45 protein-coding genes and 1 pseudogene (1 of these 46 running past the window's edge) are annotated in these 57,671 nt (G+C 74.9%); 23 read left to right on the forward strand and 23 right to left on the reverse strand.

Annotated elements, in window-relative coordinates; genetic code table 11:
- Positions 1 to 487: 487 nt before the first annotated feature.
- Positions 488 to 1,444, forward strand: a complete 957-nt coding sequence (locus tag FZ988_RS17180; RefSeq protein ID WP_246169593.1) for an LCP family protein — start codon at positions 488 to 490, stop codon at positions 1,442 to 1,444.
- Between the two features lie 92 nt (positions 1,445 to 1,536).
- Here FZ988_RS17180 and FZ988_RS17185 read toward each other — a convergent pair whose 3' ends face one another.
- The 3 genes from FZ988_RS17185 to FZ988_RS17195 all read right to left on the reverse strand — a co-directional run bounded on the left by FZ988_RS17185 (position 1,537) and on the right by FZ988_RS17195 (position 4,571).
- The gene (locus tag FZ988_RS17185) at positions 1,537 to 2,733 is read right to left on the reverse strand and encodes an acyltransferase family protein (protein ID WP_149205273.1); all 1,197 of its coding nucleotides are present in this window, start codon (positions 2,731 to 2,733) and stop codon (positions 1,537 to 1,539) included.
- 92 nt (positions 2,734 to 2,825) lie between these two features.
- On the reverse strand, positions 2,826 to 3,374 hold the full coding sequence (gene purE, locus FZ988_RS17190; RefSeq protein ID WP_149205274.1) for a 5-(carboxyamino)imidazole ribonucleotide mutase: 549 nt from the start codon (positions 3,372 to 3,374) through the stop codon (positions 2,826 to 2,828).
- Positions 3,375 to 3,419: 45 nt separating this feature from the next.
- Entirely contained in the window at positions 3,420 to 4,571 is a 1,152-nt protein-coding gene (locus FZ988_RS17195; RefSeq protein ID WP_149205332.1) for a 5-(carboxyamino)imidazole ribonucleotide synthase, read from the reverse strand.
- Positions 4,572 to 4,630: 59 nt separating this feature from the next.
- On the opposite strand from FZ988_RS17195, the pseudogene FZ988_RS17200 reads away from it, so the two are divergent.
- Positions 4,631 to 4,987: pseudogene (locus tag FZ988_RS17200) on the forward strand (GtrA family protein); the annotation flags it as partial.
- Between the two features lie 78 nt (positions 4,988 to 5,065).
- Here the strand turns inward: FZ988_RS17200 and FZ988_RS17205 are convergent.
- Together FZ988_RS17205 and FZ988_RS17210 are read right to left on the reverse strand one after the other, a co-directional pair.
- Entirely contained in the window at positions 5,066 to 6,406 is a 1,341-nt protein-coding gene (locus FZ988_RS17205; protein WP_149205275.1) for an ATP-binding protein, read from the reverse strand.
- 9 nt (positions 6,407 to 6,415) lie between these two features.
- Positions 6,416 to 7,099, reverse strand: coding sequence for a response regulator transcription factor (locus tag FZ988_RS17210; RefSeq protein WP_149205276.1), 684 nt, complete (start codon positions 7,097 to 7,099; stop codon positions 6,416 to 6,418).
- Positions 7,100 to 7,252: 153 nt separating this feature from the next.
- On the opposite strand from FZ988_RS17210, the gene FZ988_RS17215 reads away from it, so the two are divergent.
- The 6 genes from FZ988_RS17215 to FZ988_RS19180 all read left to right on the forward strand — a co-directional run bounded on the left by FZ988_RS17215 (position 7,253) and on the right by FZ988_RS19180 (position 20,911).
- Positions 7,253 to 8,518 (forward strand): sensor histidine kinase, encoded by a 1,266-nt coding sequence (locus tag FZ988_RS17215; protein WP_149205277.1) that lies wholly within the window; start codon positions 7,253 to 7,255, stop codon positions 8,516 to 8,518.
- Positions 8,519 to 8,556: 38 nt separating this feature from the next.
- Positions 8,557 to 9,264 (forward strand): response regulator, encoded by a 708-nt coding sequence (locus FZ988_RS17220; protein ID WP_149205333.1) that lies wholly within the window; start codon positions 8,557 to 8,559, stop codon positions 9,262 to 9,264.
- Positions 9,265 to 9,552: 288 nt separating this feature from the next.
- Positions 9,553 to 10,359, forward strand: a complete 807-nt coding sequence (locus FZ988_RS17225) for an ABC transporter ATP-binding protein (protein ID WP_149205278.1) — start codon at positions 9,553 to 9,555, stop codon at positions 10,357 to 10,359.
- 23 nt (positions 10,360 to 10,382) lie between these two features.
- Positions 10,383 to 13,085: an ABC transporter permease gene (locus tag FZ988_RS17230; RefSeq protein WP_246169594.1), complete on the forward strand. Its 2,703-nt coding sequence runs from the start codon at positions 10,383 to 10,385 to the stop codon at positions 13,083 to 13,085.
- A 186-nt stretch (positions 13,086 to 13,271) separates the two neighbouring features.
- A complete protein-coding gene (locus tag FZ988_RS17235) occupies positions 13,272 to 16,043 on the forward strand; it encodes an FtsX-like permease family protein (protein ID WP_246169595.1) in 2,772 nt (923 codons plus the stop codon).
- Between the two features lie 290 nt (positions 16,044 to 16,333).
- On the forward strand, positions 16,334 to 20,911 hold the full coding sequence (locus FZ988_RS19180; protein WP_149205280.1) for an FtsK/SpoIIIE domain-containing protein: 4,578 nt from the start codon (positions 16,334 to 16,336) through the stop codon (positions 20,909 to 20,911).
- Here the strand turns inward: FZ988_RS19180 and FZ988_RS17245 are convergent.
- Entirely contained in the window at positions 20,898 to 21,332 is a 435-nt protein-coding gene (locus tag FZ988_RS17245) for a hypothetical protein (RefSeq protein WP_149205281.1), read from the reverse strand. The two genes, FZ988_RS19180 and FZ988_RS17245, sit on opposite strands and share 14 nt — an antisense overlap.
- Positions 21,333 to 21,556: 224 nt before the next feature.
- Here FZ988_RS17245 and FZ988_RS17250 point away from each other — a divergent pair, with 224 nt between their 5' ends.
- Positions 21,557 to 21,805 (forward strand): WhiB family transcriptional regulator, encoded by a 249-nt coding sequence (locus FZ988_RS17250; RefSeq protein ID WP_149205282.1) that lies wholly within the window; start codon positions 21,557 to 21,559, stop codon positions 21,803 to 21,805.
- 191 nt (positions 21,806 to 21,996) lie between these two features.
- On the opposite strand, the gene FZ988_RS17255 is transcribed toward FZ988_RS17250, so the two are convergent.
- Entirely contained in the window at positions 21,997 to 23,481 is a 1,485-nt protein-coding gene (locus tag FZ988_RS17255) for a sensor histidine kinase (RefSeq protein WP_149205283.1), read from the reverse strand.
- Positions 23,482 to 23,553: 72 nt separating this feature from the next.
- Between FZ988_RS17255 and FZ988_RS17260 the strand changes: the two genes are divergently transcribed.
- From FZ988_RS17260 to FZ988_RS17270, 3 genes are all read left to right on the forward strand, one after another.
- Positions 23,554 to 24,048 (forward strand): DUF2505 domain-containing protein, encoded by a 495-nt coding sequence (locus tag FZ988_RS17260; RefSeq protein WP_246169596.1) that lies wholly within the window; start codon positions 23,554 to 23,556, stop codon positions 24,046 to 24,048.
- A gap of 161 nt (positions 24,049 to 24,209) precedes the next feature.
- Positions 24,210 to 25,250 (forward strand): LacI family DNA-binding transcriptional regulator, encoded by a 1,041-nt coding sequence (locus FZ988_RS17265; protein ID WP_149205284.1) that lies wholly within the window; start codon positions 24,210 to 24,212, stop codon positions 25,248 to 25,250.
- An 84-nt stretch (positions 25,251 to 25,334) separates the two neighbouring features.
- Positions 25,335 to 26,609: an APC family permease gene (locus tag FZ988_RS17270; RefSeq protein WP_149205285.1), complete on the forward strand. Its 1,275-nt coding sequence runs from the start codon at positions 25,335 to 25,337 to the stop codon at positions 26,607 to 26,609.
- A 4-nt stretch (positions 26,610 to 26,613) separates the two neighbouring features.
- Here the strand turns inward: FZ988_RS17270 and FZ988_RS17275 are convergent, their stop codons facing one another.
- A complete protein-coding gene (locus FZ988_RS17275; protein WP_149205286.1) occupies positions 26,614 to 27,132 on the reverse strand; it encodes a flavodoxin domain-containing protein in 519 nt (172 codons plus the stop codon).
- A gap of 102 nt (positions 27,133 to 27,234) precedes the next feature.
- Between FZ988_RS17275 and FZ988_RS17280 the strand changes: the two genes are divergently transcribed.
- From FZ988_RS17280 to FZ988_RS19220, 6 genes are all read left to right on the forward strand, one after another.
- Positions 27,235 to 28,101: an aldo/keto reductase gene (locus FZ988_RS17280; RefSeq protein WP_246169597.1), complete on the forward strand. Its 867-nt coding sequence runs from the start codon at positions 27,235 to 27,237 to the stop codon at positions 28,099 to 28,101.
- Between the two features lie 55 nt (positions 28,102 to 28,156).
- Complete coding sequence (locus FZ988_RS17285; protein WP_149205287.1) at positions 28,157 to 29,290, forward strand: M15 family metallopeptidase; 1,134 nt, start codon at positions 28,157 to 28,159, stop codon at positions 29,288 to 29,290.
- A 130-nt stretch (positions 29,291 to 29,420) separates the two neighbouring features.
- Positions 29,421 to 30,785 (forward strand): Glu/Leu/Phe/Val family dehydrogenase, encoded by a 1,365-nt coding sequence (locus FZ988_RS17290; protein WP_149205288.1) that lies wholly within the window; start codon positions 29,421 to 29,423, stop codon positions 30,783 to 30,785.
- A gap of 109 nt (positions 30,786 to 30,894) precedes the next feature.
- Positions 30,895 to 32,418: an FAD-dependent oxidoreductase gene (locus FZ988_RS17295; RefSeq protein WP_149205289.1), complete on the forward strand. Its 1,524-nt coding sequence runs from the start codon at positions 30,895 to 30,897 to the stop codon at positions 32,416 to 32,418.
- Positions 32,419 to 32,468: 50 nt separating this feature from the next.
- Entirely contained in the window at positions 32,469 to 33,062 is a 594-nt protein-coding gene (locus tag FZ988_RS17300) for an NYN domain-containing protein (RefSeq protein ID WP_246169598.1), read from the forward strand.
- Positions 33,063 to 33,393: 331 nt separating this feature from the next.
- Complete coding sequence (locus FZ988_RS19220) at positions 33,394 to 34,062, forward strand: DUF6328 family protein (RefSeq protein ID WP_188079164.1); 669 nt, start codon at positions 33,394 to 33,396, stop codon at positions 34,060 to 34,062.
- A gap of 36 nt (positions 34,063 to 34,098) precedes the next feature.
- On the opposite strand, the gene FZ988_RS17310 is transcribed toward FZ988_RS19220, so the two are convergent.
- Entirely contained in the window at positions 34,099 to 35,967 is a 1,869-nt protein-coding gene (locus FZ988_RS17310; RefSeq protein WP_149205290.1) for a phosphoenolpyruvate carboxykinase (GTP), read from the reverse strand.
- A 130-nt stretch (positions 35,968 to 36,097) separates the two neighbouring features.
- On the opposite strand from FZ988_RS17310, the gene FZ988_RS17315 reads away from it, so the two are divergent.
- The gene (locus tag FZ988_RS17315) at positions 36,098 to 37,648 is read left to right on the forward strand and encodes a helix-turn-helix transcriptional regulator (RefSeq protein WP_149205291.1); all 1,551 of its coding nucleotides are present in this window, start codon (positions 36,098 to 36,100) and stop codon (positions 37,646 to 37,648) included.
- Positions 37,649 to 37,652: 4 nt separating this feature from the next.
- Here the strand turns inward: FZ988_RS17315 and FZ988_RS17320 are convergent, their stop codons facing one another.
- From FZ988_RS17320 to FZ988_RS17355, 8 genes are all read right to left on the reverse strand, one after another.
- Entirely contained in the window at positions 37,653 to 38,519 is an 867-nt protein-coding gene (locus FZ988_RS17320; RefSeq protein ID WP_149205338.1) for a VOC family protein, read from the reverse strand.
- A gap of 181 nt (positions 38,520 to 38,700) precedes the next feature.
- Entirely contained in the window at positions 38,701 to 41,556 is a 2,856-nt protein-coding gene (locus tag FZ988_RS17325) for an EAL domain-containing protein (protein WP_188079165.1), read from the reverse strand.
- A gap of 123 nt (positions 41,557 to 41,679) precedes the next feature.
- Positions 41,680 to 42,441 (reverse strand): respiratory nitrate reductase subunit gamma, encoded by a 762-nt coding sequence (narI, locus tag FZ988_RS17330; RefSeq protein ID WP_149205292.1) that lies wholly within the window; start codon positions 42,439 to 42,441, stop codon positions 41,680 to 41,682.
- Positions 42,438 to 43,169: a nitrate reductase molybdenum cofactor assembly chaperone gene (gene narJ / locus FZ988_RS17335; protein ID WP_223145178.1), complete on the reverse strand. Its 732-nt coding sequence runs from the start codon at positions 43,167 to 43,169 to the stop codon at positions 42,438 to 42,440. The genes narI and narJ overlap by 4 nt, the downstream gene beginning before the upstream one ends.
- Entirely contained in the window at positions 43,166 to 44,947 is a 1,782-nt protein-coding gene (gene narH / locus FZ988_RS17340) for a nitrate reductase subunit beta (RefSeq protein ID WP_149205293.1), read from the reverse strand. Before narH ends, narJ begins: the two co-directional genes overlap by 4 nt.
- Positions 44,948 to 44,975: 28 nt before the next feature.
- Positions 44,976 to 48,761, reverse strand: coding sequence for a nitrate reductase subunit alpha (locus FZ988_RS17345; protein ID WP_149205294.1), 3,786 nt, complete (start codon positions 48,759 to 48,761; stop codon positions 44,976 to 44,978).
- 97 nt (positions 48,762 to 48,858) lie between these two features.
- Entirely contained in the window at positions 48,859 to 50,166 is a 1,308-nt protein-coding gene (locus tag FZ988_RS17350; protein WP_149205295.1) for an MFS transporter, read from the reverse strand.
- A gap of 202 nt (positions 50,167 to 50,368) precedes the next feature.
- Positions 50,369 to 51,076, reverse strand: coding sequence for a helix-turn-helix transcriptional regulator (locus tag FZ988_RS17355; RefSeq protein WP_149205296.1), 708 nt, complete (start codon positions 51,074 to 51,076; stop codon positions 50,369 to 50,371).
- 63 nt (positions 51,077 to 51,139) lie between these two features.
- On the opposite strand from FZ988_RS17355, the gene FZ988_RS17360 reads away from it, so the two are divergent.
- From FZ988_RS17360 to moaA, 3 genes are read left to right on the forward strand one after another with little or no spacing between them, the layout of a single operon-like run.
- Positions 51,140 to 51,655, forward strand: coding sequence for a MogA/MoaB family molybdenum cofactor biosynthesis protein (locus FZ988_RS17360; protein ID WP_149205297.1), 516 nt, complete (start codon positions 51,140 to 51,142; stop codon positions 51,653 to 51,655).
- A complete protein-coding gene (locus tag FZ988_RS17365; RefSeq protein ID WP_149205298.1) occupies positions 51,652 to 52,131 on the forward strand; it encodes a molybdenum cofactor biosynthesis protein MoaE in 480 nt (159 codons plus the stop codon). Before FZ988_RS17360 ends, FZ988_RS17365 begins: the two co-directional genes overlap by 4 nt.
- Positions 52,113 to 53,150: a GTP 3',8-cyclase MoaA gene (gene moaA / locus FZ988_RS17370; RefSeq protein WP_149205299.1), complete on the forward strand. Its 1,038-nt coding sequence runs from the start codon at positions 52,113 to 52,115 to the stop codon at positions 53,148 to 53,150. The genes FZ988_RS17365 and moaA overlap by 19 nt, the downstream gene beginning before the upstream one ends.
- 3 nt (positions 53,151 to 53,153) lie before the next feature.
- Here the strand turns inward: moaA and FZ988_RS17375 are convergent, their stop codons facing one another.
- The 5 genes from FZ988_RS17375 to FZ988_RS17400 all read right to left on the reverse strand — a co-directional run bounded on the left by FZ988_RS17375 (position 53,154) and on the right by FZ988_RS17400 (position 56,754).
- On the reverse strand, positions 53,154 to 53,402 hold the full coding sequence (locus FZ988_RS17375) for a MoaD/ThiS family protein (protein WP_188079166.1): 249 nt from the start codon (positions 53,400 to 53,402) through the stop codon (positions 53,154 to 53,156).
- Entirely contained in the window at positions 53,399 to 54,496 is a 1,098-nt protein-coding gene (locus FZ988_RS19085) for an NTP transferase domain-containing protein (RefSeq protein ID WP_246169600.1), read from the reverse strand. Before FZ988_RS19085 ends, FZ988_RS17375 begins: the two co-directional genes overlap by 4 nt.
- Positions 54,493 to 54,966 (reverse strand): cyclic pyranopterin monophosphate synthase MoaC, encoded by a 474-nt coding sequence (gene moaC / locus FZ988_RS17390; protein WP_149205300.1) that lies wholly within the window; start codon positions 54,964 to 54,966, stop codon positions 54,493 to 54,495. Before moaC ends, FZ988_RS19085 begins: the two co-directional genes overlap by 4 nt.
- On the reverse strand, positions 54,963 to 56,201 hold the full coding sequence (locus FZ988_RS17395) for a molybdopterin molybdotransferase MoeA (protein WP_149205301.1): 1,239 nt from the start codon (positions 56,199 to 56,201) through the stop codon (positions 54,963 to 54,965). The genes moaC and FZ988_RS17395 overlap by 4 nt, the downstream gene beginning before the upstream one ends.
- A gap of 166 nt (positions 56,202 to 56,367) precedes the next feature.
- Entirely contained in the window at positions 56,368 to 56,754 is a 387-nt protein-coding gene (locus FZ988_RS17400; RefSeq protein WP_149205302.1) for a DUF2249 domain-containing protein, read from the reverse strand.
- 83 nt (positions 56,755 to 56,837) lie between these two features.
- Between FZ988_RS17400 and FZ988_RS17405 the strand changes: the two genes are divergently transcribed.
- Positions 56,838 to 57,488 (forward strand): helix-turn-helix transcriptional regulator, encoded by a 651-nt coding sequence (locus FZ988_RS17405; RefSeq protein WP_149205303.1) that lies wholly within the window; start codon positions 56,838 to 56,840, stop codon positions 57,486 to 57,488.
- A gap of 9 nt (positions 57,489 to 57,497) precedes the next feature.
- Here FZ988_RS17405 and FZ988_RS17410 read toward each other — a convergent pair whose 3' ends face one another.
- Positions 57,498 to 57,671, reverse strand: partial view of a ThiF family adenylyltransferase gene (locus FZ988_RS17410; RefSeq protein WP_149205304.1) — the final stretch only. Its footprint extends 1,050 nt past the window's final position; the window shows 174 of its 1,224 coding nt (coding positions 1,051-1,224); the start codon falls outside the window, past its right edge — the gene reads right to left on this strand; it ends in the stop codon at positions 57,498 to 57,500.

Raw genomic sequence — 57,671 nt, forward strand, 5'->3', positions numbered from 1 at the left:
CGGCGCCCCCCGCCGACCCGCCGACGCGGCCGGCGCACCGATCGTCGTCGGTCGCGGCCAGGCCCGCCCGCCGGAGACGGGCGGCGCGCGCCGGCCACCGGCACCGCCCGCGCGCCGTCCACGGCCCGACGGCGACGGGACCGCCGCGCCTGCTGGTCCCCGCCCCGACCGCCGCAGCGCAGCCGGGGCGGGGGTCGTCGCCGGTGCCGCGGGTGCCCGGACGGCCTCCGGGGCACGCCCGGGCGGCAGCGCCCGCCCCGCGGGCCCACGCCCGGCCGACGGCGCCGCAGGACACCCGACCACCGTCCGGCCTGCGCAACCCGGCGCAGGAGCGCCCAGGCCCGGGCAGCGCCCGGCGGCCGGACGGCCCGGCGCGCCCGGCACAGCGGGCACCCTCGGCCGAGGCGGGCCCGGAGGGCCGCAGGCCCCCGGCGGGAGGCCGCCGCTCACCGCACCGGAACGACGACGCAGGATCGCGCGCTACTCCGTGCGGGCGCTCGTGCTGCTGCTCGCGCTGGCGATCGCGTGGCCCGTCGGGCTCCTGATGTGGGCCAACGGCAAGATCCAGCACGTCGACGCGCTCTCGGGCACGCCCGACAACACCTCGGGGACGACCTACCTCCTGGCGGGCTCCGACGCCCGCGGCGGCGAGAGCGGGATCATCGAGGACGGCACGGCCGGCGCCCGCACCGACACGATCATGATCTTGCACGACCCCGCGAGCGGCCCCGCGTCGCTCATCAGCCTGCCGCGCGACACCTACACGGAGGTCCCGGGCTACGGCCCGGCCAAGCTCAACGCCGCCTACGCCTGGGAGGGCGCACCGCTCCTGGTGACGACGGTCGAGCAGCTCACGGGCCTGCACGTCGACCACTACGTCGAGGTGGGGCTCGGCGGCGTCGCGAACCTCGTCGACGCCGTCGGCGGAGTCGAGCTGTGCCTCGATCCGGCGGTCAACAAGATGGACTTCCCCGTCGCGGACACCGACTCGGGCATGTTCTGGGAGGCTCCGGGCTGCCGCGTCGTCGACGGCGTCGCCGCGCTCGGGTTCGCCCGCATGCGGCACGCCGACCACGAGGGCGACATCGGTCGCGCCAAGCGGCAGCAGCAGCTCATCGCAGCGGTGTCCTCGACCGTCGCCGACCCTGCGCTCGTCGTGCAGCCAGGACGTCAGGTCGCGCTCATCGGCGCAGGGCTCGGGGCGCTGCACGTGAGCGACGGCACGGGGATCCTCGACCTCGGCCGCCTCGCTCTCGCGTTCCGTGCCGCGACGGGGCCCGAGGGGGTCCGCGGCACGCCGCCGATCGCGAGCCTCGACTACCGGCCCGGAGGCATCGGCTCGACCGTGCTCCTCGACGCCGACCAGACGCCGGCGTTCTGGGCCTCGATCGTCGACGGCACGGTCGCACCGGGAAGCACGGTCGGCGGCGTCCCCGCAGGCTGACCGCCCTGCCCGCGGGCGCCCTGCCCGCTGACCGCCCTGCCCGCGGACCTCTGCCCGCTGAGCGCCGCGTGTCAGGCCGACGGGCCCACGCGTCAGATCGCCACGGACGGCCTCGGCCCCCGGCGCAGCCTGCGCTCGATCCAGCGCCTCATGGGTGGGTTGACCCGCTTCTCGACGCCGTGGTGCACCAGCCACGCCAGGCCGAGCGACGCGGACGCGGCTGCGCCGAGCGCGACCAGGGTGGGCACGTCGTCGTGCAGGAGGTGGATCACCCACCAGCCCCAGAACTCGTGCACGAGGTACAGCGGGTACGTCAGGGCGCCGACCGTCGTCAGCACACGCCAGTCGAGGTGCTTCAGGCGCGTCATCGTCAGGAGCGCGACTGCCGCGAAGCACGCGACGACGAGGACGCCGAGGACCACCGCGGAGGGGGCGAACGCGGTGTTCCGGCCGAGCGAGCGCACCTGCGCGGGCACCACCGTGCTCACGGCCAGGCCCACGTTCATCGCGACGAGCAGCCAGGGCAGGCGGGCGTGCCCGTCACGGTGGATGAGGTACAGCAGCATGCCGCCCGCGAACAGGGGCGCGTAGCGGCCGATGAGGACCTCCGACCCGAGCTCCCAGCCGAGCACCTCCGTCGCAAGGCCCGCGAGCGGCCAGACGGTCGCGAACGCCAGCACGCGGCGCCGTGTGACCCCCACGGCGACGAGCAGGACGACGAGGGCGTAGAACCGCAGCTCCGTCCACAGGGTCCAGTAGACGCCGTCGACGTGACGCACCCCGAACGCCTCCTGGAGCAGGGTCACGTTCACGGCGACCTCGCCGACCGAGATCTGCTTCCCGTCGCGCCACAGCGCCAGGAGCAGGAAGCTCGTCAGCGCGAGCGCCGTCCAGTAGGCCGGCAGGAGGCGCGCGAGCCGGGAGGCGACGACGCCCGGCACGCTGCGCCCCCACGCCGACCACAGGATGACGAACCCGCTGATGACGAAGAACAGCTCGGGCGCGAGCGCGAAGTACATGGTCACGCGGCCCAGCACCGGGAACCGCTCGACGGGCTCCTCACCCCACGCGGTGCTCCAGCGGGCGGTGAAGTGGTAGAGCAGGACGCCCGCTGCCGCCGCGAAGCGCAGGCCGTCGAGCGCCCGCAGACGGGGGCCGTCGGTCCGCCGCGCCGGGGCACCGGCCGGCCGGTCCGCGCGCCCGGCCTCGGGCGCGGCCGCCCCCGCCCCGCCCGGAGCGGTCGGCGGCGCCTGCGGACGTCCCGGAGCCGCGACGGTCGTCGTTACCATTCCGTGACCATATGGGCGGTCCGACGGATCCGCCTCCCGAGGCGCCGACCACCCCGGGTTCCCTCACCCGGCCCTCACGCGACGAGCACAGGTCAGACGCCGAACCCCGTCGTCTGCCGGCCGGTGCCGTGCCGGGAGCGCAGCCGCTCACCCTTCGCGTGCGCCTCGTCACGCAGGCCCTCCTGGAACGCGGTCATGCGGCCGCGCAGCTCCGCGCCGCCCGCAGCGTCCGCGAGCCCGGCCGCGAGGATCCGCACCGCGAGGAGGCCCGCGTTGCGCGCGCCACCGACGGACACGGTCGCGACCGGGACGCCCGCGGGCATCTGGACGATCGACAGCAGGGAGTCCATCCCGTCGAGGTGCGCGAGCGGCACGGGGACGCCGACGACGGGCAGCGGCGTGACCGCGGCGAGCATCCCCGGCAGGTGCGCCGCTCCCCCGGCCCCCGCGACGATCACCCGCAGGCCGCGCGCCGCCGCCGAGCGGCCGTACTCGATCATCTCCGCGGGCATGCGGTGCGCCGAGACCACGTCGACCTCGCACGCCACGTCGAACTCCGCGAGCGCCTGCGCCGCGGCCTGCATCACCGGCCAGTCCGAGTCCGAGCCCATGACGACGCCCACCAACGGCTGCTCACCCATCGCCGACCTCCCTGACGTGACCGACCGCGCGCGGACGCGCACGGCTCATGGCTGCTCCCCGCGCAGGAGGGCCGCGGCGCGCGCGGCACGCGACCGCACGTCGTCGAGGTCGTCGCCGCACACGGTGACGTGGCCCAGCTTGCGACCGGGCCGGATCTTCTTGCCGTACAGGTGCACGCGCGCACCCGGGTCCGCACCGACCACGGCCGGCAGCGCGTCGGTGAGGCGCTCGAGCGTGCTGCCGAGCACGTTCGCCATGACCGACCACCGCGCACGCGGAGCCGGGTCGCCCAGCGGCAGGTCGAGGACCGCGCGCAGGTGCTGCTCGAACTGGCTCGTCACCGCACCGTCGATCGTCCAGTGGCCCGAGTTGTGCGGCCGCATCGCGAGCTCGTTCACGACGACGGCTCCGTCCACCTCGAACATCTCGACCGCGAGCACACCCGTGACGTCGAGGCCCTCCGCGACGCGCACCGCGGCGTCGACGGCCTGCGCCTCGACCGTGGGGTCGAGGCCCGGCGCGGGGGCCACGACCTCGGCGCACACCCCGTCGCGCTGGACCGTCTCCACGACCGGCCACACCCGGACCTCGCCCGACGGACGCCGCGCGAGCAGCACCGCGAGCTCACGCACGAACGGCACCTTCTGCTCCGCGAGCAGCGCGGGGCCGCCGATCCGCGCCGCCGCGAACCACTCCGCGACCTCCGCCGCACCGCGCACCACGCGCACGCCCTTGCCGTCGTAGCCCCCGCGGGACGTCTTGACGACGGCCTCCCCGCCCTCCTGCTCCAGGAACGCCTCGAGGTCCGCCGGCTCCGTGACCTCCGCCCACCGCGGGCACGGCACGCCGAGGCGGGCGAGCGCGCGGCGCATGACGATCTTGTCCTGCGCGTGCAGGAGCGCGGCCGGGCCGGGCCGCACGGGCACCCCGGCCGCCTCGACCTGTTCCAGGACGTCCGCCGGGATGTGCTCGTGCTCGAACGTCAGGACGTCCGCGCGCGGCGGGCCGCTCACCAGGTCGAGCACCGCGCCCGCGTCACGCGGCGCACCCACGGGCGCGTCCACGACCACACGGGCGGCGGACGTCGTCGCGCCCTCGACCAGGACCCGCAGGTGCAGGCCGAGCCCGGTCGCCGCCGGGGCCATCATCCGGGCGAGCTGTCCACCACCGACCACCGCCACCACACGCGTCACGATGGGCGAGCCTAACAACGCCTCGCCGGGCCCCGGACCGTCGTCCGGATACGCTGGCGCGCATGCGTGAGCGCCTGGTCGAGCTCGCCCGCTTCGGCTCCGTCGGTGCGCTCGCGTTCGTCGTCGACGTCGGGCTCTTCAACGTCCTGAGGTACGGCCCGGGCGAGATCCTCGAGGCCAAGCCGCTGACCGCCAAGGTGATCTCGGTCGCCGTCGCGACGGTCGTGGCGTGGCTTGGCAACCGACGGTGGACGTTCGCCTCGCGCACCGGCGCGCCGGGGGCCGGCGGGGTCCTTCGCCAGCTGCTCGGCTTCGCCGTCGTCAACGTGGGCGGCATGGTGATCGCCGTCGGCTGCCTCGCGTTCTCGCACTACGTGCTCGGCCTGACCTCGCCGCTCGCCGACAACGTCGCCGCGAACGTCGTGGGGCTCGCCCTCGGCACCGCGTTCCGCTACCTCGCGTACAGCCGCGTGGTGTTCCGCGACCGGCCCGTCGCCTCAGCGGACGCGGCCGCGCCCCCGTCGGCGCCGCTCGCGCGTCGAGACGAGCGCACCCCGCGGGAGCACGAGGTCGGGGTCGAGCGCCTTGGGCACGCCGGCGAGGAACACCGCGAACACAGGCGGGCGCCGCTGGGCGAGCTCGAGCCGTCCCCCGTCGGCGGCGACGAGGTCGCGCGCAAGGGCCAGGCCCAGGCCGGTGCCCTTGCCCGAGGTGACCTCGCGCTCGAAGATCCGCGGGGCCAGGTCGTCGGGCACCCCGGGCCCCTCGTCGGAGATCTCGATCACGACGGCCCCTCCGGGCCCGGAGGGGCGTGAGCGCACCGTCGTCGTGCCCGCGCCGTGCACGAGCGAGTTCTCGATGAGCGTCGCGAGCGCCTGCGCGAGCGCCCCGGGCGTCGCGAGCACGGCGACACCCGTCGGGACCTCGACGACGAGCTTGCGTCCGGCCGTCGCGAACGACGGGCCCCACTCCTCCTCCTGCTGGTGCACCACGTCGAGCAGGTGGACGGCCTCCGTGGTGCCGCCCTGCGCGCGCCGGGACCGGGCGAGGAGGTCGTCGACGACCGTGACGAGGCGCTCGACCTGCTCGAGCGAGATGCGGGCCTCCTCACGCACCTCCTCCTTGTCCGTGGCCGCGACGATCTCCTCGAGGCGCATGGACAGGGCCGTCAGGGGCGTGCGCAGCTGATGGGAGGCGTCGGCCGCGAACTGCCGCTCGGCCGCGAGGCGCCCCGCGAGCCGGTCGGCGCTGCGCGCGAGCTCGGCCGCCACGAGGTCGATCTCCTCGACGCCCGAGGGCTCGAGGCGCGGGCGCACCTGGCCCGAGCCGAGCTGCTCGGCGCTCGCCGCGAGGTACACGAGCGGGGCCGCGAGCCTGCGCGCCTGCCACAGGGCCATCGTGATGCCCGCGCCGAACGCCACGACGGCGGCCGTGATGACCAGGGCGACGCTGCGGGCGGTGCGCCAGAAGACGTCCCACCAGGAGATGGACAGCAGCACGACGGCGCCCGAGTCCGTGTGCACGATCTCGGGGTACGCGCGCCCCTCGATGGGTTCGCCGGCACGGAACCGGTTGCCCTCCGGGTCCACGACCGACACCGACGCGGGCAGCCGACCGCCCTCGCCGCCGACGTAGAACTCGAGGAGCCCCTCGTCGATCGGGCGGTCCGTGGCCAGGCGCGACTCGACCTGGCGGGCGAGCGCCGCGGCACGGTCGGCGAGCTCACGCTCCTCGGTCTCGCTCACCAGCCGCGCGCCGTAGAAGGCGAGCGGGATGCCGAGGAGCATGACCGCGACGGTGACCGCCGCGATGGTGGCCTGGAGGACCCGGCGACGCATCGGGCGGCGTCAGACCGCGCCGGTCTCGAACCGGAAGCCCATGCCCCGGACGGTCGAGATGTAGCGCGGCGCGTTCGCGTCGTCGCCGAGCTTGCGACGCAGCCACGAGACGTGCATGTCGAGCGTCTTGGTCGAGCCGCTGGGGTCCGAGTCCCAGACCTCGCGCATGAGGGTCTCGCGCGGCACGACGCTCCCCGCGTCACGCACGAGGACCCGCAGGAGGTCGAACTCCTTCGCGGTCAGGTGCAGCTCACGGTCCGCCTGGAACGCGCGGTGCGCGGCCAGGTCCATGCGCACGTTCTGCGCGACGACCTGGTCCTCCTCCGTGCCGTCCGCGTTCGAGCGGCGCAGCAGCGCCCGGACCCGGGCCAGGAGCTCGGCGAGCCGGAAGGGCTTGGTCACGTAGTCGTCGGCGCCCGCGTCGAGGCCCACGACGAGGTCGACCTCGTCGGCGCGCGCGGTCAGCACGAGGACCGGCGTGGTCAGGCCGTGGTTGCGGATCCAGCGCGCGACGTCCAGCCCGTCCATGTCGGGCAGGCCGAGGTCGAGGATGACCATGTCGGCACCAGGGGCGGAGTCGATGGCTCCTTGACCTGTCCCTTGCACGACGACGTCGTACCCCTCGCGTCCGAGCGCCCGGGCCAACGGCTCGGCAATGGCCGGGTCATCTTCAGCCAAGAGAACCTGCGTCATGGGCTCATGCTAGCCAACGCGGAGGCCCGACCCCGGGACGCACGGGCGGCGCGTGGCCGAGGCGTCGGCGTCGTCCCCCGGGGGGACGCCGGTCGCACGCGTCTCGGACCACGGGCCGACCCCACGTGCGCCGCTCAGCCCTAGGCTGGCCGGATGCGGTGGTGGGAGCGCGTGGGTGCGTGGGACGAGACGCACCGGTTCGCGATCGACGCGACCGCGGCCACGCTCCTGACCCTCATGGTCGCCCCGCTGAACGCGCTCGGAGGCCAGGGGTACTCGGACTTCGCGTCCTGGTGGGCGGTCGCCCTCGTCGTCCCGCTCGCCTGGCGCCGGACCCGGCCCGCACCGTCCGCGGCCGCGGTGTTCACGGTCGCGCTCCTGCACTTCGCCGCCGGCGACTTCATCTACGCCGCCGACGTGGCGGTGCTCCTCGCGCTGTACTCCGTGACGGTGCACGGCCCCGTGTGGGCCTACCGGACCGCCATCACCGGGGCGCTCGTCGGGTCCTTCCTGCTGGGCGCCGCGATGCTCCTGACCGAGGAGACGAGCGTCGAGGGCTCGGTCTTCGCGACCTTCGCCATCGGCCTCATGTCCCTCAGCGTCTTCGCGTTCGCGCTCGTGCGGCGGTCGAGGCGCGAGCGGATCGACTCCCTCGTCGACCGCGCCCGCAGGCTCGAGATCGAGCGGGACCAGCAGGCGCTCATCGCGACCTCCGCCGAGCGCACACGCATCGCGCGCGAGATGCACGACATCGTCGCGCACTCCCTGTCCGTGATCATCGCCCAGGCCGACGGCGGCCGGTACGCCGCCGACCAGGACCCAGCGGCGGCGACACGGTCCCTGACGACCATCGCGGAGACCGGGCGCGCCGCCCTCGCGGACATGCGACGCCTCCTGGGGGTCCTGCGCCCCGAGGCGATCGCCGCGGGCGCCGGCTCCGGGGTCGCGCCGGTCCCGCCCGGCGCCCGGCCCACCGCCTCGGCCGCCGCGACGACGGGGCCCGTGGACCTCATCCCTCAGCCCGCGGTCGACGACATCGAGCACCTCGTGGAGCAGATGCGCGGCAGCGGCGTGCGCACGTCGTTCGTGCGGATGGGCACGCCCCGACCCCTGCCCCCCGGCACCGGGCTCACCGTGTACCGGATCTGCCAGGAGTCGCTCACCAACGTGCTCAAGCACGCCGGGCCGTCGCCGACCGCGACGGTCATGCTGCAGTGGGCACCGGCGTCCCTCGTGCTCGAGATCAACGACGACGGGCGCGGTGCGGCGGCCGTCGGGGACGGCGCGGGCCAGGGCGTGCTCGGCATGCGCGAGCGGGCTGCGATGCTCGGAGGATCACTGACCGTCGGGCCCCGGCCCGGCGGTGGATACCGGGTGCGCGCGGAGATCCCGCTGCCCCGCACGGAGGAGGACCGATGACCGAGGGTTTCGAGCCGACGGGGATGCGCCCCGGCGCGATGCCGGGCTACGCCGGGACCGACGCCGAGGCACCGCGCGAGACGATCCGCGTCGCGCTCGTCGACGACCAGCAGCTCGTCCGTGCCGGGTTCCGCATGGTCATCGACTCCCAGCCCGACCTCGAGGTCGTCATGGAGGCCGGTGACGGTGCGGAGGCGCTGCGCCGCCTCCAGGCCGTGGTCGCCGACGTCGTGCTCATGGACGTGCGCATGCCCAACCTCGACGGCCTCGCGGCGACCGCCCGGCTCACCGCGTCGCAGGGTCCCGTCCCGCGCGTCGTCGTCCTGACGACGTTCGACCTCGACGAGTACGTGCTCTCCGCGATCCGCGCGGGCGCGAGCGGGTTCCTGCTCAAGGACGCACCGCCCGAGGAGATGCTCGAGGCGATCCGCACCGTGCACCGCGGCGACGCGGTCATCGCCCCCTCGAGCACGCGGCGCCTGCTCGAGCACCTCGTCACGGCGCTGCCCGACGAGGAGCACACCGCACCCCACCCGGGCCTCGCCGAGCTGACCGACCGCGAGCGCGAGGTCCTCGTGCTCATGGCCCGCGGCCGGTCCAACACGGAGATCGGCCAGGACCTGTTCGTCGCCGAGGCGACCGTCAAGACCCACGTGGGTCGCATCCTGGCCAAGCTCGGCGCGCGCGACCGCGTGCAGGCCGTCGTCACGGCCTACGAGAGCGGGCTCGTCCGCCCCGGTTCCTGACGCGCACGCCGTCGGTCGCCACCAGGTCCGCGCAGGTCCGCGCAGGTCCCCCCGAGGGGCCGCCGTCGTCGCGCCGGCGTACGCCTGCGGTCCGCGGGGCCGTACCCCCACGGGATGACCGCTGGCCGTCAGGGACCATGCCGGGACCCGATGCCGCACCGCGGCGAGGGCGCTTAGCGTCGAGCCCGGAGCGAAGGCCCCGCCCGGACGGCAGCGACCGGACGGGCGGGGCGGCTCCGCCAGGCCCTTGAAGCCGCACCTGACCGACACCAGCACTGGAGAGACCACGTGGACAGCACCACAGCCACCCCGTCCGGACACGCCCCCGCCTCCGGGGCCCCAGCGGCCGCGGCGGTCCGGGCACGTGGGCTGCGCAAGGTCTACGGCTCCGGCGAGGCCGCGGTGAACGCGCTCGCCGACGTCGACATCGACTTCGCCGCGGGCGCCTTCACGGCGATCATGGGCCCGTCCGGCTCCGGCAAGTCCACCCTCATGCACCTGCTCGCGGGCCTCGACTCGGCGACGAGCGGCAAGGCGTACCTCGGGTCCACCGAGATCACGGGCCTCGGCGACAAGGAGCTGACCCGCCTGCGGCGCGACCGCGTGGGCTTCGTCTTCCAGTCGTTCAACCTGCTGCCGATGTTCACGGCCGAGCAGAACATCGTGCTCCCGCTCGAGCTCGCCGGCGCCCGCGTGGACCCCGCGTGGATGGACACCCTCGTCCAGACGCTCGGGCTCGCCGACCGCCTGACCCACCGCCCCTCCGAGCTGTCCGGCGGCCAGCAGCAGCGCGTCGCGATCGCACGCGCCCTGATCGCGAAGCCCGACGTCGTCTTCGCCGACGAGCCCACCGGCAACCTCGACTCGCGTGCCGGCGCCCAGGTCCTCAGCTTCCTGCGGCGCTCGGTGCGTGAGCTCGGCCGCACGGTGATCATGGTCACGCACGACCCGTCCGCCGCCGCCTACGCGGACCGCGTCGTCCTGCTCGCCGACGGCCGGATCGCGGGCGACATCACCGACCCGACGCCCGAGTCGGTCCTCGCCGGCCTCGACGCGCTGCGCTCGCTCGACGAGCCTGAGGCGGCGATGCGCTGATGCTACGCCTCACCCTGGCCCAGATGCGACGCAGCCTGGGCCGCCTCACCGCGGCCGGGATCGCGATCATGATCGGGACCGCGTTCGTCGCGGTGACCCTCATCGCAGGTGCCGTCATCACGCGCACCAGCTACGACGCCGTCTCGGCGTCCCTCGCCGACGCGGACCTCGTCCTCCTCGGCTCCAGGGACCAGGGTCTGTCGGCCGAGGACGTCGACGCCGTGCGCGAGACCGACGGCGTCGCCGCCGTCGACGGGCACATGCGGCTGTGGACCGAGCTGAGCGCCGGGACCAAGCACGCCTACCCCGACGTCACGACCCTCGCGTCCGACCCGCGCCTCGACCCGCAGGTGCTGCTCGACGGTCGCGCGCCGGAGCGCTCCGGCGAGATCGTCCTGCCCGATCGCATGGCGGAGCGGCTCGGGGTCGAGGTCGGCGACACCGTCACGACGGAACGCTCCTCCTGGGTGCCGGCCGACGCTGCCGACGCCGACGGTGCCGACGGTGCCGACACGGCCGCGACCGACGGTGCCGACAGTGCCGACAGTGCCGATGGTGCCGGAGCCGCTGCGACCGACGTCGAGGGCGAGTGGGTCACCCGCACCGAGCGCCTCGAGGTCGTCGGGCTCAACGACGACCCCACGGGTGCCTTCGCCCAGACGGGCGGCGCCGTCGTCGTGCACCCCGAGGACGCCGAGCGCTGGGCGCTCGACGACACCATGGGCGCACCCGTGCAGTACACCGAGGCGGTCGTCGCGCTCGACGCGGACGCCGACCTCGAGTCCGTCCGCGGCGAGATCGAGGCCGCCGCCCCCGAGGGCGCCGTGCTGCGCACCAAGGACGAGCACGCCCAGGCCAAGACCGCGGAGCTGACCAACGGCGCCGACGTGTTCACGACCATCGTGCTCGGCTTCGCCTCGATCGCCCTGCTCGTCGCCGCCCTCGTCATCGCGAACACGTTCCAGGTGCTCGTCGCCCAGCGGACCCGGACCCTGGCCCTGCTGCGGTGCGTCGGCGCGGACAAGCGTCAGCTGCGCCGGTCGGTGCTCATCGAGGCGACCATCCTCGGCGCCACGGCCTCGGCCGTCGGGCTCGCGCTCGGCATCGGGCTGGCCCAGCTCACGCTGACGGTCCTGGGCGGGGTCAACCTCGACGTCCCGCTCCCCGCGACCGTGAGCGTCACCGCGGCCGCCGTGATCGCGCCGCTCGTCGTCGGCACGCTCGTGACGGTCGTGGCCGCGCTCGCCCCGGCACGTGGCGCCACACGTGTCGCCCCGCTCGCCGCGCTGCGGCCCGCGGACGCCCCCGCCCTGACCCAGCGGCGCAACCTGCCGCGACTCGTGATCGCCTCGCTCCTGACGGTCGCGGGTGTCGGGCTCCTCCTGTTCGCCGTCATCGGCGGCCGCGAGATGGACGAGGTGCTCGCGCTGGGCGTCGGCGTGCTCGGCGGCGCACTGTCGTTCGTCGGCGTGCTCGTCGGTGCCGTGTTCTGGATCCCGAAGGTCGTCAGCCTCACCGGCGCGATCCTCGGTGGCCGTGGCACCAGCGCCAAGCTCGCCGCCGCCAACACCCTGCGGAACCCGCGCCGCACCGCGGCGACGAGCACCGCGCTCCTCATCGGCGTCACGCTCGTGGCCATGATGAGCACCGGCGCCGCGAGCGCCAGGACGACCCTCACCGAGGAGCTCGCCTCGGAGTTCCCCGTCGACGTCCTCGTCTGGGCACCCCGCAGCCTGAGCGCCGTGGCGGAGCCCACCGGGCCAGCGGACGACACCTCCGCCCCGACCGTGCTCGACCAGCGCCTCGCCGACGAGCTCGACCAGATCGACGGCACCGCGCAGGTCCAGCTCGTCACCTCGATCGACGCCGTGGTGACCGTCGAGGGAGCAGAGGCGACCGGCCCCCTGCGCGTGCTGCCGGCTCCCGCCGCCCGCGGGGTGCTGCTCGCACCGGACCAGGCCGAGGGGCTCGACGAGGACTCCGTGATCGTGTCGCAGGGCCTGGCCGAGGTGCTCGGCGTGGAGTCCGGCGACGTCGTCTCGCTGGGCGCCACGACGCTCGACCGCACCGGTGGCACCGTGCCGACCGGGGAGAGCGTCGAGCGAACCGCCGTCGTGACCGAGTTCGGCCAGGGCTTCCTCGCGACGCCGGGCACGCTCGAGGCCATGGGCGTCGATGCGACGCCCAACGAGATGTGGCTGCGCATGGACGCCGACGCGGACCCGGTGGACGTCGTCAGCGACATCCAGGACGCCCTCGACGAGACCACCGTCTCCGTCGCGGGTGCGGCGCTCGAGCGCGTCATGTTCCAGCGCGTCATCGACACGCTCCTGGCCGTCGTCGTCGGGCTCCTCGGCGCCGCCGTCGTGATCGCCCTCATCGGTGTCGCGAACACGCTGTCGCTGTCCGTCATCGAACGCCGCCGGGAGTCCGCGACGCTCCGCGCGATCGGCCTCTCCAAGGCCCAGCTGCGCGGGACGCTCGCGATCGAGGGTGCGCTCATCGCAGGCGTCGGTGCCGTGCTCGGCTCGGTCCTCGGCCTCCTGTACGGGTGGGCCGGAGCCGTGACCGTCCTCGGGGTCATGGGCGACGTGCGGCTCACGGTCCCGTGGCGCGACCTCGCCCTGGTCCTCGTCGTGGCGCTGGGCGCCGGGCTCCTCGCCTCGGTCCTGCCGGGGCGCGCCGCGGCCCGGACGTCGCCGGTCGAGGCGCTCGCCGTCGACTGAGCAGTGGTCGTGGGGCCCGCGAGGGCCCCACGACCGCCTGCCCGGCAGGGCACGATGGGGCAGGCACGACGGCGCAGGGCCCACCAGGGCACAGCAGCCGCACCGCACGGCACAGCACACGCACGGCACAGCACACGCACCGCACGGCACCGCCGTCACGCAGACCGCACGGACGAAGGAGGGCGCGTGAGCCCGCAGATGCTCCGCCTGACGCTCGCCCAGATGCGGCGCAGCGCCGGGCGCCTCGTCGCCGCGGGTCTCGCGATCACCCTGGGCACCGGGTTCGTGGCAGCCACGCTCCTCGCCGGGGGCTCCATGACGCGCACCGTCAACGAGGCCCTGACCGAGCAGTACGCCGGGGCGGACCTCGTCGTGACCGACGGCGAGGTCACGGGCCAGACGCTCGGGATCCTCGCGGAGCTCCCGGGAGTCACGTCCGTGCACGGCCACCTCGAGCTCGGCCTCGACCTCACAGGGGGCACCGGGCGCACCTTCGCCCAGGTCACGTCAGCGGCGGTGGACCCCGGCCTGGAGAGCGCGGAGCTCGCCGCGGGCACCCTGCCGACGGCGCCCGGCGAGATCGCCGTATCGCGTGAGGTCTCCGAGCTCCTCGGGCTCGAGGTCGGCGACCACGTCGACGCCGAGCAGGTGTCGTGGCGCGAGATCGACGAGGTCGACCAGGTCGGCCAGGTGTCGGGCGACGAGCAGGAGATGGGACCGGTGCGCCAGACCGACCGCCTGACGGTGGTCGGTGTCGTCGACCAGCCCGGGGCGGCCCTCCTCGGCACCACGGGGGTCGGCGTCGTGCACCCGGACCAGATGGCCGCGTGGCTCGACTTCCAGGACCCCGTCGCGGACCAGACCTGGTACTGGTACGCGCTGGTCTCGGTCGCCGACGACGTGTCCGTCGCCGACGTGCAGGCCATGGCCCGGGACGCCCTGACGACCGACGCCGCCGTGCGCACCATCGGTGAGCAGGCCCGCTCCGTGACCACCGACGTCACGGGGACCGCTGACCAGCTCACCGCGGCCGTCCTGGGGTTCGCGGCCGTGTCCCTCATCGTCGCCGCGCTCGTCATCACCAACACGTTCCAGGTCCTCGTGGCCCAGCGGACACGCACCCTCGCGCTGCTGCGCTGCGTCGGCGCGGGCGCCGGCCAGCTGCGCCTCGTCGTGCTGGTCGAGGGTCTCGCGCTGGGCCTCGCCTCGTCCCTGCTCGGGGTGCTGCTCGGGACGGCCGCCGTGCAGGCCGCGCTCCTCGTGCTGCGACGCAGCACCGACGTGCCGCTGCCCGAGCTCGTCGCCGTGACGCCCGCCGTCGTCGTCGTGCCCGTGGGGCTCGGTGTGCTGGTGACCGTGCTCGCCGTCCTGGGGCCGGCCGTCGCGGCGACCCGCGTCTCCCCGCTCGCGGCCCTGCGTCCCGTCGAGGACCCGCCCTGGCGACCGGCCGCCGGGACACGCGCGTGGATCGCGATGACGCTCGTCCTCGTGGGCGCCGCGCTGCTCGCCCTCGGCCCCGCCGCGTCCGACCGGGACGCCCTCGGCATCGGGCTGGGCATGGGCCTCCTCGGCGGCGCGCTGTCCTTCCTCGGCATGGTCATGGGGGCCGTCTTCTGGGTCCCCTGGGTCGTCGCTCGCGCCGGCCAGGCCCTGGGGCTCCTCGGTGGGACGTCCGCACGCCTGGCCGCGGCCAACGCGCTGCGCAACCCGCGACGCACGGCGTCGACGAGCGCCGCCCTGTTCATCGGCGTGACGCTCGTCGCGATGATGGCGACGGGCGCCGCGAGCACCCGCTCGGCCCTCGACGGGACGTTGACGCAGGAGTTCCCGGTCGACGTCGGCGTCGGCGCCTACAGCGACGGGTTCGACGTCCCCGCGCTCCCCACGGGCCTGCCCGCGGCCGTCCGCGCGATCGAGGGCGTCGAGGCCGTGACCACCCTGACGGGCGTGTCCGTGGACCTCGAGCGCGCGGACGGCACGGGCGACGACACGACGGGCACCATGGTCGTCGAGGCGCGGGGGGTCGACCTCGCGGAGGCGCGCACCGTGATGCGGGCGCCCGAGCAGCTCGACGGCCTCGGCACCGGGACGGTCGTCGTGCCCGCGACCGTCGCATCCTGGTACGGCATCGACGACGGCGACCCGCTGACGCTGCGACGCACGGTCGCGCCCTACGTCACCGACGTCACCTCGACGCCCGGGCCGTCGGTGTCCGACGGGACGACGCGCCCGCCCGACCCGACGACGGACGACGGCACGGAGGCGACCGACGACGGGACCGGGGTGCCCGACGACGGGGCCGCCGAACCTCGGGCCGCCCTCACGCTCACCGCCGTCGTGACCGACCTCACCGGGACCGCGCTGATCGTGACCCCGTCGTCCGTCGAGGCGCTCGACCCGGACGCGCCCACGAGCCGCCTGTGGATCCGGGTCGCGGACCCCCGCGAGCCGCAGGCCACCGTCGACGCGATCACGGAGGCGGCCTCCGAGTCAGGCACGTCGCTCGAGACGACCGGGGTCGCCGTCCAGCGCGCCTTCTACCAGCGGGTGGTCGACACGCTGCTGACGGTCGTGCTCGGGCTGCTCGCGGTCGCGGTGGTCATCGCGCTCGTCGGCGTCGCGAACACCCTCGCCCTCTCGGTCATCGAGCGCCGCCGCGAGTCGGCGACCCTGCGCGCGCTCGGCATGTCCCGCACGCAGCTGCGCACGACGCTCGCCGTCGAGGGGATGCTCACCGCCGGCGTGGGCGGCCTCGTCGGCGTGCTCCTGGGAACCGCCTACGGCTGGGTCGGTGTGCGCATCCTGCTCGGCGTCCTGGCGCCCGTCGCGCTCGTCGTGCCGTGGTCGGCGCTCGGCGTGATCCTCGTCGTCGCGGTCCTCGCCGGCCTGCTCGCGTCCGTGCTGCCCGGGCGGCGCGCGTCCCGCACCTCTCCGGTCGCGGCCCTCGCGATCGAGTGACGTGGTCGCCGGTCGCCGGCCGCCGGTCGCCGGCGCGGCAGGCGTCCCGGCCGTCCCGATCGGGTGAGGTGCTCGGCGGCGGCGCGGCCCCTGCCGGTGCAGTGCGTGCCGGTGCAGTGCGTGCCGGTGCTGTGCGTGCCGGTGCTGTGCGTGCCGGTGCTGTGCGTGCCGGTGCTGTGCGGCGCGTGCCGCCGCCGCCCGAGTGACGCGTCCCTGGGGACGTCGCTGCGTGTCCCCAGGCCCGGCGGGCCCGGGCGCCGGCGACCGCGCGGCGGGCCGAGGCTCAGGGCATGCGCTTCACGCTGGACCCGGGCGGCGACGTCGAGATCCCCGACGCCGTCACCCTCGGGCAGTGCCGCGACGCGCTGGTCCGCCTCACCGGGCGCCACGAGCTGCGGGACGCGCCCCTGTCGGTGGACGGGCGGGCCCTGCCCGACGACCACGTGGCGGGCGCGCCGCCCTGGGTCGAGGGGTCACGCCTGCGTCTCGTCGGGTGCAGGTGCGACCGCCCGGGCGAGGCAGGCCGCCGCCCGCGGTCCGGCGCCGTGCCCGACGGGTGCGCCTGCCGGTCGCCGGGCCCGGCGCTCCCGGCACCGTCGGCCCCCTGGTACGTCTCCGTTCTCGCGGGACCGGACGCCGGGCTCGTCGCGGCCCCGGACGAAGGCGGCATCGTCCGCGTGGGGCGCACAGCGGCTCCTCCCGCGCGCGGGCTCGTCACCCGGATCCCCTCCCCCGCCGCGCCCTCGGTCCTCCTGCCGCTGAGCGACCCGGAGGTGTCGCGCGAGCACGCGGTGATCGCCGCACGGTCCGCCGTCCGGCGGGGCAGGCACCGGCTGTGGCGCGTCCGCGACCTCGGCTCGGCCAACGGCACCCACCTGCGTCGGGGGCACCGGGCGCGACCCCGGCACGTGCGCGCGGGTGACCGGGTCCGCGTCGGCGGCACCACGCTCGTCGTGCACGTCGCCGCCGACGCGCACGCACCCGCTCCGGCCGACGGCGCGGGGCCTTCCGGGGAGCGGCTGTCGGCGACCGGGCTGCTCGTGCCGCTCGCGACGTCCGCGGTCCTCGCGCTCCTGCTCCATAACCCGCTGTTCCTCGTGCTCGCGCTCGCCGGTCCGCTCGCGATGCTCGCCCCGCGGCTCTCCGCACCGGTCACGCGCCTCGTCGGCCGTCGGGCGGCACGTGCGCGGCGGCAGGTGCCCACCGACGTCGCCGCCGCCTACGCGACGGCACCGACGGCACCCGTCGCCGCGGGTCCCGCCCGGCGCCGGCGGAGCCGCACAGCTCCGTTCGCGCTGGCACCCGACGCCGGGTCGGTAGCGGTCTCCTCGTGGGGGCACGGCGCACACCCGAACGCCTCGAGCCTGCGGACGCCGTGGTGGCCGCTCGCACGCGAGGGCCTCGTCGTGGTCGGCGCAGACCACGACGTGCGCGCGACGGCACGGGCGCTCGTCGGCGCGGTCCTCGTGGATCCCGCCGCACGCGTCACGGTCGTCGACGAGGACGTCCGCGGGTGGGCATGGTGCCGCTGGTCGGACCGCGCGTCGGTGAGCCGTGCCCCGGCGGGCGGCGCGTCCGCGGGCGGCGGTGCGCAGGCGGGCGGCGGCTCTCGGGCGGATGGCGGCTCTCCCACCCGCGGTGGTCCGTCGACCGGCGGCCCGACCAGCGCGGGTGGCCCGTGGGGTGGGGACGACCGGACCGGTGGTGCCGGTCCGGCGGACGGCGGGCCGGCCGGGCTCTCGACCCGCGTGGGCCGTCCGAGGCTGGCGGTCGCCGCCGGCACCGGCACGTGGCGGTCCGCGCTCGACCGCTGGTGGATCGACCGTGACGCCGACGACGCGCTGCTGCTGCTCGCCCCGCACGGCGGCGAGGTCCCCGCGTGGTGCCGGTGGGTGCTGCACGTGACGGACGACCCCGACGAGGCCCTCCTCGTCGGGCCGCGCGGCGCGGTCCGGGTCTCGGCACCGATGGCCTCCCTCACGTGGGCCGAGGAGCACGCTCGGCGTCTCCTGGCAGCCGAGCTGCGGGGCCGCGCGTCGACCGCCCCGGCGGGCGCAGGCGCACCCGGGCACGCGCGGGGCCCCGGCCCCGACCCGGACGCGCCGGCAGGACGTGCACCCGGCACCCGGGGCGCACGTCGCGCCGGCCTGCCCGACCGCGTCGCGCTGGCCGACCTGGGGCTGCCGTCGGACGTCGACGCCGTGCTCGACCGGTGGCGCGGTTCCGAGCCGCGGCGCGCGCTGACCCGGCTCGCGACGCCCGTCGGGGTGGCCCGCTCGGCACCGGCCGACGGGGGCCGGGCGTCGGGCGCCCCCGAGGCGGACGTCCTCGTCCTCGACCTCCTCGCGGACGGACCCCACGCGCTGGTCGCGGGGACGACGGGTGCGGGCAAGTCGGAGCTGCTCCAGAGCTGGATCCTCGGGCTCGCCCTCGTCCACCCGCCGGGCGAGCTCGCGATCCTCCTGGTCGACTACAAGGGCGGGGCGAGCTTCGGCGCGTGCCGAGACCTCCCGCACGTCGTCGGCCAGGTCACCGACCTGGACGCGATCGAGGCGGGGCGCGCGCTCGACGGCCTGCGCGCCGAGCTGCGCCGGCGCGAGGAGCTGCTCGCGGCCGCGGACGTCGGCGACCTCGAGCAGCTCCGGGCCCGCACCGACGGCGAGCCGGCACCCCCGCGTCTGCTCGTCGTCGTCGACGAGTTCCGCGCGTTCACCGAGGACCTGCCGGACTTCGTCCCCGGCCTGGTGCGTGTCGCCGCCCAGGGACGCTCCCTGGGCATCCACCTCGTGCTCGCGACCCAGCGTCCCGCGGGGGCCGTGAGCGCCCAGATGCGGGCGAACATCAGCCTGCGCGTGTGCCTGCGTGTCGCCGACGCGGCCGACTCGACCGACGTCGTCGACGTGCCCGACGCCGCCCACCTGCCGTCCGACCGGCCCGGTCGTGCCGTCGTGCGCCGCGGCGCCCTGCCGCCCGAGGTCGTGCAGACGGCCTGGGCGGCCCTGCCCGGCGGGGCGTGGCACGCGCCGGGCGCCTCCGGAGGGCCGGTCCTCGCGCGCTGGGTCGAGCCGTTCGTCGACAGCGCCCGTGCCGGTGACGACGCGGCCGATGGCCGGTCACCCCGGTCGGACGGCGGTCGGCACCTCGTCGACCTCGTGCGCGCCGCTGCGGACGTCGCGGGCTGCCCACCTGCGCGGCCGGTCTGGCTCCCGCCGCTCCCGTCGGTCGTGAGCGCGGACGAGCTGCCCGCACCACCGGGCACAGCCTCGGCGACGACCCTGCCGTTCGGCCTCACGGACCGGCCGCAACGCCAGACGCGCGCCGTGCTCACCTGGGACGCGTCCGCCGGTTGCCTCGTGGTCGCCGGACGACCGGGCTCGGGCCGCACCACGACCCTGCGGACGCTCGCGCACGCGGCGCTCGAGCGGGGCTGGCACGTGCACGCCGTCCTGGGGGCGGCCGACCGGACGTGGTCCGGGCTCGGCGCGCGGCACCCGGGCATCGGCACGGTCGTCGACGCGGGCGACCCACGGCGGCTCGCGCGCCTCCTCGTGCTGCTCGCCGAGGCGCCACCACCGCCGCCCACGGGGAGCCGCGCGCCCGTCCCCGCGACCGCGCCCCCGCACCGCCTGCTCGTCGTGGACGACCTGGCGGCCGTCCGGGCGGCGCTCGACCGGCTGCCCCGCGGCGCCGGCGCCGACCTGCTCGACACCCTCCTGCGGGACTCCCGACAGCTGCGCCTGGGCGTCGCCGTCGCCGGCGGCCCGCACGACCTGGCGCGCCTCCTCGCGCACGCGGCGCAGCGCTGGGTGCTCGCGGTCAACGACCCGCACGACGCCGCCCTGCTGGGCGTCCCTGCGAGCCTCGCCCTGACCGCCGGCCCACCCGGGCGGGGCGTGAACGTCGGCCCCACCGACGACGTCGGCGAGCGCGCACAGGTCGCGCTCCCGGCTGCCGAGCACTGCCCCGCGCCCTCGGCACAGCGCTCACCACGGCCGTCGGGACCGGCCGCGGCGCCCGGCCCGTCACCCGCCGCGTCACCGTCCGGTGCGCCGCCCGCCATGCACGTCGCAGCGCTGCCCGAGGACGTTCCTCTCGCTCGGCTCACCGAGGTGTCGGGCACCGGTGGGGCGTGCACCACCACCGGGGCATGCGCGGCCGACACGGGGGTCCCCCGTGTCCCCGTGGGGCGCGGCGGCGACGACGCCGGCGTGATGCTGCTCGACGTCGCTCGCGGGGCGCTCGTGGTCGGCCCGGGCGGGTCGGGCCGCTCCGCCGCGCTCGCGACGATCGCCCTGGGTCTGCGCGACGGCGGGTCCGACGTCCTCGTCGCCGCACGGTCGGGCCCCCTCGCGGACGTCGGCCGAGCGGGCGCCGTGCGCTGGGCTGCGACGCCTGCCGCGCTGAGCGCCGCGCTCGCCGCGCTCCGGTCACCCACCGCGACTGCGTCCGAGGGAGGCGGCCCCGACAGGGGCCCAGGGGCTCCGCGGCCGACCGTCGTCGTGGTCGACGACCTCGACCTCGTCGCCGCGGCAGCGCCCGAGGTCGACGAGGCGCTGGCCGCGTGGATCGGTGCGGCGGAGGGCGGCGACAGCGCGTGCCCCCGGGTGGTCGCCGCCGCACGGACCGACCGCGCGGCATCCGCGTACCGCGGCGCGCTGGCGGGCCTGCGCTGGTGCGGGACCGTCCTCGTCCTGTCGCCGACGAGCCCCGGCTCCGCCGACCTCGCCGGCGTCGACCTGTCGTTGGCCGTCGACCCGGCCCGCCCCCGCATGCCTGGGCGCGGTGTCGTCGTCGACGCGGCGGGCACCCGTCCCGTGCAGGTCGCCCGGCCACCCGACGCACCGGTGTCGCGCATCAGCTCCCGGTGACAGGCTCCGTCCCCACGGGCCTCACGAGCACCGCCGTCGTGACGACGGCGGCTGCGAGCGCCACCCAGGCGACTGCCGCGGTCGCGACCGCGGGCCCGACCTGGAGGACCGTGACCGCGGTCGCGCCCTGGAGCACCTGCCACGTCACGAGAGGCGCACGGGCCCCGCGGCGCCCCTGCCGGTGCAGGCGCGCGAGCCCCACGAGCGCTGCCGCGACGCCGAGCGCGAAGACGATGAGGAACAGGGAGACGCCGAGGCTCGGCGTGCCCTCCGCCACCAGCCGCACGGTCCACACGAGCCCCAGGACCCCGAGCGACACGGCCTCTGCGAGCACGAGGACCACCGCTGCACGGAGGGCCACCGAGGCCCCGGCGGACGGGCTGTCGTCACCGGCGGTACCGGTCGAGATGCGTCGCGACATGCGCCGAGCCTAGGTCCGCGCAATACTCGTGAAGCGGCCTGCTGTCCATGGAATCGGTGTGACCAACGCCTCACCTGTGATGTGGCTGAAACCTTCCCGTTACCCCTTGTGCACCTGCAGTCCGCATGTGACGCTTGTTTCAGTCATAGGACGTTCGCACGACCCCCCATTAGCCCTTGCCCCTGATCGGGGCTGGCTAACCGCGTGCCCTGAGGAGATGCCTGATGGATTGGCGCCACCGCGCTGCCTGCCTGGACGAGGACCCGGAGCTGTTCTTCCCGATCGGGAACACCGGGCCCGCCCTGCAGCAGATCGATGAGGCGAAGGCCGTCTGCCGTCGCTGTCCCGTCGTCGACACGTGCCTGAAGTGGGCGCTCGAGTCCGGCCAGGACGCCGGCGTCTGGGGCGGCCTCTCCGAGGACGAGCGCCGCGCCCTCAAGCGCCGCACGGCCCGCGCCCGCCGCGCCGGCTGACCCACCCCGCCTCCGCACGGAGGCCAGCCAGACCCCGACGACCCCGGGCCCGCGCGCAGCGGCCCGGGGTCGTCGCACGTCCGGAGCAGCTCAGGCCGAGGTGCGCACCGTCGGCCCGACCCGCGTCGGCGCACGGCGGCCGAACCCGCGACCTGCCGCCCCGACCGGCCCGTGGGCTCGGTCCGCCGACGTCACACGCCGTCGCGGCCCAGCTTGCGCTCGCGCAGGTCGACCTCCAGCACGACCTGCGTCCCACCGCCCGGCCGGGCCGTCCAGTCGATGCGGCCGCGGAGCTCGTTGCGGATCAGGGTCCCCACGATCTGCGTGCCCAGGCCGGTCATGGGCCCCGTCGCGTCGGCCGGCAGGCCCACGCCGTCGTCGGCCACGACCGAGCGCAGGTGCGAGCCCGTGCGCTCGGCGATGATCTCGACCGTCCCCGTCCGGCCGCCGGCGAACCCGTGCTCGACCGCGTTCGTGACCAGCTCGGTCAGGACCAGCGCGAGGGCCGTCGCGTCCTCCGCCGGGACCATGCCGAACGTCCCCGTGCGCACGGTGCGGACCGAGGCGCCGGCCGAGGCGACGTCCGCGGCGAGGCGCAGGCTCCGGTCGACCAGTGTGTCGAAGTCGACGGTCTCGTCGAGCGCCTGGGACAGCGTCTCGTGGACCTGGGCGATCGTCGTCACGCGACGCATCGCCTCGAAGAGCGCCTCCCGCGCCTCGGCCGACGTCATCCGCCGCGCCTGAAGGCGGAGCAGCGCCGCGACCGTCTGCAGGTTGTTCTTGACCCGGTGGTGGATCTCCCGGATGGTCGCGTCCTTGGTGATGAGCTCGCGCTCCCGGCGCCGGAGCTCCGAGACGTCCCGGCACAGGAGCACCGCACCCACGCGCTGCCCGTGCTCGGTGAGCGGGACCGCGCGCAGCGACAGGCACACGCCGCGAGCCTCGACGTCCGTGCGCCACGGCGCCCTGCCCATGACGACGAGCGGCAGCGACTCGTCCATCGTCGTGCTCTCCTCGAGGAGCTCCGTGGTCACCTCGGCGAGCGAGCGCCCGACGAGCGACCCCAGGACGCCGAAGCGGTGGAAGCAGCTCAGGGCGTTCGGGCTCGCGTACAGCACCTCGCCCTCGGAGTTGAGCCGGATGAGCCCGTCGCCGACGCGTGGCGCACCGCGCCGCGGACCCGTCGGCGCGTTGGGCGACGGGAACTCGCCACGGGAGATCATGGCGACGAGGTCGTCCGCGGACTCGACGTAGTTGAGCTCGAGCCGGCTCGGCGTCCGGGCGCCGCCCAGGTTCGTCTGTCGCGCGACCACGGCGATCGGACGCCCGCCGTGGACCACGGGCACGGCCTCCTCACGCACCGCGTAGGTGCCGAACCACCGCGGCTCGCGCGAGCGCTGGATGCGCACCTCGTCGAGCGCGCGCTCGAGCTGGGGCCGCTGGCCGTCGGGGGCGCTGCTGCCGACGATGTCGTCGTAGTGGACGGTGGCACCCGTCGACGGGCGCGCCTGCGCCACGGCGACGTAGTCGCCCGTGCGGGTCGGCAGCCACAGGACGAGGTCCGCGAACGCGAGGTCCGAGATCAGCTGCCAGTCGCCGACGAGGAGGTGCAGCCACTCGACGTCGGCGGGGCCGAGGTCGGAGTGGCGGGAGACCAGGTCGCTGAGGGTGGACACGCTCGAAAGCCTAGGTGCAGGAGCGCGCGGAGTTGTTAGCCTCAGTCCACCGTCCACATCCCGGAGGCATCGGTGCACCTGTCCGCCCAGGCTCGATACGCAGCCGACCTCCCGCGCGTCGTCGCGATGCTCGCGGACGAGGAGTTCGTGGCCGCCAAGGTCCGTGCCTCGGGAGCGCTGAGCCAGCAGGTCGACGTCGTCGGCGAGGCCGAGGGCGCGTTCACGGTCACGACGCGACGCCAGATGCCGACGACGGGCATCCCCGCGCAGTTCCGCTCGCTCGTGGGCTCGAGCCTCGAGGTCCGCCAGGTCGAGGCGTGGGAGGCTCCGGAGCCCGGCGGCCGGCACGGCACCGTCGTGGTCGAGATCACGGGTGCGCCCGTGCGGCTGACGGGCACCATGCGCCTCGTGACCGAGCCCGACGGGACGACCGTGCACCACCTCGACGGCGAGCTCAAGGCGTCGCTGCCCCTCTTCGCCGCGGCCGTCGAGGACGCGACGGCGACGGCCGTCCGCGACGCCGTGGCCGCCGAGGAGCGCGTCGGCAAGGCCTGGCTCGAGGCGTAGCGGCAGGGCCCGCGGACCGCGCGACCACGCGCGTCGCGGCCCCGCCGGACCCGTGTTGACACGTCCCCGTGCGAGCACGAGACTGCTCCCCGGTGGGATCGCTCTCATGCACCGGCGCAGAGACCGGGCACGCCCGCACGAGTGAGACGGAGAGGGGCCCGATGACGCAGGACGGGCCCGAGCGACCGGCCAACCTGCCGCACGCCCCCACGCTCGAGGAGGTCGCCGACCTCGCCGGGGTCTCCCGGTCCACGGCGTCGCGCGCCATCAACGGAGGGCTCAAGGTCAGTCCGGAGGCCCAGGCGGCCGTGGACGCGGCCGTCGCCGAGCTGGGCTACACGCCCAACCGTGCGGCCCGGACCCTCGTCACGCGCCGCACCGACTCGATCGCGCTCGTCGTGCCCGAGCCCGACGAGAAGGTGCTCAACGACCCGTACTTCGCCGGGACCCTGCAGGGGCTCAGCGCAGCCCTCGCGGAGACGGAGATCCAGCTCATCCTGCTCATCGCGCGGCGAGGGGACGAGGCGCACCGGACCACGCGCTACCTGCGCAACGGGCACGTCGACGGCGCCGTGATCGTCTCCCACCACCGCGACGACGCGCTCGAGTCCGTGCTCGCGCAGTCCCGCCTGCCCTGCGTGTTCGTCGGACGCCCGTGGACCACGCCGCGGCCCGTCCAGTACGTCGACGTGAACAACTACCTCGGTGGCCGTCGCGCGACGGAGCACCTCATCGCGACGGGCTGCCGCCGCATCGCGACGATCGCCGGTCCGCTCGACATGGCGGCCGGCGTCGACCGCCTCGCCGGGTGGCGTCAGGCGCTCCAGGACGCGCACCTGTCGGACACCGCGATGGTGCGCGGCGACTTCACGGCCGCCAGCGGGGCGGCGGCCACCGAGCAGCTGCTCGCCGCCCACCCGGACGTCGACGGGCTCTTCGCTGCGTCCGACCTCATGGCGTCGGGCGCACTGGGCGTGCTGGCACGCCACGGGCGGCGGGTTCCGCAGGACGTCCGGGTCATCGGCTTCGACGACCTGGGCGTCGCGGCGTCGACCAACCCGCCCCTGACCACGATGGCCAACCCCGTGGTCGAGATGAGCCGGGTGGCGGGCGAGCTCCTCCTCGAGCAGATCGCGCGGCGCGCCACGAGCGTCGAGCCGCGCATCTTCAGCGCCGAGGTCGTCGTACGCGAGTCCGCCTGACCCCGCCCGCGTCCGTGGCCGCGACCGTCAGCGCGGCGAGGGCCGTGGCCGGAATCCTCACCGTGGCCGTGGCAGGCTGACCGCGTGCGCCCGCCCGACCAGGACCCCGCCGACGCCCGCCTGGCACGCACCCTCGGGTTGGGCGACGCCGTCACGATCGGCCTCGGCGCGATGCTCGGCGCCGGCGTCTTCGTGGCCTTCGGCCCCGCGGCGGGCGCCGCGGGTGCCGGCCTGCCCTGGGCCCTCGTCCTCGCCGCGGCGATCGCCTGGGCGAACGCCGACTCCACGGCGCGCCTCGCGGCGCTGCTGCCCACGTCGGGCGGCGCGTACGCCTACGGCCGCGCCCGCCTCTCGCCCGCCTGGGGGACGGCCGCAGGCGTCGCGTTCCTGGTCGGCAAGACCGTCAGCGCCGGTGCGATCGCCACGACCGTCGGCGCGTACGTGTGGCCGGAGCACGCCCGGGCCGTGGGCGTCGCGGCCGTCGTCGCCCTGACCGCCCTCGCGTGCGCCGGCGTGGAGCGCAGCGCGCGGGTCACGCGCGTGGTCGTCGCGCTGGTGCTGCTGGCCCTGGCGACCGTCGTGGTCGTGGCGCTCACGTCGGGCGGGGCGACCGACGGTCTCGTGGCGACGCTCCGCGGAGCGCTCGCCTCCCCGGACGCCCTGACGGGCCCGGGGACGACGGGCGCCGCGGGCAGCGCGGCCGCGCAGGCGTGGGACGCACGGGGCGTCCTGATGGGGGCCGGCATCCTGTTCTTCGCCTTCGCCGGCTACGCCCGCATCGCGACCCTCGGCGAGGAGGTGCGCGATCCTCGGCGCACGCTCCCACGGGCGATCGCCGTCGCGCTCGGCATCGTGCTGGTCACCTACGCGGCCGTGGGCGCCGCCGTGCTGCACGTGCTGGGCCTCGCGGGCGTCGCCGCGTCCGGGCGCCCGGTCGCGGACGCCGTCGAGGTCGTCGGCGGGCCGGCGTGGGCGGTGCCCGTCGCGCTGGTCGCGGGCGTCGCCGCGCTCGCCTCAGGCCTCGGTGTGCTCCTCGGACTGTCGCGGACGTCGCTGGCCATGGCGCGCGACGGCGTCCTGCCGCGCTCGCTCGCGCGCCTCGACGGCCGGGGCCACGGCGGGCGGGGTCACGGCGGGCGCCCCGTCCGCGCACAGGTCGCGATCGGGGCCGCCGTCGTCGTGGGGATCCTCGTCGTCGAGCTCGACCGGGCAATCGCCCTCTCGTCGGCGGCCGTCCTCGTGTACTACGGCATCGCGCACGCCGCGGCGCTGACGCTCCCCGGCGCGGCGAGGCGGCTCGTCCCGGTGCTCGGTCTCCTCGGCTGCGGGGTGGTCGCCGCGGCTCTGCTGCTGGGGTGAGCCGTCAGCGCACGAACCGCAGGCGCCGGATCTCCTCGGCGTGCAGGTCGTGCGCGATCGACGCGGCCCAGTCCTCGACGTCCTTCCACACCCGGAAGTCGCCCTGCTGCGCCTGGACGAGCGAGACGACCGCGCGCTCCGCGAGCGCGAGACCGCCCTTGTCGAGGCGCCCGGCGAACGTCCGGTGCCCGCGGGCGCCGAGCCGCGTCAGGAGCGCGGGGACCTCCTCGGGGTCGCCACCGGGCGCGGGCGGGTTGCCGACGGGGCCCGACGAGAACAGCCAGATGGGACGGTCCGCGGGCCCACCGGCGAGGCGGTCCACGAGCGCACGCGCCGAGGCGGCCCAGCGCCCGACGTAGACGGACGAGCCGAGCACGACGGCGTCGTACGCCGTGAGGTCCTCGACGTCGTCAGGGTCCATCACCACGGCCTCGAAGCCGTCCCCGCGGAGCACCTCCGCGACGACGTCACCGATCTCGCGGGTCGAGCCGTGCCGTGAGGCCACGGCGACGAGGACGAACATGGGACCACCTCCTGGACAACGGGGCGGCGCCCCGGCCATGGTCAAGCCTCACCCCCGACCACCCGGGTGCGCCTGGGCCGCAGGTCCCGCAGACTGGGCCTCATGTCGACGCCCCCCACCAGCATGCCCGCCGGCGTGCCCACCAGCACCGCCGGAGCGACCGCCGCCGACCGGCCCCACGAGACCATGCCCACGCTCGACCTGCGCACCCCCGCGGGCGACGTGCCCGTCCCGCTCCTGGGCCTGGGCACGTGGCAGTCCGACGGCGACGACGCCTACCGAGCGGTCCGGCACGCGCTGGACGTCGGCTACCGGCACGTCGACACCGCGACCGGGTACGGCAACGAGGACCAGGTGGGCCGGGGAATCGCCGCCTCGCGCGTCGACCGCGCCGACGTGTTCGTCACGAGCAAGCTGCCGCCCGACGCCGCGGGGCGCGAGCGCGAGACGCTCGAGAACAGCCTGCGCCTGCTGGGCACCGACCACCTCGACCTGTGGCTCGTCCACTGGCCGCCGAACGCGCAGGCGACGCCGAGCACCTGGCAGGCGTTCCGTGAGCTGCGCGACGAGGGCCTGGTCCGGGCGATCGGCGTGAGCAACTACTCGCTCGACCAGATCGACGAGCTCGTCGCCGCGACGGGCGAGGCCCCCGCGATCAACCAGATCCCCTGGAGCCCGCGTGACCACGACCCGGCGCTCGTGGCCGGCCACGCGCAGCGCGGGGTGGCCCTCGAGGGCTACAGCCCGTTCAAGCGCACCGACACGTCGGACCCGGTGCTCGCCGAGGTCGCCCGCGACCACGGCGTGAGCGTGCAGCAGGTGGTGCTGCGCTGGCACCTGCAGCACCGGGTCGTGGTGATCCCCAAGTCGGTCACGCCCGAGCGGATCGAGGCGAACCTCGACGTGCTCGGCTTCACGTTGACCGACGAGGAGGTCGCGCGCATCGACGGGCTCGCCGGCGCGCACTGAGCGTCGACGGCCGCCAGCGGTCGACAGGGTCGCGGCTGTTGGCGAGACTGCTGCGGTGCCGAGTCGGTTCCCGCGGGTGACGCGTCGGGCCGTGGCCCTCGGGGCCGCGGTCGCCGTAGGGCTGTCCGCGGGTGGCCTCGTCGCCGTCCAGGTCCGCGCCGTGCAGGCCCAGGAGGCACGCGACGAGGCGACGGCTGCCGCCGAGGCCGAGGCGGCCGAGCGGGAGCTGCGCGCGCAGGAGGAGGCGCAGGCCGAGGCGGCCGAGGCGCTCGCGCAGGAGTGGACCGCCGCCGTCGAGGAGGCGACGCCCCACCTCACGGCCGCCGACGCGACGCTCGCGGACTCGCTCGGTCGCGTCGCCGACGAGTCCGTGCGGGACGCCCTGGGCGCGGCGATCGACGCGGTGCGCACGATGCTCCCGGAGCCCGCAGAGGGCTCGGCGGCACCCACCGCCACCTCGACGGGCGGCTCCGCGACCGACGCCGCGGACCTGGCGCCGTCCTCGCCCGAGGACCTGCGGGACGCGGTGGCGGCGATGACCGCGGCGACCGCTGCCGTGACCGCCGCACAGCTGGCCTGGCAGGCCGAGCAGGACGCGCTCGCGGCGCAGCAGGAGGCCGCGCGCCAGGAGGCCGCACGCCGGGAGGCGCAGGAGCCCGCACTCGGCGGGCCACCGAGCACCGGCGCCGGGCCGGACTGCGGCGGCCCGGGCTCCTACGAGCCGCCCAAGAACGAGGGGCCCACGTTCTACACGTCCACCCCGGGCACGGGCGGCGACGGCAGCAACGGCCGCATCCCCGCCTCACAGATGACGCCCCTGGGCTGGTGCACCGACTCGCAGGGCAACCAGCAGTGGCTGCGGTCCGACGCTGCCGCGGCGCTGACCCGCCTCAACGAGGCGTTCCGCGCGGAGTTCTCCGAGAACATCGCCGTGGACCTGAGCTACCGGTCCTACGAGGACCAGGTCGAGATGCGCGAGGCGTACGGGAGCGTGGCGGCCCGGCCCGGCACGTCCAACCACGGCACCGGCACCGCGATCGACACGTGGGAGTGGGCGGCGTACTCGTTCGGCTCGGCGCGCTACGAGTGGCTCGTGACGCACGGCCCCGAGCACGGGTGGGTCGCACCCGACTGGGCGCGCCAGGGCGGCAGCAACCCCGAGTACTGGCACTTCGAGTTCGTCGGCTGAGGTCCCGGACCCGCCGGGCGGCACCCACCGCTGGCACCGGGCGGCGGAGGTGGGAGAGTGTCCGAGGGGCCGACGACGTACCCGCCACGAGGCCCCTGCCTGCAGCCGCACACCAGGAGGCTCGATCCGCATGGCCCAGACGACCACCCCGTCGCCCTCGACCGACGACCCGTCGCCCTCGACCGACGACGCCACGCCCGCACCCCCGGCCGCCGGGGTCCCGGCGAACGCGCCGGACCTGGCCCGACCGACACACGCCGGCCCGCTCGCGACGGCGCAGTCGCAGCTCGCCGGGGCGATCGAGCGCCTGGGCTACGACGCCGGGATGCACGCGATGCTCGCGACCCCGCGACGGGAGGTCAACGTCGCGATCCCGCTGCGCCGCGACGACGGCTCGACGGAGCTCTTCCACGGCTTCCGGGTGCAGCACAACGTCTCGCGGGGCCCCGGCAAGGGCGGCCTGCGGTACCACCCGTCGGTCGACGTCGACGAGGTGCGCGCCCTGGCCATGTGGATGACGTGGAAGTGCGCCGTCGTCGAGCTGCCCTACGGCGGCGCCAAGGGCGGCGTCGCGATCGACCCGCGCAACTACTCCCAGGCCGAGCTCGAGCGTGTCACGCGCCGCTACACGAGTGAGATCATGCCGATCATCGGGCCGGAGCGGGACATCATGGCGCCCGACATCGGGACCGACGACCAGACGATGGCCTGGGTCATGGACACGTACTCGGTCAACCAGGGGTACACGATCCCCGGCGTCGTCACGGGCAAGCCGCTCGAGGTCGGCGGGTCGCTCGGCCGGGCCACCGCGACCTCCCGCGGCGTGGTCCACGCGACCCGTGCCGCGATCGGCGAGCAGGGGCTCTCCCTCGCCGACGTGCGTGTCGCCGTCCAGGGTTTCGGCAAGGTCGGCTCGCACGCCGCGGACTTCTTCGGCGACGCCGGCGCACGCGTCGAGGCCGTCTCCGACCAGTACGGGGGCGTGTACCGCAGCGGCGGGCTCGACGTGCCGCGGCTGCTGGCCCACGTGCGCGAGACGGGCTCGGTCGTCGGCTTCGCGGGGTCCGAGCCCATGGACAACGCGGACCTGCTCACGCTCGACGTCGACGTGCTGGTCCCGGCCGCGGTCGAGGGCGTGATCACCGACGTGAACGCCGACCAGGTCAAGGCCCGGTGGGTGGTCGAGGCGGCGAACGGGCCGACGACGGCCCGCGCGGACGCGCTGCTCGCCGAGCGCGGCGTCGTCGTCGTGCCCGACATCCTCGCGAACGCGGGTGGCGTGATCGTGTCCTACTTCGAGTGGGTGCAGGCCCAGCAGGCCTACTGGTGGACGGAGGCGGAGATCGAGCAGCGCCTCGAGGAGCGCATGATCCACGCGTACGACGCGGTCGCCCAGGTCGCCCGCCGCGAGAAGGTCGCGCTGCGCGACGCCGCGCTCCTGCTGAGCGTGCAGCGCGTCGCGATGGCCCACAAGACGCGCGGCCTGTACCCGTGACGCACGGCTGACGGGGTCCCTCGCGGGCTGGGCCTGACCTCGGGCCGGGGCCCGGCCCGCGATCCCGGTTCAGGATGCGCCGGGCCGGGGGCCGGGCAACGCTGGGGGCATGACGACCGGACGCACCGACCACCCGCTGTGGCGTGACACCCCGCGCACGGCACCCACGCCGCAGCTCGTCCCGTTGAGCGGCGACGTGACGTGCGACGTCGCGGTCGTCGGCGCGGGACTGGTCGGGCTCACGACCGCCCTCGAGCTCGCGCGTGCGGGCAGGTCCGTCGTGGTGCTCGAGGCCCGCCACGTGGGCGCGGGCACCACGGGGGGCTCGAGCGCGAAGGTGACCCTCCAGCAGGGCACGCACCTGTCCTCGCTCGCCGCGCGGCACGAGCCCGCGACCGTCCGCCTGTACGTCCAGGCGTGCGCGACGGGCCAGCAGTACGTGCGAGACCTGTGCGAGGCGACGGGCGCGACGCACGACGTGCTCGCAGCCGTCACGTACGCGACGTCGCCGTCCGGGCGCGCCGCGCTCGCGGACGAGGCGGGCGTGATGGCCGCCGCCGGCATCCCCGGGGAGCTCCTGAGCTCCGCCGACCTGCCCTTCGGCACCACGGGGGCCCTGCGGCTGGCCGACCAGCTCCAGGTCGACCCGCAGGCCTACCTCGAGGTGCTCGTCGCGCAGGCGCTCGCGGCCGGCGCGCGCGTGCACGTCGGGACCCGGGTCGACCGCGTCGGCACGGGGACGCCGCGCGAGCTCACGTGCTCGACCGCCCAGGGGCGCGCCCGCGTGCGCGCCGGCCACGTCGTCGTGGCGACCGGGAGCCCCGTCCTCGACCGCGGCGGCTTCTTCGCACGGCTCGAGCCCCAGCGGTCGTACTGCATCGCGGTCCGGGTGCCGGGCGAACGGCCCGCCGGGATGTACCTCTCGGCCGACTCGCCGACCCGGTCGATCCGCCCGGCCGGCGAGGACCGCGTCGTCGTGGGCGGCAACGGGCACCCGGTCGGCCGCGCGCAGGACAACGCCGCACGCGTCGCCGACCTCGAGCGTTGGGCGGCCGAGCACCTCGGCGCGACAGAGGTGACGCACCGCTGGGCCGCCCAGGACTACCGCACGACGGACGGCCTGCCCTTCGTCGGCCGCCTGGAGCCGTGGTCGCACGACCTCTGGGTCGCGACCGGCTTCGCCAAGTGGGGCATGACGGCGGGGACGGCGGCCGCGCTCGCGCTCGCGGGCGCGCTCACCGAGCGGCCCGCCGCGTGGGCCGCGAGCTGGGACCCGTGGCGCGGGGACGCCGCGACGCAGGTGCCTGACACGGCGACCTTCAACGCGCATGTCGTGCAGGAGGGTGCGACCGGGTGGTTCGGGGCCCTGCGGGACGTCGCACCGGACCCGGCGCAGGTCCCCGAGGGCGGCGGCGTCGTGGGCCGGGCCGGGCTGCGGCCCGTCGGGGTCTCACGCGTCGACGGCACCGTGCGCACCGTCAGCGCCGTCTGCCCGCACCTCGGGGGCGTGCTGAGGTGGAACGACGCGGAGATGTCCTGGGACTGCCCCTTGCACGGCTCACGCTTCGCGGCGGACGGTGCGCGGCTCGAGGGGCCTGCACGGTGCGGCCTCGCGCGCCTCGACACGCGCTGACCCGCGGCGCGTCGTCCTGCCCGGCCGGGACCGCGCCGTAGGCTGCGACGGTGACCACCGCCGAGGCCGCCGAGCCGACCATCGCGCGCCGCACGACCTACGTCCTGGTCGACGGCGAGAACATCGACGCGACGCTGGGCGGCTCGATTCTCGGCGCACGACCCGCGCCCGAGGAGCGTCCCCGCTGGGAGCGGGTCCTCGACTTCGCGAGGTCCGTGTGGGGGGCCGACGACGTCAAGGGCCTCTTCTTCCTCAACGCCTCGAACGGCACGATGCCCATGGGGTTCGTGCAGGCGCTCATGGCGATCGGGTTCCAGCCGATCCCCCTGGCTGGCTCGGTCCACGAGAAGGTCGTCGACATCGGCATCCAGCGCACGCTCGACGCGCTCGCGGACCGCAGCGGTGACGTCCTGCTCGCGAGCCACGACGGGGACTTCGCCCCGCACCTCGCGGCGCTCCTGGGGCCCGGCCGGCAGGTCGGCATGCTGGCCTTCAAAGAGTTCACGAGCACCGCGCTCCAGCAGCTCACCGAGGGCGGGCTCCAGATCTTCGACCTCGAGTCGGACGTCGCGGCGTTCAACGTGCGGCTGCCGCGCCTGCGGATCATCTCCCTGGACGAGTTCGACCCGACGCGTTACCTCTGAACCGCCTCCTGCTGCGCGGTCTTCTCGGCATGTGTCCCGCCCGTGGCCGCAGAGCGGGCCACGCCGCTCTCGCTGTGTGAGACGAACCGTTCCTGTCATGGGTGAACGGTCATCGCCGTGATCCCGGGTACGACGGATTTCGTCGTTGGGGGTGCGCAATGGTCACGCCGAGGTTACGGTTTCACCAAGTCTTCAGCGTCGTCGCGAGAGCGCCGACCCCGGCCCCCGGGCCGGTGGTGACCGCCACACCTTGTGCGGGTGAGACGTGCACCGCTCCGCCCCCGCTCGCCGTCGGCGAGCGGGGGCGCATCATGTCCGCCACGATGTGGCCATGGACTCGGGCACTGACTCCCCCACCGACGAGCACGTCGGCAGCGACGCCGGGCGGCGCGGCGCCGGTCACCGCAGCTTCGCCGAGCCCGGACCTGACGGACGCCGCGAGACGCCCGTCGAGAGGCTGGACCGCAACTGGAACGAGATCCTCCAGGAGCTGCGCGTCACCCAGACGGGCATCCAGATCCTCACCGGCTTCCTCCTGACCGTCCCCTTCCAGCAGCGGTTCACCGAGCTCACGGACGAGCAGCGCACCATCTACCTGGTGCTCGTCGTCCTCGCGGCGGTGACCACGGGGCTCATGGTCGCGCCGGTGAGCCTGCACCGGTGGCTGTTCCGGCGCCACGCGAAGTCCGCGCTCGTCGCGGGCGCGGACCGGTTCATGCGCGTCGGGCTCGTGTTCCTCTCGCTCGTCGTGAGCGGGGTCGTCCTGCTCGTGTTCGACGTCGTGATCGGGCGCACCGCGGCGCTCGCGACCTCCGGAGGACTCCTGACGTTCCTGGTGCTGACCTGGTTCGTCCTGCCCGTGTCTCTCTCGCAGCACGCCACGCGCCGCGAGCAGATCGAGGCCGAGCGCGCGATGGAGGCGCACCAGGCCGAGCGCGCGATGGAGGCGCACGAGGCCGACGCGCGGAGCACCGACGACGGGCACCCGGGCGGTCGCTGAGGACCGACCGCACCGGGCGCCCGTCGCGCGCCGTCGTCAGTCCTGCGCCGCCCGGCTCTCCTCGAGCGCGGCCCGCACGGCGTCGAGCTGTGCGGTCATCTCGGGCGGCAGCCGGTCGCCGAAGGTCGCGAACCACTCCTGCGTCAGGTCGCACTCGGCGAGCCACGTGGCCGGGTCCACCCGCAGCAGCTCGGCGAGGTCCTGCTCGGGGAGCGCGAGGCCGTGGAGCGCGAGCGACCCGGGGGCGGGCAGCAGCCCGACGGGCGTCGTGACGGCCTGCGCGCTGCCCTCGACGCGGCGGAGCACCCACTCGAGCACGCGCGAGTTCTCGCGGAACCCCGGCCACAGGAACCGGCCGTCGGCGCCCTTGCGGAACCAGTTGACGCAGAAGACGCGTGGCGCCTGCGGGCCGAGTCGTCGCCCCATCTCGAGCCAGTGGGACCAGTAGTCGGCCATGTTGTAGCCGCAGAACGGCAGCATCGCGAACGGGTCCCGGCGCAGGTCACCGACCGTGCCCTCGGCGGCTGCGGTCTGCTCCGAGGACACGGTCGCGCCGAGGAACACGCCGTGCGTCCAGTCCTTGGCCTCCGTCACGAGCGGCACGTTCGTGGCGCGACGTCCGCCGAAGAGGATCGCGTCGATCGGCACGCCCTCGGGGTCCTGCCAGCTGTCGGCGATCGTCGGGCAGTGGTGCGCGGAGACCGTGAAGCGGGAGTTGGGGTGCGCCGCGGGCCGCCCGCTGCCGGGCGTCCAGTCGTTCCCCTGCCAGTCGGTCAGGTGCTCGGGGACCGCGTCGGTGAGCCCCTCCCACCACACGTCCCCGTCGTCGGTGAGCGCGACGTTCGTGAAGATGGTGTCGCTCGCGACCATGCGCACGGCCGTGGGGTTGGTGGACTCGCCCGTGCCCGGCGCGACGCCGAAGAACCCGGCCTCCGCGTTGATGGCCCGCAGCCGGCCGTCGGAGCCCGGTGCCATCCAGGCGATGTCGTCGCCCAGGGTCTCGGCACGCCACCCCGGCAGCGTGGGGTCGAGCATCGCGAGGTTCGTCTTCCCGCACGCCGACGGGAAGGCGGCGACGACGTGGAACACGCGCTGCTCGGGCGACGTGAGCCGCAGGATGAGCATGTGCTCGGCGAGCCACCCCTCGTCGCGCGCCATGACGGAGGCGATGCGCAGGGCGAAGCACTTCTTCCCCAGCAGTGCGTTGCCCCCGTAGCCCGAGCCGTACGACCAGATCTCACGGCTCTCCGGGAAGTGGACGATGTACTTGGTCTCGCTGCACGGCCAGGCGACGTCCTCGACGCGACGGCCGGCGTCGTCGACCAGCGGCATGCCGACGCTGTGCAGGGCGGGGACGAACGCGCCGTCGGTGCCCAGGTGCTCGAGCACCGCCGTGCCCACGCGCGTCATGATGTGCATGCTCACGACGACGTAGGGCGAGTCCGTGAGCTCGACGCCGTACTGCGCGAGCGGCGAGCCGACCGGGCCCATGGCGAACGGCACCACGTACATGGTCCGCCCGCGCATCGACCCGGCGAACACCTCGCGGAGCTCGGCCCGCATCGCGCGGGGCTCGCGCCAGTTGTTCGTGGGGCCCGCGTCGGCCTCGTCCTCGGAGCAGATGAAGGTGCGGCTCTCGACGCGCGCGACGTCGTCGGGCGTGGAACGGGCGAGGAAGCTGCGCGGTCGACGCTGCGGGTCGAGCCGCACGAAGGTCCCCTGGTCCACGAGGAGGTCGCACAGCGCGTCGTACTCGCTCCGCGAGCCGTCACACCACACGATCGCGTCGGGCTGCGTGAGTGCGGCCATCTGCCGGACCCACCCGAGCAGCCCCGCGTGCCGCGTGGGCGGCGCGCCGGCCGGTCCGGCGGTCGCGGTGAGCACGTGCTCCTGGAGGTCGGTCATCGTGGCCCTCTCTCTGTCGACCACGTCGAGCCGTGGTCCCCGGTGGTGTTTCCAACCTCCCGCGGAACGTGCGCCGCTTCAACCACTAGGGGCTGGCAAGAATCGCCGATCTTTCGCTACCGTCATGCCCATGGCAGCCACCCAGCCCCCCGTCGCGCCCGGGCACCCGGGGCACGCGGGGCGCCCGGACACCCGCTCCCGTCATGCCGTCATCGCGCTGCCCGACGCCGCGGAGCCGACGCCCGCGCTCGGGGAGGACCTCCTGACGCTCGGCCGGCGCATCCGGCACTTCCGCACGGCCAGGTCCCTGACGCTCGACCAGCTCGGCGCGCAGGTGGGGGTCACCTCGAGCCAGCTCTCCCTGATCGAGAACGGGCACCGCGAGCCACGCATCTCGCTGCTCCAGACCATCGCCACGGCGCTCGGCGTCGGCGTGCCCGACCTCCTCACGGCCGAGCCGCCGTCGCGACGCGCGGCCCTCGAGATCGCGCTCGAGCGCGCGCAGCGCTCCCCCGTGTACGCGTCGCTCGGCCTGCCGACGGTGCGCGCGAGCCGCACGCTGCCGACCGAGGCCCTGGAAGCGCTCGTCGGGCTGCACACCGAGCTCGCGCGCCGCACCGACGCGGCGATCGCGACGCCCGAGGAGGCCCGGCGCGCGACGACCGCCCTGCGGCGGTGGATGCGCGAGCGCGACAACTACCTGCCCGAGATCGAGGCGGCAGCGGAGCAGACGCTGCGCACGGGCGGCTACACGTCGGGCGCCCTCACGCACCGCAGCGTCGCGCGCATGGCCGAGCACCTGGGCTTCACGCTCATCCACGTCGAGGACCTGCCGCACTCGACGCGGACCGTCACCGACCTCGCGAACGGGCGCATCTACCTGCCGCCGGCCTCGATCCCGGGCGGGCACGGCCTGCGCTCGCTCGCCCTCCAGGCGATCGCCCACCGCGTGCTCGGTCACGAGCGCCCCCGCAGCTACGCGGACTTCCTGCGCCAGCGGATCGAGATCAACTACTTCGCTGCGGCCTGCCTGCTCCCCCGGTCGACGGCCGTCACGTTCCTCAGCGACGCGAAGAAGAGCCGTGACCTCGCGGTCGAGGACTTCCGCGACGCGTTCGGCGTGACGCACGAGACGGCCGCGCAGCGCATGACGAACCTGCTCACCGAGCACCTCGGCATCCGCCTGCACTTCCTCCGTGTCGGTGACGACGGCGCCCTGTACAAGGGCTACGAGAACGACGGCATCGCGTTCCCGGCGGACGGCACGGGCGCGATCGAGGGCCAGCTCGTGTGCCGGCAGTGGCCGGCACGCCAGGCCTTCATGCGGCGCGACCGCACGACCGAGTACCACCAGTACACGGACACGCCGGCGGGGACGTTCTGGGACTCGACCCAGACCGGGACGTCGTCGGGCGGCGGCTTCTCGATCAGCGTGGGCGTGCCCTTCGCGTCGGCCAAGTGGTTCCGGGGCCGGGAGACGCAGATGCGCACGCGCTCGGCGTGCCCGGACCCGTCATGCTGCCGCGCGCCCGACACGTCGCTGACGGAGCGCTGGGAGCCCAACGCGTGGCCGAGCGCCGCCGTGCACGCGCACGTCCTCGCGCCGCTGCCCAGCGGGACGTTCCCGGGCGTCGACGAGGCCGAGGTGTACGCGTTCCTCGACAAGCACGCGGGTCCCTGAGCCGTCAGGGTGCCTGCGCCGCGACGGTCGCCGTGACAGCCGCCGCGGCGCCCGCGCGGGCACGGACGACGTTGCCCCACGGGTCCTCGAACGCGACCGAGGCGCCGTCGTCGCGCACCGCGACGGCGCGTGCACCCAGGCGTTCGACGAGGCGGCCCAGGTCGTCGCCCGTCGGGAGCTCGACGCTCAGCTCGCCGAGGCCGAGCGTCACCGCCCGGCGCGCCGCGCGAGCGCTCCGCCACGTGTTGACCGCCACGTGGTGGTGGTACCCGCCGGCGGAGACGAACAGGGCGCTGGGCATCTCGAACGTGGGCGTGAGGCCGACGGCGTCCACGTAGAACTGCCGGGCGGTCGGGATGTCACCGACCTGGAGGTGGACGTGCCCGACGACGGCGTCCGCGTCCGCGGGGGCGTCGGCCGCCTCGGGCGTGAGGTGGGTGCGGATGAACGCCTGCGGGTCGAGCGGCAGGGTCGCCATCCGGACCTGCGCGCCGTCCCACTGCCATGCCGAGCGCGGGCGGTCGACGTACAGCTCGACGCCGTTCCCCTCGGGGTCCGTCAGGTAGAACGCGAGGCTGACCAGGTGGTCGGCGCTGCCCGTGTAGCCGCCTCCCCCGTGCCGTGCGACGGAGGCGAGCGCTCCCGCGAGCGCGGCGGGGCTCTCGAAGAGGATCGCCGTGTGGAACAGGCCCGCGGCGTCGGGGCTCGTGGCGGCGAGGTCGGGGCCGTGCCGCAGGACCACGAGGGGCGTCGACCCGCGGCCGAGCGTCACGACGGGGCCCTGGGCGGCAAGGACGCGCAGCGTGATGACGTCGCGGTACCAGGCCGTCATCGCGTCGAGGTCGGCGACGTGGAGGGTCACAGGGCCCATGGCGATGTCCGGCGCGAGCAGGTCGGCCGGACGGCGTTCGGTCGACAGCACCGACGGCGCCGACGGCACGGCCGGGGCGGACGGAAGGGACGACGTGGGCAGGGCGGCTGGCATCGGGGCTCCTCAATTGTTGACGCTTCAACCACTGTAGCGCCGTCGAGCCCCGTTCCATTCCCTCTGATCAGCCGCGCAGCTCCGCGAGCCGCTCCGTGGCGGCCATGTCGAGCGCGGGCCGCGGCCGGCCCAGGAGGTAGCCCTGGACCATCTCGCACCCGAGCTCCTCGAGCAGCGCGAGCTGCTCGGGCTCCTCGACACCCTCCGCGATGACCTCGATGCCCAGCTCGCGCGCGAGCGCCATGACACCACGCACCACGGCGACCGACGCGCCGTCGCCCGGCAGGTGCATGATGAAGCTCCGGTCGATCTTGATCTGGTCCACCGGCAACGACTGGAGCCAGGTCAGCGTCGAGTAGCCGGTCCCGAAGTCGTCGAGCGAGATCCGGATGCCGAGGCGGCGCAGCTCCACCAGCCGCTCGATGACGCCCGGCAGGTCCACGAGCGAGCGGCTCTCGACCACCTCGAGGTGCAGCCGCTCCGCCGCGAGGCCGTTGTCCTTGAGCGCGGCGCGCACTGTCGGCAGCAGACGCTCGTCAAGCAGGGTCGCGCTCGCCAGGTTCACCGCGACGCGCAGCGGGCTGTTCTCCCCGTCGGGCCAGCTCGCCATCGCCGAGCACGCCGCCGTGATGGCCCACAGGTCGAGCCCGGTGACCAGGCCCGACTCCTCGGCGAGCGGCAGGAACGCGGCCGGCGCGAGCAGTCCCAGCCGCGGGTGGGCCCAGCGCAGCAGCGCCTCGGCGCCGACGACGCCCGAGCGTCCGCTCGCCGGTGCGGACACGTCGACGACCGGCTGGTAGAAGAGCCTGAGCTGGCCGGACTGCGCTGCGCGCCCCAGCTCCGCCTCGAGCGAGGGAACCACGAGCCTGCCCGCGACCTCGCCCGCCACCGCGACCTGGTCGCGGCCGCGCTCCTTGGCCTCGTACATCGCGGCGTCCGCCGCCGCGAGCATGCGCGCGCCGCGGCCGTCCGGCCCGTGGTGGACGGCGACGCCGACGCTCACCGTGATCCGCACGTCCGTGCCGTCGATGCGGAACGGCTGGTCGAGCGCCTCCACCAGGCGCATCGCGACCGCGACCGCAGCCTGCTCGTCCACATCGGTCACGCGCACGGCGAACTCGTCGCCGCCCAGCCGGCCGATCGCGTCCTGCGGGCGCAGCTCGGTCCGCAGGCGGGCCGCGGCCTGGCGCAGCAGCTCGTCCCCCGCCGCGTGACCCAGCCGGTCGTTGACGGTCTTGAACCGGTCGAGGTCGCAGAACAGGATCGCGGTGCCCGCGTCAGGGCCCGCGGCACGCAGCGCGTCGTCGAGCTCCTGGGTGAACAGCACGCGGTTCGGCAGCCCCGTGAGCGCGTCGTGCATCGACTGGTGACGCACGGTCGCGAGCAGGCGCGCGTTCTGGAGCGCGATGCTCCCGTGGTCGGCGACGCCCGTGATCCGCACGACAGCCTGGTCCCGGGCCACGGGATCGACCTGGTGCTCCCAGCTCGCCGTGACGACGCCCATGAAGGTCTCGCCCGCCACGAGCGGGACGGCGATGACGCTCACCGAGCCCGTCGCCGCGAACAGCGTCTCGAGCTCCGGGCTCACGGCGCCTTGCTCGAGGATCGCGGGGTCCCGACGCGCGAGCATCGCCGCGACCTCCGGCGCGCCGTCGGGCCTCAGGTCCGTGGCCATGAGCGCCGCCACGTGCGACTCGCCCATCCCCACGGTCGCCCGTGTCCGCAGGACGCCGCGCGCCGGGTCCCAGAGCATGACGGTCGCCCGCGTGCACCCGACGATGCCGGGGACCGCTGCGACGAGCACGTCGGCGACGGCGTCGGCCTCCGAGACGGTGGCCAGGCCGTGCGCCAGGTCGAGCAGGGCTGCCGCACGGCTCGCCTCACGCCTGCTGACGTCGAGCGCCGAGAGCACGTCGAGGGCGGCCGCCACGTGCCGGGCGTACGCCTCGACGAGCCCGCGGTCTGCCTCCATGCCCTCGTGCGGCGCCGTGTGGAGCACCGCGAACCTGCCGTGCCGCCCCCTGCTTGAGGCGACGTCCGCGACGACCGCCGCGGGGCCCAGGTCCTCGCCGCGCCCCAGGCGCCCCGCGAGCTCCCGGACCGTGCCGGGCGAGAGGCCGGCGCTGAGCACGAGAGGCTCGGCGCCCTCGCGGCCCTCGACGACGAGCAGGTGGCCAGGCGCCAGGAGCGTCGCCGACGCGCGGTCCACGAGCCGCTGCAGCACCGTCACCGCGTCGTCGCTGCTGACCAGGTCCGACGCCGCGAGCGTGAGCTCCTCGAGCTGTCCGCGCAGGGCGTGCGCCTCCGCCTGTGTGCCGTGCTCGTCCGGCCGCCGCAGCCAGCGGGCGCGCGGCCGCGCCCAGCTCACGTCGTACACGCACGCGGACGACCCGTCGGCCTGGCACTCCGCGTGCTCGACCTGGGCGGGCGGCAGGCCGAAGACCGCGGGGATCCCCGTGAGCAGGCCCTGCGTGAAGTCGCAGTCGTGGGGTGAGTGCTCCACACCCTCGTGGTGGCGGTAGCGCAGGCGTGCCGAGGTGGCCGTGTGCTCGAGGAGCTCGAGGGTGGCGCCCGCGGTGTACGTGGCGACCGCGCGGGGCATCTGCTGCATGACACGGCGCGGCGAGCCGGCGGCCCGCATCAGGCGGACGACCGGGTGGTGGCCGCCCTGCGCGAGCGCGCTCGCCCCGACCCGGTACATCGTGCGTGGGTCACCCATGACCTCGGTCGCGGCCTCGAACAGCCGGATCACCGTCCGGTGGTCCACGCGGCTGGTCGTCCGCTCGAGCTCGTGGGCCGAGAGGTCGACCTGCGCGAGCGCGAGCGTGCGAGCGACGGCCCGCTCACCACCCTCGGCGCGCAGGTAGCGCACGAGGAGGCCGGTCGTCACGCCTGAGGTCTCGCGCGCTTCGCTCGTCATCATGGTCCTCGACCTGTCATCGGCACATCGGGACCGGACTCAAGCCTGCGCACCCCACCGCGTGCAGACCATGAGCGGTTTCACCCGGTCGTCACCCGGTCGCGAACCCGTCGGACCGCCGGACGTTCACCGGTCCGCCGGCTCGCGGCGCCGTTCGACCCGCTCCCAGCCGGGCCGGCCCGCCCGTGCCCCGAGCCGGTCGGAGCGCGAGCGGTACACGACGTACGGGCGCCACAGGTAGCCCACGGGTGCGCTGAACACGTGGACGAGCCGTGTGAACGGCCAGAGCGCGAAGAGGAAGAACGCCGCGAGGCCGTGCAGCTGGAAGCCGAGGGGCGCCGCCGCCATGAGCTCCGGGTGGAGCGAGAAGCGGAAGATGCCGCGGAACCACACCGAGACCCCGTCGCGGTAGTCGTAGTGGCCGCCCAGGTTGAGGATCGAGCCCGCGACGGTGTTCCACATGCCCAGGGCGATGACCACGGCGAGCACGAGGTACATGACCTTGTCCATGCGCGTCGTGGCGCTGAAGACCGGGCCCACCGTGCGCCGGCGGTAGATGAGGAGCGCCATCCCGACGACGGTGCACACGCCCGCGACCGCCCCGATCGACACGGCGAGGAAGTGGTAGATCTCCTCGGTCATGCCCACGGCCTCGGTCCACGCCTTGGGGATGCCGAGGCCCATCACGTGCCCCAGGAACACGGCGAGGATGCCGAAGTGGAAGAGCGGGCTCGCCCACCGCAGCAGCCGGCTCTCGTAGAGCTGCGAGGACCGCGTGGTCCAGCCGAACTTGTCGTAGCGGTAGCGCCACACGTGGCCGAGCGCGAAGACCGCGAGGCACACGTAGGGGACGACGACCCAGAGGATGGTGGCGAGCGTGGTGGTCATCGGCGGGCTCCCTCGAGGGCCGCGGGCTCGCCCGCGACGGGCATGTACGACGGCGGGGCGAAGGGCTCGAGCCCCACGTCCTCCCCGGGCGGCCCCTCGGCGGCGAGCCGCGCGACGGCCGCACGGTCCTCGCCCTCGAGCGGCGGAAGGGTCGCGCTGACGGCGACCAGGACGCCCGCGTAGGGCGAGCCGGCGTCGAGCAGCGCCAGCCTGAGGATCTCCAGGCCCGCGCGGTGCTCGAGCAGGAGCCGGACGCCGGCGTCCCGGTGCCGGGCGGCGCGCCCGTCACCGTCGGCCCCCGGGGCCGCGCCCGTGAGGGCCGCGAACTCGAGGACGACGCCCAGGTGGTCGGACAGCTCGTCGTCGGCGAGCTCGAAGCCCGCGGCGCGGTACGCCTGCTTCATCTCCACCAGGGCGACGCCACGCTTACGGGTGTCGCCGTAGGCGTAGTACGTCAGGTACAGCGCGTGCCGACGCTTGAGGTCGAACGTCGCGACGTACTCGGCCTCGAGCTCGGGCAGAGGCCTGCCCTCCAGGTGGTCCACGACCGGCACGAGTGCGTCGCGGAGCTGCGGGCGCACCTCGGCCAGGGCCGCACGCACCTGCGGCAGGAGCGCGACCGTCTCGGCCGTCGGGTACTCGAGCAGGAGGGCAGCGACCCGGTGCACCACGGCGTGCTCGCGCGTCGCCGCGACCCGTGCGGCCGCGAGCCTGGCCGCGCGGTTCACGGGCGCACCTGCGGGTCCGGCCCGGGCGTCGTGCCCGCACCCGTGGGACCGCCGTCGCTCCCACCCGACGGGAGCGGCCGCGTCTCGCCCGACGGCCCGGCCGGCTCCCGCAGGTTCGCCTCGTCCGGCTTCGGCGGGAAGAGCCCCGGCGGCGCGCCCTTGCCGTCCCAGTTGAGGAGGTTGACGCGCGCCTTGCGCGTCGCGGGGTCGGCGACCGTGTCGGTCGTCTGGCGCGTCTGGAGCATGTGGAAGTTCTCCACCGCGATGGGCTCGCTGAACGCCGGGCCCGAGCCCTCGCCGAACGGGCCCGAGCCGCCCATGCCCGGGCCGCCCTCGTAGTCGAGGCTGCACTCGGTCGCGAGCTCCTCGAGCCCGTGCGCCTGCTCGGCGTGCGCGCTCGGGATCACGTACCGCTCGTCGTACTTGGCGATCGCGAGCAGGCGGTACATCTCCCGCATCGTGGCCTCGTCCATGCCGACGGCGGCCGGGATCGACGGGTCGCCGTCGCGGCCCATGTTCAGGTCGCGCATGTAGGACCGCATCGCGGCGAGCTTCTTCAGGACCGCCGTGACCGGCTCCGGGTCGCCCGCCGTGAACAGCTCCGCGAGGTAGCCGACAGGGATGCGCAGCGTGTCGATGGCCGCGAACAGCGTCCTCGAGTCCTCCGCGTCCACCCCCGTCTCCGTGACGACGTCGACGACCGGGGACAGCGGCGGGATGTACCAGACCATCGGCATCGTCCGGTACTCCGGGTGCAGCGGCAGCGCCACCTCGTACTCGCTGATCAGCTTCCAGATCGGCGAGCGCTGCGCCGCCTCGACCCAGTCCCGCGGGATGCCCGCACGCTCGGCCTCACGCATCACCACGGGGTCGTGCGGGTCGAGGAACACGCTGCGCTGGGCCTCGAGGAGACGCGTCTCGTCGGGCTCGCTCGCGGCCTCCAGCACGCGGTCCGCGTCGTACAGGACCAGCCCGATGTAGCGCAGCCGCCCGACGCACGTCTCCGAGCACACGGTGGGCAGGCCCACCTCGATGCGGGGGAAGCAGAACGTGCACTTCTCGGCCTTGCCCGTGCGGTGGTTGAAGTAGACCTTCTTGTACGGGCAGCCCGTCACGCACTTGCGCCACCCACGGCACTTGTCCTGGTCGACGAGCACGATGCCGTCCTCGGCGCGCTTGTAGATCGCACCCGAGGGGCACGACGCGGCGCACGACGGGTTGAGGCAGTGCTCGCAGATGCGCGGCAGGTAGAACATGAAGGTCTGCTCGAACTCGAGCTTGACCTTCTCCTCCATCTTGACCAGCACAGGGTCCTTGGTGCCGAGGCCCGCCGACCCACCCAGGTCGTCGTCCCAGTTGGCGCTCCAGGAGACGTTCATGTCCTTGCCGCTGATGAGCGACTTGGGCCGCGCGACCGGCGTGTGCTCCTGGAGCGGCGCGTTCGTCAGGTTCTCGTAGTCGTACGTCCACGGCTCGTAGTAGTCGTTGATCGACGGCATCTTCGGGCTCGAGAACACCGTCATGAGGTTCTTCAGGCGACCGCCGGCCTTGAGCTGGAGGCGACCACGCCGGTTGAGCGTCCAGCCGCCCTCCCACCGCTCCTGGTCCTCGTACGTGCGCGGGTAGCCCTGGCCGGGCCGGGTCTCGACGTTGTTGAACCACACGTACTCGGTGCCCGTGCGGTTCGTCCACGCCTGCTTGCACGTGACCGAGCACGTGTGGCAGCCGATGCACTTGTCGAGGTTCATGACCATCGACATCTGGGCCATGACCCTCATCGCGCTTCACCTTCCGTCGTGGGTGTCATCAGTACTGGACCTCCTGCGAGCGCCGGCGGATGACCGTGACCTCGTCGCGCTGGTTGCCCGTGGGCCCCAGGTAGTTGAACGCGAAGGACAGCTGCGCGTACCCGCCGATGAGGTGGCTCGGCTTGATGAGCAGCCGCGTCAGCGAGTTGTGGATCCCACCACGACGACCCGTCGTCTCGGAGCGCGGCACGTCGATGAGCCGGTCCTGCGCGTGGTGCATGTAGACGGTGCCCTCGGGCATGCGGTGCGAGACGACGGCGCGTGCGACGACGACGCCGTTGCGGTTGACCGCCTCGATCCAGTCGTTGTCCGCGACCCCGACCTTCGCGGCGTCACGGTCGCTCATCCAGATCGTGGGGCCGCCGCGCGACAACGAGAGCATGAACAGGTTGTCCTGGTACTCCGAGTGGATCGACCACTTGTTGTGCGGCGTCAGGTAGCGCACCGTCACGCCGAGCTGCCCCGTGGTGCCGACCTCGCCCGTGTCGCCGACGGCCGACTCCCCGAAGAGCGCGGGCATGTTGAGCGGTGGCCTGAAGACCGGCAGCCCCTCGCCGATCTCCGTCATCCAGTCGTGGTCCAGGTAGAAGTGCTGGCGCCCGCTCAGCGTGTGCCAGGGCTTGAACCGCTCGACGTTGATGGTGAACGGCGAGTAGCGCCGGCCACCCGTCTCGGACCCCGACCACTCGGGCGACGTGATCACGGTGACGGGCGCCGCCTGCGTGTCCGCGAACGTCACCTGCTTGCCCTCGTGCTCGGCGGCGAGGTCGGCCAGGCGCGTGCCCGTGCGCTTCTCGAGCGTGTGGAACCCCTGCGTCGCGAGGCGCCCGTTGGTCGTGCCCGAGAGCGCCAGGATCGCCTCGCACACCTGCACGTCGCGCGCGAGCGAGGGCCTGCCGTCGGCGATCCCGCCGCGCACGGCACCGTTCTTGCGGCGCAGGTAGTCGATCTCCTTGTCGACCGTGTACGTGATCGCCTTGGTCGTGGTGCCGAGGGTGTCGAGCAGCGGGCCGAGGGCCGTCATCTTCGCGGCGACCGACGGGTAGTCGCGCTCGACGACGACGAGCTTCGGCATGGTCGACCCCGGGACGGGCTCGCACTCCCCCGCCTTCCAGTCGCGGACCCGGCCGTGCGGGGTCGCGAGCTCGTCGGGCGTGTCGTGCGTCAGTGGCACGGCGACCACGTCGTTGCGGATCCCCAGGTGCACCTCCGCGAGCTCGCTGAACCGCTTCGCGAGCGTCACGAACGCGTCGAAGTCGGTGCGCGTCTGCCAGGGCGGCGCGATCGCGGGGCTGAACGAGTTCACGAACGGGTGCATGTCCGTGGTGTTGAGGTCGTGCTTCTCGTACCAGGTCGCCGCGGGCAGCACCACGTCGGAGTAGACGGTCGTGCTCGTCATCCGGAAGTCGAGCGACAGGAGCATGTCGAGCTTCCCCGTCGGCGCCTCGTCGTGCCACACGACGTCGCGCGGCCGGTCCTGGGGCGCGCTCTCCGTCGCCCGCAGGTTGGAGTCCGTCCCGAGCAGGTGGTGCAGGAAGTACTCGTTGCCCTTCGCGGACGAGCCGAGCAGGTTCGCGCGCCAGATGGTCAGGACCCGCGGGAAGTTCTCCGGGGAGTCCGGGTCCTCGGCCGCGAACCGCAGGCGCCCGGCCTTGAGCTCGGCCGGCACGTACTGGCCGATGGGCAGCCGCGCCGCCTCGGCGTCGTCGGCGAGCTGGAGCGGGTTGCGGTCGAACGTCGGGTACGAGGGCATCCACCCCATGCGGGCGGACTGCGCGACGACGTCCGCGGTCGTCTTGCCGGCGAGCTGGCTCGGCCCCGGGCCGGGGCTCGCTGCTGCGAGCGTGTCTGCACCGAACGCGTCGTAGCGGAACTGGTCGGTGTGCAGGTACCAGTAGGCCGTCTGGATCATGTTGCGCGGCGGGCGGGACCAGTCGAGCGCGTTCGCGTAGTGCGCGTGCCCCGTGACGGGCCTGACCTTCTCCTGGCCCACGTAGTGCGCCCAGCCACCGCCGTTGACGCCCTGGCAGCCCGTCAGCGTCGTGAGGGTGAGGAACGCGCGGTAGATCACGTCGGAGTGGAACCAGTGGTTGGTCCCGGCACCCATGAGGATCATGGAACGCCCGCGGGACTCCTCGGCGTTGGCCGCGAACTCCCGGCCGATGCGCTCGGCCTTCGCCGCGGGCACACCCGTGAACTGCTCCTGCCACGCGGGCGTGCACGGCTGGCTCGCGTCGTCGTACCCCGTGGGCCACTGCCCGGGCAGGCCGTCGCGTCCCACCCCGTACTGCGCGAGCAGGAGGTCGAACACCGTGGTGACGAGATGTCCGTCGACGCGCCGCGCCGGGACGCCGCGGCGGATCGTCGCCGCCGAGCCGTCGAGGGTGTCGAACCGCGGCAGCGTGACCTCGACGTTCTCGACCGGCCCGGCCGCGGTGGCTGCGACCCCGTCCGCGTCGAGCATGCTGAGCATCGGGTCGACGTCGCCGAGCTCGAGGTTCCAGCGCCCCGCCCCCTCCTGCCCGTAGTGGAAGCCGAGCGACCCGTTGGGCACCACGGCGTCGCCCGTGCGCGCGTCCAGCAGGACCGTCTTGAACTCGGCGTTCTCCGAGGTCCGCGGGCGCGCCGGGTCGCTCGGGTCGCGCAGGTCGGACTCGGTGAGGAACTTGCCGGCCACGTAGGCGCCGTCGTGCTCGTCGAGCCGGACGAGGAAGGGCAGGTCCGTGTACGTCTTGACGTACTGCGTGAAGTACGGGACGCGGCGCTCGACGAAGAACTCCTTGAGCGTCACGTGGCCCATGGCCATCGCGAGCGCCCCGTCCGTGCCGGGCGCGGCGGCGAGCCACTCGTCGGCGAACTTCACGTTGTCCGCGTAGTCGGGCGAGACGACGACGACCTTCTGCCCGCGGTACCGCGCCTCGACCATCCAGTGCGCGTCCGGCGTCCGCGTGACTGGCACGTTCGAGCCCCACATGATCAGGTAGCCGGCGTCCCACCAGTCGCCCGACTCCGGGACGTCCGTCTGGTCGCCGAACACCTGCGGCGACGCGACCGGGAGGTCGGCGTACCAGTCGTAGAAGGAGAGCATCGTCGCGCCGAGCAGCGAGTGGTACCTGGCCCCGGCGCCGTGGGAGACCATCGACATCGCCGGGATGGGCGAGAACCCGGCGACGCGGTCCGGGCCGTACTCCTTGATCGTGTGCACCTGGGCGGCGGCGACCATCTCGATCGCCTCGTCCCAGGACGCGCGGACGAGGCCTCCCTTGCCGCGTGCCGCCTTGTACCGCCGCGCCTTGTCCGGGTCGCCCACGATGCTCGCCCAGGCAGCCACGGCGTCCCCGGTCGCGGCCTTCGCCTCGCGGTACATCTCGAGCAGGAGGCCGCGCACGTACGGGTAGCGGATCCGTGTCGGTGAGTACGTGTACCAGCTGAACGCGGCACCGCGCGGGCAGCCCCGCGGCTCGTACTCCGGCTTGTCCGGCCCGACCGACGGGTAGTCGGTCTGCTGGGACTCCCACGTGATGATGCCGTCCTTGACGTACACCTTCCACGAGCACGAGCCCGTGCAGTTGACCCCGTGCGTCGAGCGGACCACCTTGTCGTGGCTCCAGCGGTCCCGGTAGAAGGTGTCGGCGTCGCGCCCACCGATCTGGTGCAGCGTGCGCAGGTCCGTCGAGACCTCGCCGCGCCGCAGGTGGCGCCCCAGCCGGAGCAGGACGTCCGACGCCGGTCCGTCGAGGCCTGCAGCCCCGGTCCCCTCGGTCGGCACGACGGTCGGGTTCATGTGCTGCTCCTTCTCGTCCTTCGGGTGGCCGCGCGGGCCGGGGTCTGGCTGGCCGGCGCGGGGCCGGCCGGTGCGACCGCGAGGCGGTCGTCGGGGCTCAGCTGGGCTTCGGCGCCCCCGGTCGGGCGTAGTAGAACCACGTGAGCGCCGTGCAGAACGCGAAGAACACGACGCAGCCCATGAAGAACGCGCGCGGTGCGACGGCCGAGAGCGCGATGCCCACGAGGAACGGGCCGAAGGCCGCGATCGACGCCGTGAAGCCGATGACGCCGCCCGCCTGGCGCTTGGGGAAGATCATCGGCATCTGCTTGAACGTTCCGGCGTTGCCGATCCCTGCGAAGAAGAAGATCGCGAGCATCCCGGTGAGGAACCACGTGAACTGCCCGACGTCGGACGGCGACAGGAACAGCAGCGTGAACGCCGTGCTCAGGGTCATGCCGACGCCCGCGACGAACGTCCAGACCGCACCGCCGAAGCGGTCGCACAGGGGACCCCAGAGCGCACGGGTCGCGGAGCCGATGAGCGGGCCGAGGAACGCGACCTTGAGCGGGTCGGGCGCGTTCTCGAAACCGCCGTACTCGTTGACGATGATGAGCCCGAGCTGGGCCGCGAACCCGCTGAACGCCCCGAAGGTCATGAGGTAGATCGCCGTCATGACCCACGTGTGCTTCTCGCGGAAGATGTCGAGCTGCTGCCGGAAGTTCGCCTCGACGGGCACGCGCCGCAGGAAGACGGCGGCGAGAACCATCCCGAGGACCACCCACGGGATGAGCACGAGGCCTGCGTTGTGCAGCCAGATGTCGGTGCCGTCGGACTTCTGCTGCGGGGTGAGCGCAGCAGTGCCGAGGAGGCCGAAGCCGACGACCCACGGCGTGAGGAACTGGATGAGGCTCACGCCGAAGTTGCCGATGCCCGCCTGGAGCCCGAGCGCCGTGCCGGCCATGCGGCGGGGGAAGAAGTAGCTCGTCGACGGCATGAAGCCGGAGAACGCGCCGCCGCCGACGCCGGCGGCCGCGGCGAGCAGCAGCAGCACCGCGTAGGGCGTGCCCGGGTCACGCACGGCGAGCGACCACCCGATCATGGGGAGCAGCAGGAGCGTCGCGGAGCCGCCGACGAGCGTGCGCGTGCCCACGATGGGCGGCAGGAACATGTAGATGAGGCGCATCGTGCCGCCGGCGAGCCCGGGCACGGCGACGAGCCAGTACAGCTCCGCCTTGGTCAGGTCGTAGCCGATGTCGTTGAGACGCGGGGCGATGGCGCTCACCAGATACCACACGCAGAACGCGAGCATGAGGTTGTACGTGGTGATCCACAGCGTCCGCCAGGCGAACCGGGAGTCCCAGCGTTCCGGGTCCTCGGGGTCCCACGTCGCGAGGTCCACCCGCGGTTCGGTCAAGCCCTTCATCGTGCCTCCGTCGTCAGCGAGGTCGGCCGGTGCCCACGTCGAGCGGCGCCAGTCTTGCCCGCCTCGGACGCCGCTTGTAGCGGGAGGTGCCGGGTTTAATCGCGCAGGGTGTGGCGTGGGTCACAGCGTCGACCCTAGCGACCGTGATCGCCGCGCGCAGCCCGTCGCCCGGCGGGTCGCCGAGCGGTGAGGGACGCCGGCGTCAGGCGCGGCGCAGGTGCAGGACGCAGTGGCGCGGGCCCACGAACGGCTCGAGGCTCTCCGCGCGCAGCGGTCCGCCCTCGTGGGCGAGGACGCCCCGGGCCAGCCCCAGGTGGACGCCGCACACGACCTCCGTGCGCTCGCGCGCGAGGTCGTAGAACGGGCACCGCCGCAGATGGATCTCGAGCTGCTCGGCGTCGGCCTCGGGTGCGAAGCCCAGGTCCTCGAAGTGCTGCTCGAGCGCGGCGAGCTGGACCCAGAGGGCCTCGGGCTCGGTGCCGTCGCGAGGAGCGAGCGCCTGGTCCGGGACGGGCGCCTGGCACAGCCGCGGGAAGTCCTCGGCCCACTGCTCCCCCGCCTGCTCGGCGGCGCAGCCCGCGGAGGTCAGCGGACGGCCGTAGCCCTCGAGGAGCATGCGCGTGAGGTGCTCGCGCGCGCGGGCGTCGATCGTCGCCGCCGCCGCACGGTCCACGCTGCGGTACAGCATGCGCGGGCGGCCGCGCGTCGTGCGGACCTCCGGCTGACGCTCCACGAACCCGCTCGCGACGAGGCGGTCGAGGTGCTCGCGGACGGTGTTGACGTGCAGGCCGACGGACGACGCGACCTCGTCGACCGGGACCGGCTCGCCGCGCTGCTGCAGCAGGGCGAGGATCTCCACGCGGCTCTCGGAAGCGAGGGCTCGGTAGGCACTGAGCCGTCGCTCCGTCATGGCCGTGATTATTCCCGGGGCTCAGCAGGGCAACCTGGGACCTTCGGTGGGTACGGTGGCCCGATGGAGCCGGGGGGACGCGTGGACGCAGGTGTGCGGGCGGCGGTCGTGGTCGCCTCCGACAGGTGTGCGAGGGGTGAGGCCGAGGACCGCTCCGGCCCGCGCGCCGTCGAGCTGCTGCGCGCCGCCGGGTTCTCGGTCGATGCCGCCGTCGTCGTCCCCGACGGGGAGCAGAGCGTGGGCCAGGCCCTGCGCGACGCCCTCGCCACGGGCGCACGCGTGGTGCTGACCAGCGGGGGCACCGGTGTCGGCCCGCGCGACCGGACGCCCGAGGCGACCCGCCCGGTCCTCGACCGTGAGCTGCCCGGCCTCGCGGAGGCCCTGCGCCGCGCAGGTGCGGACCACACGCCCACGGCGGTCCTGTCGCGCGGCGTCGCGGGCGTCACCGACGGCGGCGCCGTCGTCGTCAACCTGCCGGGCTCGCCCGCGGGCGTCTCGCAGGGCCTCGAGACGCTCCTCCCTCTCCTGGGCCACGTGCTCGACCAGCTCGCGGGCGGCGACCACGGGGGGCACACGTGAGCGGCCCTCGGCCGGCAGCGCCCACGGTGCCCGACGCCACGCCCGCGCCGGGCGGGGTACGCCTCGCGAGCGTGACCGGGGCCGCCCTCGACGTCGCCGCGCACGTCGACGCCGTGCAGCACCCCGCAGCGGGCGCCGTCGCGACCTTCGTCGGGCAGGTGCGCGACCACGACCCGTCCGTGAGCGGTGAGGTCGTCGGCCTCGAGTACACGGCGCACCCCGATGCCGCCGCGGTCCTCGGCCGGCTCGCGGCCGAGACGGCCGGCCGGCCCGGCGTGCTCGCCGTGAGCGTGAGCCACCGCACAGGTCTGCTGCCCGTGGGTGGCGTCGCCGTCGTCGCCGCGGTCGCCACAGCGCACCGCACCCTCGCGTTCGACGAGTGCCGTGCGCTCGTCGAGGCCGTCAAGGCGCAGCTGCCCGTCTGGAAGCGCGAGGTCCTCGCGGACGGCTCGCACGTGTGGGTGGGGCTCGAGTGAGCACGCCCGACGCCGCCGCCACGCCCGCACCGCTCGTCGACCGGTTCGGCCGGGTCCACCGCGACCTGCGGATCTCCCTGACCGACCGGTGCTCCCTGCGCTGCACCTACTGCATGCCCGCCGAGGGCGTCCCCTGGCTGCCCGGCTCGACCATGCTCAGCACCGACGAGCTCGTGCGGATCGCCGCCGTCGGCGTCGCCCAGGGCATCACCGAGATCCGCCTGACGGGCGGCGAGCCGCTGCTGCGGCCCGACGTCGTCGACGTCGTGCGACGCATGGCCGCGCTCACGGGACCGGGCGGCTCCCCCGAGATCTCCCTCACGACGAACGCGCTGCGCCTGCCCGCCCTCGCGGCCCCGCTGCGCGACGCCGGGCTCGCACGCGTCAACATCAGCATCGACACGCTCGACCGCGAGCGCTTCGCGGCGCTGACCCGCCGGGACCGGCTGCACGACACGCTCGCGGGCATCGCGGCCGCCGACTCGGTCGGCTTCTCGCCGATCAAGCTCAACGCCGTGGCCATGCGGGGCGTCAACGACGACGAGCTCGTGGACCTCGTGCGGTTCGCCGTCGACCGCGGCTACCAGATGCGGTTCATCGAGCAGATGCCGCTCGACGCCGGCCACACCTGGGACCGCTCCGCGATGGTCACGCAGCGCGAGGTCCTCGACGCGTTGCGGGCCGCGTTCACGCTCACCGAGGTCCCGGGCCGGGGCTCGGCACCGGCGGAGCTCTGGTACGTCGACGGCGGGCCCGCGACCGTCGGCGTCATCGCCTCCGTCACGGCGCCCTTCTGCGGCTCGTGCGACCGCGTGCGGCTCACCGCCGACGGCCAGCTCCGCTCCTGCCTGTTCGCCCGGACGGAGACCGACCTGCGAACCCTCCTGCGCGAGGGCGCGGACGACGACGCGCTCGCCGCGGCCGTGCGGGCGTGCATCACCGGCAAGAAGCCCGGCCACGACATCGACGACCCGTCGTTCCTCCAGCCCGACCGGCCGATGAGCGCGATCGGCGGCTGAGCGTCAGCCGCCCGCGAAGGGCGGCATGACGTCGACCGTGGCACCGGGCGGGACGACCGACGCGTCGTCCTCGAGGCGCACCCCGTCGGCGAGCATGGAGCAGCGCGCCAGGACCCGCTCGAGCGCCGGCCCGTGCGCGGCGACCATGGCCGCACGCAGGGACCCCGCCGTGCCCGCGACCAGCGTCTGGGTGGGCATGCCGGCGGCCTCCGCCGCCGCTGCGAAGTACCTGATCGTCACCTGCCCGTTCACGCGCGCTGCCCGTCCGTCCCGGGCGCGCTCACGCCGGGAGCCGTCTCGCCGGTGCTGCCGGTGCCGTCGGCGCCCGCCTCCCAGGCGCGCACGAGGTCGCCCGTCGCGGCAAGCACCCGCTCGAACGCCGCGCGGTCGCCTCCCGCGCGGGCGACGCCGTAGCCCACGAGGAAGCTCGTCAGGGGCACGGCGGGGCGCCCGACGCCCTGGGCGACGTCACGCGCGAGGTCGAGCAGCTCGTCGACGTCGAGCGCTCCCGGGTCGACGCCGAGCGACTCGCCCGTCGTGACGACCCAGCGGTGCAGCTCGCTGCCGAGGGGCTTGCCGTGGGGTGTGGCCCGCGGCTCGTCGGGTGCGTGGTGCGTCGGCTCGTTCATGGTCTCCTCCGCTGGATCGGCGTGCGGGTGGCCGGTGACGGGTCCGGCGGGCCCCGGGCGATCGGACGCACGGGCGACGGGCGGCGCCGACAGCGCGGCGTCGAGCCGCCGCACCTCGTCCCACGTGTCGGCGTCGGCGCCGTGACCCTCGGTGTCGACGACCGCGGCCAGGCGCAGCCCGGCCACGAGGCGGCGCACGGAGACCCCGTGCACCCCGCCGGCGGCGAACCCTGCGAGCGCGGCGCGCAGGGCGGGTCGGCGGTACGCCGCGACGAGCTGGGCGTGGCCACCCTCGTCGACGAGCTGCGCGCCGTCGGCACCCGCGTCCGCGGCGAGCGCGGCGAGGACTGCGGGCACCACCCGTGCGGCTCCAGGCACGTCGCACGCGAGCACGAGCACCGGCACGTCGTCGTCGCCGGCCGCTGCGGGATCCGCATGCGCGTCGAGGAACGTCAGCCCCGCGTCGATGCCCGCGACGGGCCCGCCCGACGGCGGGTGCTCGAGCGTGGTCGGGACGCCCGGCCGGGCGAGCTGGGGTGGCCCGACGATGACCACCCGGCGCGCGTGGCCCGTGGCCGCGAGCACGTGGTCGAGCATCGGCCGGCCGGCGACGACGACCTCGGCCTTCAGGACGCCGCCCAGGCGGCTGCCCGTCCCGCCCGCGAGGACGAGGGCGTCGAACCGCGCTGGCCCCGGCGCGGGCGTCCCGCGCGTCACGGCTCCTCGCGGTGCCAGTCGCCCGAGCGCCCGCCGGACTTGGCGACGAGCCGCACGTCGGCGATCGACGTGCCCTTGTCCATGCCCTTGACCATGTCGACGACCGCGAGCGCGGCGACCGACACGGCGGTCAGGGCCTCCATCTCGACGCCCGTGCGGTCGGCGGTCCGGACGGTCGCGCGCACGTGCACGCCCTCGTCCGCGACCTCGAGGTCCACGGTGACGCCGTGCACGCCGATGACGTGGGCGAGCGGCAGCAGCTCGGCCGTGCGCTTCGCGGCGCTGATGCCCGCGACGCGTGCGACGGCGAGCACGTCACCCTTCGGCACGTCGCCCGAGCGGAGCGCGGCGACCACGTGGGGCGCGCAGCGGACCAGGCCCGCCGCGGTCGCGGCCCGGACGGACGGCTGCTTCGCGGTCACGTCGACCATGCGTGCGTGCCCCGCGGCGTCGAGGTGCGTGAACGTCATCGGTCGACTCGCATGACGCGCACCCTATCCCCGGGGTGGACCTCCTCGACCTCGGCGGGCACGAAGGCGAGCGCGTGCGCGGTGGCGAGCCCCGCGACGAGGTGCGAGCCGGACCCGCCCGCGACGGCCCGGCGCGCGGTGAGCACCCCGTCCACGCGGTCCAGCACGACCGGCATCCACTGCGCGCGCCCCGGGGGCGTCCGCCAGCCGTCGACGACGTGCGCCGTCATGGTCGGGCGCTGCACCTCGGCCAGCCCGCGCAGGCGCAGGAGCACGGGCCGCACGAAGACCTCGAACGAGACGAACGCGCTCACCGGGTTGCCCGGCAGCGCGAGCACCGGCGTCCCGCCCGGCAGCCGCCCGAGCCCCTGGGGCTTGCCGGGCTGCATCGCGACGCCGACGAACTCCATGCCCGCCTGACCGACGAGCACCTCCTTGACGACGTCGTAGGCCCCCATGCTCACGCCACCCGAGGTCACGACGGCGTCGACGGGGCCCCGCGCGTGCTCGAGGTCGAGGAGCACGGCCCGCAACGCGTCCGCGTCGTCCGGGACCGCGCCGATGCGCACGACGTCGCAGCCCGCCTCACGCACCGCGGCGGCCAGGAGGTACGAGTTCGAGTCGGGGATCTGGCCACGCCGGAGCGCTGCGCCGGGTTCGACGAGCTCGTCGCCCGTCGACAGGACCGCGACCCGCGGCCTGCGGTGCACGCCGACGACGGCGCACCCGACGGACGCCGCGGCGGCCACCTGGGCGGGCCCGAGCGCGGCGCCCGCACGGAGCACCACGTCACCGGCGCGGACGTCCTCGCCCGCGCGGCGCACGTGCGCGCCGACCGCGGGCTCGTGGTGCACGCGGACCACGGCCGTCCCGCCGTCGGTCACCTCGACGGGCACGACGGCGTCGGCGCCGGGTGGCACGGGCGCGCCCGTCATGATCCGGGCCGCCGTACCGGGGCCGACCTCCGGCTCGTCCGGCGTCCCTGCCGCGAGGTCGGCCAGGACGCGCAGCTCCACCGGCCGGTCCGACCCGGCCCCGGCAAGGTCTGCGGCGCGCACGGCGTAGCCGTCCATCGCGGAGTTGTCCCAGCGCGGCAGGGCGGTGGGCGACGCCACGTCGCGTGCAAGCACCAGGCCGTGGGCCTCGCCGATGGGCACGTCGACGGTCGGCGTGGGCGTCACGAGGGCGAGCGCTGCCGCCCGGTGCTCGTCGACGGTGCGCAGCGTGCTCGTCATGGGGTCCCTCCGCTCGCGGGGCGCGGGACCCCGGCAGTGGTGCCCGCGCACCGCACGGACCCGTGCAGTATCGCCCGGACGGAGCGTGCGGGCGTGGCCGTGGGGGCTCGCGCCGGTGTCGGCCCGGCGGCTCCTGTGGGAGCGACCCGGCGGCCGGACGGCTGGCTCAGCAGCAGTGGCCGGCGGCCCGGCTGATGCGCACGCGCCACACGTCGGGGCCCTCGGCGAGGTACTCCCACCCGATCTGCCCCGGCTCCTCGGCGTCGAGCTGGTAGCGCAGCGGCTTGGGGTCGTGGTCGTTCGCGAGCACGAAGGCCTCGCCCGGCGCGAGGGCCGCGACGGCACCGAAGATGCGCGCGTGGCGCTCGGCGGGGACGAGGGGGCGCACGTCGAGGTCCCCCGGGAGCGCCGTCTGAGCGGGCTGGTCCGCGGGTGCCGAGCCCTGCCCGCCGCCGCACCCGCACCCGCCGCACCCGCAGCCGCCCGCTCCCGTCCCGGTCTGCGGTGCCGCGGTGGTGGTCGTGGCGCTCACGAGGGGGAGGTTGCTGGTCATGGTCGCTCCTGGAGGCTGGCTCGGCGCACGACGTCCTCGTGCCGTGAGTTGTTTTTACTCCCCTAACAGAGGAAACTGCAAACGTGCCCGTGCCCCGAACCGAGCCCCTGCGCCGTCAACCGCCGGGCGTGCGCCGCGCCGCCCTGCTCGAGGTGCTGCGCGACCGCGGGACCGCCATGGCCGTCGCCGAGCTCGCCCCGCTCGCCGGGCTGCACCCGAACACGGTCCGCGCCCACCTCGACGTCCTCGTGCGCACCGGCCAGGTCCAGCGGCGCACCGACGCGCGCCACACCCCCGGCCGGCCCCGCGAGCTGTTCGAGGCGACCGGCACCGAGGTGGGCGACCGCAGCTACCGGCTCCTCGCCGAGGTCCTCGCGGACCGGCTCGCCGAGCTCACCGACGACCCTGCCGACGCCGCCGCCGAGGCGGGGCGCCGGTGGGCCCTGCGCCGTGAGCCGGCGGCCACGACGTCCGAGCCGCTCGCGCCCGTCGTGCAGATGCTCCGCGTCCACGGCTTCGCCCCCGAGGTGTCCGCCGACGGCGCCGCGATCGAGCTGCACCACTGCCCGTTCCTCGAGCTGGCGCGGGAGCGCCCCGACATCGTGTGCGGCGCCCACCTCGGCCTCATCCGGGGCGCCCTCGAGCGCACGGGCGCCGACGTCGTGGCCACGCGCATCGTGCCGTTCGCCCGGCCGCACGTGTGCGTGACCGAGCTCGCCGCGACCCCTCGGTAGGTCGACCCCTCAGTAGGTCGGCAGGGACGGGTCGACGTCGGCGACCCAGGCGAGCACGCCGCCCGCGAGGCTCGTGGCGTCGAAACCCGCCGACGCGAGCGCACGGGCGGCCTGCTCGGAGCGCACGCCGCTGCGGCAGTGCACCACGAGCGGCAGGTCGCGCGGCAGGTCCGCGAGGCCGCT

Origin of the sequence: Actinotalea subterranea, from assembly GCF_008364845.1 — a bacterium.
GTDB classification, from domain to species: Bacteria; Actinomycetota; Actinomycetes; order Actinomycetales; family Cellulomonadaceae; genus Actinotalea; species Actinotalea subterranea.

What these genes read in the sequence shown, in the direction of transcription:
- FZ988_RS17290 (WP_149205288.1), top strand. Translation starts at nt 29,421, where the DNA reads ATGGCCCAGACGACCACCCCGTCGCCCTCGACCGACGACCCGTCGCCC.
- FZ988_RS19220 (WP_188079164.1), top strand. Translation starts at nt 33,394, where the DNA reads ATGGACTCGGGCACTGACTCCCCCACCGACGAGCACGTCGGCAGCGAC.
- FZ988_RS17265 (WP_149205284.1), top strand. Translation starts at nt 24,210, where the DNA reads ATGACGCAGGACGGGCCCGAGCGACCGGCCAACCTGCCGCACGCCCCC.
- purE (WP_149205274.1), bottom strand. Translation starts at nt 3,374, where the DNA reads ATGGGTGAGCAGCCGTTGGTGGGCGTCGTCATGGGCTCGGACTCGGAC.
- FZ988_RS17215 (WP_149205277.1), top strand. Translation starts at nt 7,253, where the DNA reads ATGCGGTGGTGGGAGCGCGTGGGTGCGTGGGACGAGACGCACCGGTTC.
- FZ988_RS17205 (WP_149205275.1), bottom strand. Translation starts at nt 6,406, where the DNA reads ATGCGTCGCCGGGTCCTCCAGGCCACCATCGCGGCGGTCACCGTCGCG.
- narH (WP_149205293.1), bottom strand. Translation starts at nt 44,947, where the DNA reads ATGAGGGTCATGGCCCAGATGTCGATGGTCATGAACCTCGACAAGTGC.
- FZ988_RS17355 (WP_149205296.1), bottom strand. Translation starts at nt 51,076, where the DNA reads ATGACGGAGCGACGGCTCAGTGCCTACCGAGCCCTCGCTTCCGAGAGC.
- FZ988_RS17360 (WP_149205297.1), top strand. Translation starts at nt 51,140, where the DNA reads ATGGAGCCGGGGGGACGCGTGGACGCAGGTGTGCGGGCGGCGGTCGTG.
- FZ988_RS17310 (WP_149205290.1), bottom strand. Translation starts at nt 35,967, where the DNA reads ATGACCGACCTCCAGGAGCACGTGCTCACCGCGACCGCCGGACCGGCC.
- FZ988_RS17395 (WP_149205301.1), bottom strand. Translation starts at nt 56,201, where the DNA reads ATGACGAGCACGCTGCGCACCGTCGACGAGCACCGGGCGGCAGCGCTC.
- FZ988_RS17185 (WP_149205273.1), bottom strand. Translation starts at nt 2,733, where the DNA reads ATGGTAACGACGACCGTCGCGGCTCCGGGACGTCCGCAGGCGCCGCCG.
- FZ988_RS17275 (WP_149205286.1), bottom strand. Translation starts at nt 27,132, where the DNA reads ATGTTCGTCCTCGTCGCCGTGGCCTCACGGCACGGCTCGACCCGCGAG.
- FZ988_RS17250 (WP_149205282.1), top strand. Translation starts at nt 21,557, where the DNA reads ATGGATTGGCGCCACCGCGCTGCCTGCCTGGACGAGGACCCGGAGCTG.
- FZ988_RS17345 (WP_149205294.1), bottom strand. Translation starts at nt 48,761, where the DNA reads ATGAACCCGACCGTCGTGCCGACCGAGGGGACCGGGGCTGCAGGCCTC.
- FZ988_RS17220 (WP_149205333.1), top strand. Translation starts at nt 8,557, where the DNA reads ATGCCGGGCTACGCCGGGACCGACGCCGAGGCACCGCGCGAGACGATC.
- FZ988_RS17295 (WP_149205289.1), top strand. Translation starts at nt 30,895, where the DNA reads ATGACGACCGGACGCACCGACCACCCGCTGTGGCGTGACACCCCGCGC.
- FZ988_RS17280 (WP_246169597.1), top strand. Translation starts at nt 27,235, where the DNA reads ATGTCGACGCCCCCCACCAGCATGCCCGCCGGCGTGCCCACCAGCACC.
- FZ988_RS19180 (WP_149205280.1), top strand. Translation starts at nt 16,334, where the DNA reads ATGCGCTTCACGCTGGACCCGGGCGGCGACGTCGAGATCCCCGACGCC.
- FZ988_RS17230 (WP_246169594.1), top strand. Translation starts at nt 10,383, where the DNA reads ATGCGACGCAGCCTGGGCCGCCTCACCGCGGCCGGGATCGCGATCATG.
- FZ988_RS17325 (WP_188079165.1), bottom strand. Translation starts at nt 41,556, where the DNA reads ATGATGACGAGCGAAGCGCGCGAGACCTCAGGCGTGACGACCGGCCTC.
- moaC (WP_149205300.1), bottom strand. Translation starts at nt 54,966, where the DNA reads ATGACGTTCACGCACCTCGACGCCGCGGGGCACGCACGCATGGTCGAC.
- FZ988_RS17320 (WP_149205338.1), bottom strand. Translation starts at nt 38,519, where the DNA reads ATGGGCCCTGTGACCCTCCACGTCGCCGACCTCGACGCGATGACGGCC.
- FZ988_RS17350 (WP_149205295.1), bottom strand. Translation starts at nt 50,166, where the DNA reads ATGAAGGGCTTGACCGAACCGCGGGTGGACCTCGCGACGTGGGACCCC.
- narI (WP_149205292.1), bottom strand. Translation starts at nt 42,441, where the DNA reads ATGACCACCACGCTCGCCACCATCCTCTGGGTCGTCGTCCCCTACGTG.
- FZ988_RS17245 (WP_149205281.1), bottom strand. Translation starts at nt 21,332, where the DNA reads ATGTCGCGACGCATCTCGACCGGTACCGCCGGTGACGACAGCCCGTCC.
- FZ988_RS17400 (WP_149205302.1), bottom strand. Translation starts at nt 56,754, where the DNA reads ATGACCAGCAACCTCCCCCTCGTGAGCGCCACGACCACCACCGCGGCA.
- FZ988_RS17315 (WP_149205291.1), top strand. Translation starts at nt 36,098, where the DNA reads ATGGCAGCCACCCAGCCCCCCGTCGCGCCCGGGCACCCGGGGCACGCG.
- FZ988_RS17210 (WP_149205276.1), bottom strand. Translation starts at nt 7,099, where the DNA reads ATGACGCAGGTTCTCTTGGCTGAAGATGACCCGGCCATTGCCGAGCCG.